This is a genomic window from Paeniglutamicibacter sp. GQ140 (genome assembly GCF_059759235.1).
In genome coordinates this window covers 1-57,671 of the sequence record NZ_JCAXDW010000013.1, presented here as the reverse complement: position 1 = coordinate 57,671, position 57,671 = coordinate 1, and the positions used below count along the sequence as shown (strand labels likewise).

At 64.2% G+C, this 57,671-nt stretch carries 43 protein-coding genes and 1 tRNA gene (1 of these 44 running past the window's edge); 34 read left to right on the top strand and 10 right to left on the bottom strand.

Features of this window, described 5'->3' with window-relative positions; all coding sequences use genetic code 11:
• Both AC6CHY_RS16365 and AC6CHY_RS16360 read right to left on the bottom strand, forming a co-directional pair.
• Positions 1–1,048 carry the 5' portion of an AMP-dependent synthetase/ligase gene (locus AC6CHY_RS16365; protein ID WP_498227408.1) on the bottom strand. It extends 830 nt beyond the left edge of the window, so the window shows 1,048 of its 1,878 coding nt (coding positions 1–1,048); it begins with the start codon at positions 1,046–1,048; the stop codon falls past the left edge of the window.
• Between the two features lie 44 nt (positions 1,049–1,092).
• On the bottom strand, positions 1,093–2,700 hold the full coding sequence (locus tag AC6CHY_RS16360; RefSeq protein WP_217388663.1) for a dolichyl-phosphate-mannose--protein mannosyltransferase: 1,608 nt from the start codon (positions 2,698–2,700) through the stop codon (positions 1,093–1,095).
• 65 nt (positions 2,701–2,765) lie between these two features.
• On the opposite strand from AC6CHY_RS16360, the gene rsmI reads away from it, so the two are divergent.
• Both rsmI and AC6CHY_RS16350 read left to right on the top strand, forming a co-directional pair.
• A complete protein-coding gene (rsmI, locus tag AC6CHY_RS16355; RefSeq protein WP_217388664.1) occupies positions 2,766–3,614 on the top strand; it encodes a 16S rRNA (cytidine(1402)-2'-O)-methyltransferase in 849 nt (282 codons plus the stop codon).
• Between the two features lie 182 nt (positions 3,615–3,796).
• On the top strand, positions 3,797–5,281 hold the full coding sequence (locus tag AC6CHY_RS16350; protein WP_217388665.1) for an NAD-dependent succinate-semialdehyde dehydrogenase: 1,485 nt from the start codon (positions 3,797–3,799) through the stop codon (positions 5,279–5,281).
• 87 nt (positions 5,282–5,368) lie between these two features.
• On the opposite strand, the gene rfbA is transcribed toward AC6CHY_RS16350, so the two are convergent.
• Positions 5,369–6,253 carry a glucose-1-phosphate thymidylyltransferase RfbA gene (gene rfbA, locus AC6CHY_RS16345; protein WP_498227407.1) on the bottom strand — a complete coding sequence of 295 codons (885 nt, stop codon included), beginning with the start codon at positions 6,251–6,253 and terminating at the stop codon, positions 5,369–5,371.
• Between the two features lie 57 nt (positions 6,254–6,310).
• Between rfbA and rfbB the strand changes: the two genes are divergently transcribed.
• Together rfbB and AC6CHY_RS16335 are read left to right on the top strand one after the other, a co-directional pair.
• Complete coding sequence (gene rfbB / locus AC6CHY_RS16340) at positions 6,311–7,351, top strand: dTDP-glucose 4,6-dehydratase (RefSeq protein ID WP_498227406.1); 1,041 nt, start codon at positions 6,311–6,313, stop codon at positions 7,349–7,351.
• The gene (locus AC6CHY_RS16335; RefSeq protein ID WP_498227405.1) at positions 7,348–8,748 is read left to right on the top strand and encodes a sugar nucleotide-binding protein; all 1,401 of its coding nucleotides are present in this window, start codon (positions 7,348–7,350) and stop codon (positions 8,746–8,748) included. Before rfbB ends, AC6CHY_RS16335 begins: the two co-directional genes overlap by 4 nt.
• Here the strand turns inward: AC6CHY_RS16335 and AC6CHY_RS16330 are convergent.
• The 3 genes from AC6CHY_RS16330 to AC6CHY_RS16320 are packed head-to-tail and all read right to left on the bottom strand — an operon-like array spanning position 8,730 to position 13,604.
• Positions 8,730–11,177 carry a transglutaminase TgpA family protein gene (locus tag AC6CHY_RS16330; protein ID WP_498227404.1) on the bottom strand — a complete coding sequence of 816 codons (2,448 nt, stop codon included), beginning with the start codon at positions 11,175–11,177 and terminating at the stop codon, positions 8,730–8,732. The two genes, AC6CHY_RS16335 and AC6CHY_RS16330, sit on opposite strands and share 19 nt — an antisense overlap.
• Positions 11,174–12,589, bottom strand: a complete 1,416-nt coding sequence (locus AC6CHY_RS16325) for a DUF58 domain-containing protein (RefSeq protein WP_217388670.1) — start codon at positions 12,587–12,589, stop codon at positions 11,174–11,176. The genes AC6CHY_RS16330 and AC6CHY_RS16325 overlap by 4 nt, the downstream gene beginning before the upstream one ends.
• Positions 12,590–12,623: 34 nt before the next feature.
• Positions 12,624–13,604: an AAA family ATPase gene (locus AC6CHY_RS16320; protein WP_217388671.1), complete on the bottom strand. Its 981-nt coding sequence runs from the start codon at positions 13,602–13,604 to the stop codon at positions 12,624–12,626.
• 182 nt (positions 13,605–13,786) lie between these two features.
• Here AC6CHY_RS16320 and AC6CHY_RS16315 point away from each other — a divergent pair, with 182 nt between their 5' ends.
• The 5 genes from AC6CHY_RS16315 to AC6CHY_RS16295 all read left to right on the top strand — a co-directional run bounded on the left by AC6CHY_RS16315 (position 13,787) and on the right by AC6CHY_RS16295 (position 20,007).
• On the top strand, positions 13,787–14,746 hold the full coding sequence (locus AC6CHY_RS16315) for a TatD family hydrolase (RefSeq protein WP_498227403.1): 960 nt from the start codon (positions 13,787–13,789) through the stop codon (positions 14,744–14,746).
• 321 nt (positions 14,747–15,067) lie between these two features.
• Entirely contained in the window at positions 15,068–16,177 is a 1,110-nt protein-coding gene (locus AC6CHY_RS16310) for a resuscitation-promoting factor (RefSeq protein WP_498227402.1), read from the top strand.
• Between the two features lie 183 nt (positions 16,178–16,360).
• A complete protein-coding gene (gene rsmA, locus AC6CHY_RS16305; protein ID WP_217388674.1) occupies positions 16,361–17,242 on the top strand; it encodes a 16S rRNA (adenine(1518)-N(6)/adenine(1519)-N(6))-dimethyltransferase RsmA in 882 nt (293 codons plus the stop codon).
• Positions 17,239–18,180: a 4-(cytidine 5'-diphospho)-2-C-methyl-D-erythritol kinase gene (locus AC6CHY_RS16300; protein WP_217388675.1), complete on the top strand. Its 942-nt coding sequence runs from the start codon at positions 17,239–17,241 to the stop codon at positions 18,178–18,180. Before rsmA ends, AC6CHY_RS16300 begins: the two co-directional genes overlap by 4 nt.
• 18 nt (positions 18,181–18,198) lie before the next feature.
• On the top strand, positions 18,199–20,007 hold the full coding sequence (locus AC6CHY_RS16295) for an ABC-F family ATP-binding cassette domain-containing protein (protein ID WP_498227401.1): 1,809 nt from the start codon (positions 18,199–18,201) through the stop codon (positions 20,005–20,007).
• Between the two features lie 118 nt (positions 20,008–20,125).
• On the opposite strand, the gene AC6CHY_RS16290 is transcribed toward AC6CHY_RS16295, so the two are convergent.
• The gene (locus tag AC6CHY_RS16290; protein WP_498227400.1) at positions 20,126–20,578 is read right to left on the bottom strand and encodes a VanZ family protein; all 453 of its coding nucleotides are present in this window, start codon (positions 20,576–20,578) and stop codon (positions 20,126–20,128) included.
• Positions 20,579–21,229: 651 nt separating this feature from the next.
• Here AC6CHY_RS16290 and AC6CHY_RS16285 point away from each other — a divergent pair.
• From AC6CHY_RS16285 to AC6CHY_RS16205, 17 genes are all read left to right on the top strand, one after another.
• Complete coding sequence (locus AC6CHY_RS16285; protein ID WP_498227399.1) at positions 21,230–23,800, top strand: helix-turn-helix transcriptional regulator; 2,571 nt, start codon at positions 21,230–21,232, stop codon at positions 23,798–23,800.
• Positions 23,797–26,484, top strand: coding sequence for a LuxR C-terminal-related transcriptional regulator (locus AC6CHY_RS16280; protein WP_498227398.1), 2,688 nt, complete (start codon positions 23,797–23,799; stop codon positions 26,482–26,484). Before AC6CHY_RS16285 ends, AC6CHY_RS16280 begins: the two co-directional genes overlap by 4 nt.
• Before the next feature lie 574 nt (positions 26,485–27,058).
• Entirely contained in the window at positions 27,059–28,636 is a 1,578-nt protein-coding gene (locus AC6CHY_RS16275; protein WP_217388680.1) for a sugar transferase, read from the top strand.
• Positions 28,636–29,730, top strand: coding sequence for a Gfo/Idh/MocA family protein (locus tag AC6CHY_RS16270; protein WP_498227397.1), 1,095 nt, complete (start codon positions 28,636–28,638; stop codon positions 29,728–29,730). The genes AC6CHY_RS16275 and AC6CHY_RS16270 overlap by 1 nt, the downstream gene beginning before the upstream one ends.
• Positions 29,727–30,746: an NAD-dependent epimerase/dehydratase family protein gene (locus AC6CHY_RS16265; RefSeq protein ID WP_498227396.1), complete on the top strand. Its 1,020-nt coding sequence runs from the start codon at positions 29,727–29,729 to the stop codon at positions 30,744–30,746. The genes AC6CHY_RS16270 and AC6CHY_RS16265 overlap by 4 nt, the downstream gene beginning before the upstream one ends.
• A 1-nt stretch (position 30,747) precedes the next feature.
• Positions 30,748–31,914, top strand: coding sequence for a DegT/DnrJ/EryC1/StrS family aminotransferase (locus AC6CHY_RS16260; protein ID WP_498227395.1), 1,167 nt, complete (start codon positions 30,748–30,750; stop codon positions 31,912–31,914).
• A gap of 6 nt (positions 31,915–31,920) precedes the next feature.
• Complete coding sequence (locus tag AC6CHY_RS16255; protein ID WP_498227394.1) at positions 31,921–32,592, top strand: PglD-related sugar-binding protein; 672 nt, start codon at positions 31,921–31,923, stop codon at positions 32,590–32,592.
• A gap of 231 nt (positions 32,593–32,823) precedes the next feature.
• Positions 32,824–33,945 carry a DegT/DnrJ/EryC1/StrS family aminotransferase gene (locus AC6CHY_RS16250; protein WP_498227393.1) on the top strand — a complete coding sequence of 374 codons (1,122 nt, stop codon included), beginning with the start codon at positions 32,824–32,826 and terminating at the stop codon, positions 33,943–33,945.
• A gap of 70 nt (positions 33,946–34,015) precedes the next feature.
• Positions 34,016–35,491 carry a lipopolysaccharide biosynthesis protein gene (locus tag AC6CHY_RS16245; RefSeq protein WP_498227392.1) on the top strand — a complete coding sequence of 492 codons (1,476 nt, stop codon included), beginning with the start codon at positions 34,016–34,018 and terminating at the stop codon, positions 35,489–35,491.
• A gap of 1 nt (position 35,492) precedes the next feature.
• Entirely contained in the window at positions 35,493–36,740 is a 1,248-nt protein-coding gene (locus tag AC6CHY_RS16240; protein ID WP_498227391.1) for a glycosyltransferase family 4 protein, read from the top strand.
• Positions 36,737–37,921, top strand: a complete 1,185-nt coding sequence (locus AC6CHY_RS16235; RefSeq protein WP_498227390.1) for a glycosyltransferase family 4 protein — start codon at positions 36,737–36,739, stop codon at positions 37,919–37,921. The genes AC6CHY_RS16240 and AC6CHY_RS16235 overlap by 4 nt, the downstream gene beginning before the upstream one ends.
• Positions 37,922–38,112: 191 nt before the next feature.
• Complete coding sequence (locus AC6CHY_RS16230) at positions 38,113–38,964, top strand: glycosyltransferase (protein WP_498227389.1); 852 nt, start codon at positions 38,113–38,115, stop codon at positions 38,962–38,964.
• A gap of 20 nt (positions 38,965–38,984) precedes the next feature.
• Positions 38,985–40,277 carry a hypothetical protein gene (locus tag AC6CHY_RS16225; protein WP_498227388.1) on the top strand — a complete coding sequence of 431 codons (1,293 nt, stop codon included), beginning with the start codon at positions 38,985–38,987 and terminating at the stop codon, positions 40,275–40,277.
• Positions 40,274–41,137: a glycosyltransferase gene (locus AC6CHY_RS16220; RefSeq protein WP_498227387.1), complete on the top strand. Its 864-nt coding sequence runs from the start codon at positions 40,274–40,276 to the stop codon at positions 41,135–41,137. Before AC6CHY_RS16225 ends, AC6CHY_RS16220 begins: the two co-directional genes overlap by 4 nt.
• A 107-nt stretch (positions 41,138–41,244) precedes the next feature.
• On the top strand, positions 41,245–42,096 hold the full coding sequence (locus AC6CHY_RS16215) for a YveK family protein (protein ID WP_498227386.1): 852 nt from the start codon (positions 41,245–41,247) through the stop codon (positions 42,094–42,096).
• Between the two features lie 68 nt (positions 42,097–42,164).
• Positions 42,165–43,442 carry an O-antigen ligase family protein gene (locus AC6CHY_RS16210; protein ID WP_498227385.1) on the top strand — a complete coding sequence of 426 codons (1,278 nt, stop codon included), beginning with the start codon at positions 42,165–42,167 and terminating at the stop codon, positions 43,440–43,442.
• Positions 43,439–44,188, top strand: a complete 750-nt coding sequence (locus tag AC6CHY_RS16205; RefSeq protein WP_498227384.1) for a hypothetical protein — start codon at positions 43,439–43,441, stop codon at positions 44,186–44,188. Before AC6CHY_RS16210 ends, AC6CHY_RS16205 begins: the two co-directional genes overlap by 4 nt.
• 331 nt (positions 44,189–44,519) lie before the next feature.
• Here AC6CHY_RS16205 and AC6CHY_RS16200 read toward each other — a convergent pair whose 3' ends face one another.
• Together AC6CHY_RS16200 and AC6CHY_RS16195 are read right to left on the bottom strand one after the other, a co-directional pair.
• Positions 44,520–46,946 (bottom strand): WecB/TagA/CpsF family glycosyltransferase, encoded by a 2,427-nt coding sequence (locus tag AC6CHY_RS16200; protein ID WP_498227383.1) that lies wholly within the window; start codon positions 46,944–46,946, stop codon positions 44,520–44,522.
• Positions 46,947–47,297: 351 nt separating this feature from the next.
• Positions 47,298–47,918, bottom strand: coding sequence for an acyltransferase (locus AC6CHY_RS16195; RefSeq protein WP_498227382.1), 621 nt, complete (start codon positions 47,916–47,918; stop codon positions 47,298–47,300).
• 383 nt (positions 47,919–48,301) lie between these two features.
• On the opposite strand from AC6CHY_RS16195, the gene AC6CHY_RS16190 reads away from it, so the two are divergent.
• Positions 48,302–50,425 (top strand): Ig-like domain-containing domain, encoded by a 2,124-nt coding sequence (locus AC6CHY_RS16190; RefSeq protein ID WP_498227381.1) that lies wholly within the window; start codon positions 48,302–48,304, stop codon positions 50,423–50,425.
• A 51-nt stretch (positions 50,426–50,476) separates the two neighbouring features.
• On the opposite strand, the gene AC6CHY_RS16185 is transcribed toward AC6CHY_RS16190, so the two are convergent.
• A complete protein-coding gene (locus tag AC6CHY_RS16185) occupies positions 50,477–51,124 on the bottom strand; it encodes a TetR/AcrR family transcriptional regulator (protein ID WP_254455978.1) in 648 nt (215 codons plus the stop codon).
• A 153-nt stretch (positions 51,125–51,277) separates the two neighbouring features.
• On the opposite strand from AC6CHY_RS16185, the gene AC6CHY_RS16180 reads away from it, so the two are divergent.
• From AC6CHY_RS16180 to sufU, 7 genes are all read left to right on the top strand, one after another.
• Positions 51,278–51,349 (top strand) — tRNA-Gln (locus AC6CHY_RS16180).
• A 97-nt stretch (positions 51,350–51,446) separates the two neighbouring features.
• Positions 51,447–52,919 carry a bifunctional UDP-N-acetylglucosamine diphosphorylase/glucosamine-1-phosphate N-acetyltransferase GlmU gene (gene glmU, locus AC6CHY_RS16175; protein WP_217388697.1) on the top strand — a complete coding sequence of 491 codons (1,473 nt, stop codon included), beginning with the start codon at positions 51,447–51,449 and terminating at the stop codon, positions 52,917–52,919.
• Between the two features lie 46 nt (positions 52,920–52,965).
• A complete protein-coding gene (locus AC6CHY_RS16170) occupies positions 52,966–53,946 on the top strand; it encodes a ribose-phosphate diphosphokinase (protein ID WP_217388698.1) in 981 nt (326 codons plus the stop codon).
• Between the two features lie 306 nt (positions 53,947–54,252).
• Positions 54,253–54,828, top strand: coding sequence for a 50S ribosomal protein L25/general stress protein Ctc (locus AC6CHY_RS16165; RefSeq protein ID WP_217388699.1), 576 nt, complete (start codon positions 54,253–54,255; stop codon positions 54,826–54,828).
• A gap of 21 nt (positions 54,829–54,849) precedes the next feature.
• Positions 54,850–55,431, top strand: a complete 582-nt coding sequence (gene pth, locus AC6CHY_RS16160) for an aminoacyl-tRNA hydrolase (RefSeq protein WP_217388700.1) — start codon at positions 54,850–54,852, stop codon at positions 55,429–55,431.
• A gap of 359 nt (positions 55,432–55,790) precedes the next feature.
• Entirely contained in the window at positions 55,791–57,134 is a 1,344-nt protein-coding gene (locus AC6CHY_RS16155) for a SufS family cysteine desulfurase (protein WP_498227380.1), read from the top strand.
• Positions 57,131–57,580, top strand: a complete 450-nt coding sequence (gene sufU / locus AC6CHY_RS16150) for a Fe-S cluster assembly sulfur transfer protein SufU (protein WP_217388702.1) — start codon at positions 57,131–57,133, stop codon at positions 57,578–57,580. The genes AC6CHY_RS16155 and sufU overlap by 4 nt, the downstream gene beginning before the upstream one ends.
• Positions 57,581–57,671: the final 91 nt, after the last annotated feature.

The following is a 57,671-nucleotide window of genomic DNA, read 5'->3' as shown; positions in this document are numbered from 1 at the left end:
GCCGGACGGGGGAGCGGCGGGAGGCGAGCCCGCGGGCGCGGGCGTCGGCGCTCCGGGAGTATTCGATGGCGGCGGACTCGGCCTGGGCGAAAAGCCGCTCCTTGCCGGCCGCCTGGGCCGTGGCCGCGGCGGTGGCGCGGATCTTTTCGAAGATCCGGGGAACGGCCAGCAGGAAGCCGGGCCGCACCGCGGCCAGGTCCTGGACCAGGGTGGAGGCCGAGGGCGTGTGGGCAATGGTCGATCCGGCGTGCACGCAGACCTGCTGGACGGCACGGGCCAGGACGTGTGCCAGCGGCAGGAACATCAGGGTCCGCTCACCGGTGCCCAGGACCGGGGCCATGTGCGGTGCCAGGTTCACGGCAATGAGGGAGAAGTTCGCGTGGGTCATCATGCAGCCCTTGGGCCGTCCGGTGGTGCCGGAGGTGTAGACCAGGGTGGCCAGATCCCGCAGGCCAGCGGCGGTCCTGGCGGTTTCCACCTGTTCGTCGCCGACCTGGCTGGCCGCGCCCGCGGCCACCAGCTCCCGCAGCCCGGCCGCCGGGATGCAGGAATCCGCGGGGGAGGCCTCCTGCTCGAAGCTCCACACAGTGACCTCCTCGCCCAGGGATCCGGCGGCCTGGCCGATGACCCGGGCACACCCCGGATCCTCGGCGAAGACATGGCGTGCCCCGGAATCCTCAAGGATCCACGCCACCTGGTGCGGGGAGCTGGTCTCGTAGATGGGCACCGACACCGCGCCGGCGAACCAGATGGCCTGCTCGGCCAGCGCCCATTCGTAGCGGGTGCGGGACATGATCCCGACGCATTGTCCAGCGCCGATCCCGGCGGCCAGCAGCATCTTGGCCAGCGAGCGGACGTCGGCCACGAAGTCGGCGGTGGACACGTCGATCCACGACCCGTCGCGCTTGACGCTGAAAAGCGGGGCGTCGTCTTCCCGCGCCAGGCGGTCGACCAGCAATTGGGTGGTGTTGAATTCCGGGGGCAGGTCATGGATCAGAGCGGTGCTGGCTTCGCGCATGGTGTGGTGGTTCCCGGTGGTGGTCGGCATGTGGTCTGGGCCATAGTCTATGTTACTTGCCGGTAATATAGGGTCTATCCCCAGCTGGGCATCCAGATGTGGCTGCGCCAGTTCCCGTAGGTGACCATGTCCCCGGTCCACACCGGCAGGAAGAATGCGGAGACGGCAACGACCAGGGCAAGGAAGATCCCCACGCCCCACAACGTCCGGCGGGCGTGCCATGGCGCCTGGCGGTCGCCAGGCAGGAACCTGCCCAGCACGTAGCACAGCGCCAGGACCATGAACGGGGCGAAGGGCAGCGTATAGAAGAAGAACATGGTGCGCTCCGGGTAGGCGAACCACGGCAGGAATCCCGCGGCCAGGGCCGAAAGGATCGCGCCTGCACGCCAGTCGCGGGCGCCGATCCAGTAGAAGAGCACCAGCAGCAGGCTCAGCGTTGCCGCCCACCACATGACGGGGTTGGGCAGGTCGGTGATCGCCTGCACGCAATGGGCCGAGGTGCACCCGTATTCGCCGTTGCTCCGCGACTCGTAGAAGAAGAGCACTGGACGCCCGGCAAAGAGCCAGCTCCAGGGCGATGATTCCCAGCCGTGCGGCGAGCCCAAGCCCTCGTGGAAGGCATAGGCGGCCCGGTGGTATTCGCCGAGCGAGCGCAGCGCCTCCGGGACCCAGCCCCAGGCTTCCGAGGGGTTCTCGGCGCCCCACCGGCGGTAGCGCCCGTCGGCCGAGAGCAGCCAGCCGGTCCAGGTCGCCAGGTACACCGCCACGGCCGTGGGAATGATGAGCAGGAACGCCGGGATCCCGTCGCGGGTCAGCCCGGCGAGGACCCAGTGGCGGATCCCGGCGCGGCGCCGGGCCGAGAGGTCCCAGAGCACCGTCATCAGCCCGAACACCGCAATGAAGGACAGCGCCGACCACTTCACCCCGGCCGCGCACCCGAGCATCACCCCGGCCACCAGCCGCCACGGCCGCCACCACAGCCACGGGCCGTAGGCCAGCAGCCGGTCCGCCGGGCGGGCACCGTCCGCGGTGGCCAGCGCCCGCGCCAGCTTCGCGCGCCCGTGGAAGCGGTCAAGGAGCAGGGCGAGGAACCCGGCCAGGATGAAGAACATCAGGAAGATGTCAAGCAGCCCGGTGCGGGACATGACCAGCTGGTGCCCGTCGATGGCGGCCAGCAGGCCCGCGACACCGCCCAGGAACACCGAGGAAAACAGCTTCTGGGCCGCCAGCGCGCACAGCAGCACCGCGAGGGTGCCAAAAAGCGCGGCGGAAAAGCGCCAGCCCAGGCCGTTGTCGCTGCCGAAGAGCCACATGCCGCCGGCGATCAGCCACTTGCCCAGCGGGGGATGGACCACAAAGGAGGCGCCGTCCCGGGGTTCCGGGTGCCCGGCAATGAACGCGGGGTTGGGGTCGTCGCCCCATTCGAGCTCGTAACCCGCCTGCATCATGGTGTAGGCGTCCTTGACGTAGTAGGTCTCGTCGAAGATCAGCAGGTGCGGGTGTCCGAGGTTGGTGAATCGCAACACCCCGGCGAGCACGGTGACAGCAAGGGGAACGATCCACCCCCAGATCCCGCTCCGGTGCAGCGGGCCCACCAGACGGTCCCGCAGGGCCTCAAACCCGAAGGCGCCGGCCGGCGGGAGGACCCAGCGCCGAAGTCTCTGCGTGGATGCGGTAGTCACCGTCAACACTCTACCGGCGCCCGCCGGCGGGATCCGGCGGCACGCGCGGGCAGTAGGCTTGGGGCGTGGAAACTCAAGAAACCCCGGGCCAGATCGTCCTCGCGGCGACCCCCATTGGCAACCTTTCCGACGCGTCCCCACGCCTGATCGAGCTCATGAAGAGCGCAGACATCGTGGCCGCGGAGGACACCCGGAGATTCCTGCACCTGGCCACCGGGCTGGGCGTCCGCGTGCCCGGGCGGCTGATCAGCTACCACGAACACAACGAAACCCACCGGCTCACCGAGCTGCTGGAACTGGTCGCCGGCGGCGCCACGATCCTGGTGGTCTCCGACGCGGGCATGCCCGCGGTCTCCGATCCCGGCTTCAAGCTGGTCGAGGCGGCCGTGGCGGCAGGCGTCACGGTCACCGCGGTTCCCGGCCCCTCCGCGGTGCTCACCGCGCTGGCCCTTTCCGGGCTGCCCACCGACAGGTTCACCTTCGAGGGCTTCCTGCCCCGCAAGGCGGGGGAACGCTCCAAGCGCCTCGAGGACCTGGCCACCGAGCAGCGCACCATGGTCTTCTTCGAGGCACCGCACCGGCTTGACGCGATGATCCGCGCGCTGCGCGACGCCTTCGGCCCCGGGCGCAGGGGTGCCATCGCCCGGGAACTGACCAAGATGTACGAGGAGGTCATCCGCGGGGACCTCGACGAGCTGCTGCTCTGGGCCGAGGGCGAGGTTCGCGGGGAGATCGCCGTGGTCATCGCCGGCGCGCCCGCCGGGGAGCCTGCCCGCGCCACCGACCACGTGGCCCAGGTGCAGCAACTGGTCTCCGAGGGCCTGCGGCTCAAGGAAGCGGTGGCGGCGGTGGCCGAGACCGAGCGCGTGTCCAAGCGCGAACTCTATGCGGCGGTGCTCGAGGCCCGCGCCTGAGACCGGGGCCCCGAAGCGGCGCCCCGAATCGGCGTCGGAGCGCCCTTGGGGTACCTGCACAAAATGGGGGCTGCGTCATAGTGCAGATAGAAATTTACAGCAACTTGCCGCGGCACTAGCGTGGAGACCAACAAGATCCTGTAATTCTCGCAACACCCCACTGTTCAAGGGAGAACGCCCCAATGACCATTACCCCCGAACGCGAAGCCGAGCTACTGGCCTCCATCCCGACCGGTTTGCTGATCAATGGCGAATGGCGCGACGCCTCCGACGGCGGAACCTTCGACGTCGTTGATCCCGCCACCGGCAAGGTGCTTGCCACCCTGGCCAGCGCAACCTCCGAGGACGCGATGGCGGCCCTCGACGCCGCGGATGCCATCCAGTCCAAGTGGGCCCTGACCGCACCGCGCGAGCGCGCCGAGATCCTGCGCCGCGCCTTCGACCTGGTCACCGCGCGCGCCGAGGACTTCGCGCTGCTGATGAGCCTGGAAATGGGCAAGCCGCTGGCCGAGGCCCGCGGCGAGGTCACCTACGGCGCCGAGTTCCTGCGCTGGTTCTCCGAGGAGACCGTGCGCGACTACGGCCGCTACCTCACCACCCCCGAGGGCAAGAACAAGATGATCGTGCAGACCAAGCCGGTCGGCCCGTGCCTGCTGATCACCCCGTGGAACTTCCCGCTGGCCATGGCCACCCGCAAGGTCGCCCCGGCCATCGCCGCCGGCTGCACCATGGTGCTCAAGCCCGCCAAGCTCACCCCGCTGACCTCCCAGCTCTTCGCCGCCACCATGATGGAAGCCGGCCTGCCGGCCGGCGTGCTGAACGTTGTCTCCTCCAAGAGCGCCTCGAAGATCTCCGGCCCGCTGATGCAGGACGACCGCCTGCGCAAGGTCTCCTTCACCGGTTCCACCGCCGTGGGCAAGATGCTCATGAAGGACGCCGCGGACAAGGTGCTGCGCACCTCCATGGAACTGGGCGGCAACGCGCCGTTCCTGGTCTTCGAGGATGCAGACCTGGACGCCGCCGTCGAGGGCGCCATGGCTGCGAAGATGCGCAACATGGGCGAGGCCTGCACCGCGGCCAACCGCTTCCTGGTCCACGAGTCCGTGGCCAAGGAATTCATCGCCAAGTTCTCCGCCGCCATGGGCGCGCTGAAGACCGGCCGCGGCACAGAGGCAGCCACCAACGTCGGACCGATCATCGACTCCGGTGCCCGCGACGACATCCACGCCCTTGTTTCCAAGGCAGTCGAGGCCGGCGCCGTTGCCGAGACCGGCGGCGCCCCGATCGATGGCCCGGGCTACTTCTACGCACCCACCGTGCTCTCCAACGTCGCCAACGACGCCGAGATCCTGCGCCAGGAAATCTTCGGACCCGTAGCCCCGGTGACCACCTTCCGCGACGAGGCGCACGCCATCGAACTGGCCAACGCCTCCGAGTACGGACTGGCCTCCTACATCTACACCCGCGACCACAACCGCCTCTTCCGCGTCGCGGAGCAGATCGAATTCGGCCTGGTCGGCTTCAACGCCGGCGTCATTTCCAACGCCGCCGCCCCGTTCGGCGGCGTGAAGCAGTCGGGCCTGGGCCGCGAGGGCGGCGCCGAGGGCCTGGCCGAATACACCACGACCCAGTACATCGGCATCGCCGACCCGTACGCGGCACGCTAGAAACACCGGCACGCACGCACGGCGCCCCCTGCTCCGCCCGTCCCCCTCGAGGTGAGGCGCGGAGCAAGGGGCGCCGTGCGTTTTTCCCTAGTGGTAGGGGTCCTCGAAATCGTGCCCCAGCAGCGCATGCAGGTAGTCGCCGTAGCCGCTCTTGCCCAGCTTCGCCGCGCACGCCTCCAGCGCCTCATCGTCGATCAATCCGCGGCGCCAGGCAACTTCCTCGGGGACCCCGATCTTCAGCCCCTGCCGCGCCTCGATGGTGCGGATGAAGTTCGAGGCGTCGTTCAGCGAGTCGAAGGTCCCGGTGTCCAGCCAGGCGGTGCCGCGGGCCAGCACGTTCACCCGCAGCGAGCCCTCCTCGAGGTATTGCCGGTTGATGTCGGTGATTTCCAGCTCCCCGCGGGCCGAGGGTGCCAGCTCCCTGGCCCGTTCGATCACGGTGTTGTCGTAGAAATAGAGCCCGGGGACCGCATAGTGGCTCCTGGGGCTCGCCGGCTTTTCCTCCAGCGAAATCGCCTTCCCCTCCTTGCTGAATTCCACCACCCCGTAGGCTCCCGGGTCCTTGACCCAGTACCCGAAGATCGAGGCCCCGCCGTCGGCATGGAAATCGCCCAGCTGCGTGCCGAAGCCGGGCCCGTAGAAGATGTTGTCGCCCAACACCAGGGCCACCGGCCCGTCGCCGATGTGCTCCGCCCCGATGAGGAAGGCCTGCGCCAGCCCGTCGGGCGACTCCTGGACGGCGTAGTCGATCCGGATCCCGAACTGCGACCCGTCGCCCAGCAGCCCGCGGAACTGGTGTGCGTCGGCAGGTGTGGTGATGACCAGGATTTCGGTGATGCCCGCGAGCATCAGCGTGCTCAGCGGGTAGTAGATCATGGGCTTGTCGTAAACAGGCACGAGCTGTTTTGAAATCCCATGTGTGATTGGATGCAGGCGCGATCCGGTTCCCCCAGCAAGTATGATCCCCTTCATGGGGCCCATAGTAGGCACATCTAGCCGTGGTTGGGGAGGGGCGCTAGCCTTGCAACCATGAAAAGAATCCTGGTAACCGGGGGTGCGGGATTCATTGGGGCCAACTTCGTGCACTACTTGATCGAGCACTCCGACGCTGGAATAACCGTCCTCGACGCCTTGACCTATGCGGGCAACCTCCAATCGCTGCACGGGCTGGACAGGTCCCGGCTGCACGTGGTGGTCGGGGACATCACCGATGCGCCACTGGTCGACGGGCTGGTGGCGGACGCGGACGCGGTGGTGCACTTTGCCGCCGAGTCGCACAACGACAACTCGCTCTTCGACCCCCGGCCGTTTTTGGACACCAATGTCGTGGGCACCTACACCTTGCTGGAGGCGGTGCGGCGGCACGAGGTGCGCTTCCACCACATTTCCACCGACGAGGTCTACGGGGACCTGGAACTCGACGACCCGGCCCGGTTCACCGAGACCACCCCCTACAACCCCTCCAGCCCGTATTCCTCCACCAAGGCGGCATCGGACATGCTGGTGCGGGCGTGGGGGCGCTCCTTCGGGGTCCGCGCCACCATCAGCAATTGCTCCAACAACTACGGCCCGTACCAGCACGTGGAGAAGTTCATCCCGCGGCAGATCACCAACATCCTGCACGGGGTGCGGCCCAAGCTCTACGGCACCGGGGCCAACGTCCGCGACTGGATCCACGTCGAGGACCACTCCTCGGCCGTGTGGGAAATCGTCAACCGCGGAACCCCGGGCAAGACCTACCTCATCGGCGCCGACGGGGAGAAGAACAACCGCGAGGTGCTCGAGCTGATCCTGGGCCTCATGGGCCAGGACGCCGCGGCCTTCGACAGCGTTGCCGACAGGCCGGGCCACGACCTGCGCTACGGGATCGACTCCACGATGCTGCGCGAGGAACTCGGCTGGAGCCCGGCACACCGGGACCTGTCCGCCGGACTGGCGCGAACCATCGATTGGTACCGGCAGAACCCCTGGTGGTGGGAGGGGGCCAAGGCCGGGACCGAGGACCGCTACGTGCAACAGGCCGCGGCCCGGGGCACCGAGGATGCCGGAACCGACGGAGGCGGGGCATGAGCGGACCCGTGGTGCAGCAGACCGGGATCCCGGGGCTGTTGCTCATCCAGCTGCCCGTCCACGAGGACGCGCGCGGCTGGTTCAAGGAGAACTGGCAGCGCGAAAAAATGGTGGCCGCAGGGCTGCCGGATTTCCGGCCCGTGCAAAACAACGTCTCCTTCAACCGCAACCCCGGCACCACCCGCGGCATCCACGCCGAGCCGTGGGACAAGTACGTGGCGGTCGTGGGCGGGGCGGTCTTCGGCGCCTGGGTCGACCTGCGCGCCGGGGAGGGCTTCGGGGCGAGCTTCAGCACCAGGCTGGGCCCGGGTCAGGCCGTCTTTGTCCCGCGCGGGGTAGGCAACGGCTTCCAGACCCTGGAACCCGACACCGGATACAGCTACCTGGTCACCGAGCACTGGAGCGCGGCCGCCGCCGCCAAGTACACTTTCCTGAACCTCGCCGACTCGCGGGCCGACATCCCCTGGCCCATCCCGCTGGAGCGGGCCACCGTGTCGGAGGCCGACAGGACGCACCCGCACCTGGAGGCGGTGGTGCCCGTGGTGCCGCCCAGGACGCTGGTGCTGGGGGCCAACGGGCAGGTGGGTCGGGCCCTGGCCGCGCTGGCGCCGCCCGGCGGCGGATTCGACTTCCGGACGCGGGCGCAGCTGGACATCGCGGATCCGGCACAGCTGGCAGCCGTGGACTTCTCCGCCTATGCAACGGTCATCAACGCCGCGGCCTACACGAAGGTGGACGAGGCACAGACGCCAGCGGGCCGCCGCGAGGCGTGGGCCACCAACGTCACCGCCCTGGCCGCCCTGGCCGCGGCGTGCACCGCACACAACCTCACCCTGGTGCACCTCTCCAGCGACTACGTCTTCGACGGCGAACGCACCGTGCACCCCGAGGACGAGACCCCCAGCCCGCTGGGGGTCTACGGGCAGACCAAGGCCGCCGGGGACGCCATCGTGGCGGGCGTGCCCAGGCACTACCTCGTGCGCACCAGCTGGGTGGTGGGGGACGGAAACAACTTCGTGGCCACCATGGCCCGACTGGCCTCCGGCGGGGTGGACCCGGTGGTCGTCGATGACCAGGTCGGGCGCCTGGGGTTCGCCACGGACCTGGCGGCCGGGATCCTGCACCTGTTGGAGACCGGGGCTCCGGCAGGAACCTACAACCTGAGCAACGCAGGTGAGCCGGCCTCCTGGGCGCGGCTGGCCGCCGAGGTCTTCACCGTGCTGGGCCAGGACCCGGGCCGGATCACCCCGACCTCCACCGCCGCCTACTACGGCTCCCGGCCCGGCATTGCCCCGCGTCCCGCGAACAGCACCCTTGACCTGGCCAAGATCAACGCCACCGGGTTCACGCCGAGGGACCAGTTCGAGGCCCTGGCCGACTACCTGGCCGAGGCGTAGCCCGCCGGTTCCAGCGGGCGCGGGGCGAAGAGCGAACGGGGCCACAGGCCGCGCCCCAGGCGCTCGCCGGCCCCCATCGAGGCGGCCAGGGCCCGCCTCGCGTCCGCCAGCGCGGCCTCCAAGGCCGCCGGGTCGGGGCCGGGCCTCGGGCGCGCGTAGCGTTGGAGCTCGTAGGCGCCGGCCAGCAAAGCCAGGGCGTCGGTGGCCGCGGGGAAGGTGCGTGCCAGGCGCCGGGCATAGTCCCCGGCCGACTCGTCAAGGCGCATGGGCCAGGAGTAGTCAATGCCCAGGGCCACGAGTTCCGCCCAGGCCGCCGCGGGCCCGGTTTCCTTCCCGCTGCGAACCTCCGCGTGCCCGTGCCGGCGCATGCGTGCCAGGCGGTTGGTGCGCTGGATCCGGCGCAGCGCCCACGGCACGGTCCCCGCCAGCAACACGACCAGCGCGATGCGCGCCACGTCCGGGGCCGGGGTCCCGGTGCCGGGTCCGCCGCCCGGTGCCGCGGCGGGTGCGTCGGAGGATGCCTCGGCGGAGGCGGTATTCGACGCGGAATTGGCCGGGTTGGTCGGGTTCGACTCCAGGGCGGAGCCGGCGCTGGGTGCGGGCAACGCCGGCGCATAGGCCGGCGGGACCCCGCGCCCGGGGGTCGGCTCGAACGCAATCCACCCGGCCCCGGGGAAGTAGAGCTCCGGCCAGGCATGGGCGTTGCGCGAGCTGACGGTGAATTCGCCCAGTTCCGTGCCGTCCTGCCCGGTGATCGACACCCCGGTGGGAGTGCCGGGGGCGTAGCCGGTGACCAGCCGGCTGGGGATGCCCAGCTCGCGGGACATCAGGGCCATGGTGGAGGCGAAGTGCACGCAGTAGCCTGCCTTTTCCTCCAGGAATGCGTCGATGACGTCCATGCCGCTGCCGTCGTAGCCGTCCTGGACCGGGGTCTGCTCCGAGTACGTGAAGGCCGCCGAACGCAGGTAGTCCTGGATGGCGACGGCCTGGTCATACGGGTCCGCCCCGGCATTTTCCGTCGCCGCCTCCGTGGCCCGCGCCAGGGACCGGGGCACGTCCCCGGGCAGCTGCAGGTATTGCGGGTCCACCTCCGCGAAGAAGCCGCGCGGGATCGAGGAGGACAGGTCCGCCAGCATCCGCGCGCTGATCTTCGGGTTCACGCTCATCACGGAGTAGTCCGCGGCCTGGGGCTCCTGGTCCTCGGCGGCCAGCAGGGTGCCGGTGTCGGGGCTCCACCCCCAGTTTCCGCCCAGGCCGTTGAGCGTGATCGCGTTCCCCGGCAGCGGCATCCAGGCGCCGCGGTACCTGTCGGTGAGAACCCGGGTGAAGACGGGTTGCGCCGACTCGAAGGCACTCGGGAAGGCGCGGGTCACCAGGTTCTCGGTGGCCGGGACCCGGTAGGCGTCCGGGTCCGGCAGCCAGCGGTCGGCCGCCAGCTGGCCGATCACCGAGGTGCGCAGGTAGGTGGGGGAATCCGAGTCGGTGAAGTAGCGCAGCACGGTGCCGGAGGAACGGCTGCGCAGGTCGTTGCCCAGCGAGACCAGGGGGTCGATGTTGGTCGCGAGCCTACCCCAGGACGGACGGGTGCCCTCGGTGAGCATGCCCTTGGAGAACCCGGGGATGGCCGCGGGCAGCACCAGCAGCGTGATCAGCGCACCGGCGACCAGGGCGCCGCCCTGCAGCAGCGCCCCGCGAGCCTGCGGCGCGGGGGAGGGCCGCACCGAGGATTCCCCTTGCGGGGCCGCAAGCTCGACGGCACGGCGCTTGCCGGTGCGGGCACCTGCCGAAAGCCACCGGGATGCGGCCAAGATCAACAGGTAGCCCACCGCGGTGACGCACACCGTGGCGATGCCGGCCCCGTGCGGCTCGAAGAGCGAGGCGATGGACAGCAACAGCGCCAGCGGGATGCCGGAAAGTGCGGCGGCGTTGATCTCGAAGGCCAGGGTGTCCACGGCCAGCGCCACCGCGGCGGCCCAGACACAGATGGAGAACACGATGACCCCGGTGGTCTGCACCGGCGGCACCTGGGAGCCCATTTCCTCGTTGGCCAGCGCCCAGACCTTCAGCAGGGCGCGGTAGGTCGATCCGGTGGGAATCACGCCCAGCCAGGCGGTGTTGGAGAAAAACAGCAAGGTCAGCGACATGACCGCCACCGCTGCCCCCGCAAGCGTAGCCAGGTAGCGGCGGGTGGTGAGGCACCGCACCAGGTTGGTGGCAAGCACGATGCACGCCACGACCACGAACACCTGGAGCATCCACCCCCAGCCGCTGATGACCCCGTGCAGTGCGGCGGTGGCCCCGAGCATCGCCACGAGCGTGGCCAGCGCCGCGAAGGCGGCCGCCGGGATCCCGGAAGCGGGTCTCCGGGGTGCCGCGGCGGGGCGCGCCGGTTCCGGGGTGCGGGTCCGGGGCAGGGTCGCTGTGCTCATGTCTGCCGCCCCAATTCGCCCCAGGCCTCGGTGAGTGTGGTTTTCGGGTTCACCGCGACGGCGGACCAGCCGGCCTGCCGGAAGCGGGAGATCACCGGGTGCAGGTGAGCCTCGCGATTCGCCACGCACAGCACCGTCACCCTGCTGCGCGCGCCGACGACCTCGAGCCAGGCGTCTGCCTGCTCCTCGGTGGGCTCGCCAAGGATCAGCACCAGCCTGTCGCCGTGCTCGCGCATGCGTTCCTTCAAGGCCGCGGCGAGCGTGGCCCTGGCCGTGTCCTGGCGGACCGCCCCGGCGTCCTCGAGGCCCAGGGCCGCAAGTGCCTGTTGCATCCGGGCAGTGGCGTGGGGCCCGGCAAAAAGCTCCCCTGCTTCCTCGGTGCCCGAGGCGGAGACGTCGTTGACCCCCTGGCCGCGGTGGTCGATCAGGTCGATGCCGAACCCCGTCTGCGCCAGGTAGGCGCCGACGCCGAGCGCCGCGTGCAGCGCCCACTCGAATCTCCGGCTGGAGTCCTTGGGGGCGGAGGTGAATTGCGGGATCGACAGGGTCGGCTCGGCGCCCACGCCCTGGGCCAGGAAGGCCGCGCGGGAGCGGTCAAGCATGATCACCGCCCGCGGGGTGGCCCGGTAGTCCTCCTGGCGCACCATCAACGAGCCGCGCCTGGCGGTGGCGGGCCAGTGGATGCGCCGCACGGTGTCCCCGGGACGGTACTCGCGGGTCATCACCTCGAAGGAATCGGGGGTCAGCCGGCGGTTGGAGGCGGCCTGCCCATGGGAGCCGTGTTCGCCGGGGATGCCGGTGGGCTCGAGCGCCTCGCACACCGGCAGGGCAATCAGGGCGCTGGGCGCATCGAGGGCGGCGGGGCGGGCGGCGAGCCCGAAGACGTCGGCCACCTGCGCCCGCACCGGTCCGACGGCATAGATGCCGCGGGTGGCGGGCCGCAACCGGTATTCGTACCAGCTGCCGGAGCCCTGCACCGCATTGCGTGAGGGATAGCTGAACCCCGGGCCCGTGCCGAAGTCCTCGGGCAGGGTGTCGGTGAGCGGAATCGAGGCGCCGGCCCGCCCGGTGTGGGTGATGTGCAGCCGCACCCGCACCGGGGAATCGGTGGTTGCCTGCGGCGGGTTGAAGGTGCGGGCCACGTTTAGCGCGGGGTTGCCGAAGCGCAGCAGGAAGGCTGCCAGCAGCGGGGTGAGCAGCAGGAACAGGGACACGGCCAGCAGCTCGCGCCGCCCCAGCATGAACGCGAGCAGCAGGGCGATGGCGCCGGAGGCGAAAAGGCCCCAGCCGCGCGCGGTGAGGAATCCGAGGTGGACCTTTTCGCGCAGCGTCGCCGGCCGTTGGGCTATGGCAAAGCGGCCGTGGGAAGGGGATTCGCGGAACTCGCCGGGTTCCGCGGAGTTGGTGCTCATGCGTGCCTCATGCGTGTCTCTGTCGCGCCCGCTGCTAGCCGCGGGCCCCGGCGCGCACCGGTATCGCGTTGAGGATGGCCACGAGGATGGATTCGGGGTTGGCGCCGGCGGCCTCGGCCCGGCGGTGCAGGATCAGGCGGTGTCCGAGCACCTTGGAGGCGATGTTGCGCACGTCCTCGGGCAGCACGTAGTCGCGGGCGTTGAGCGCCGCCTCGGCCTTGGCCGCCCGCAGCAGCTGCAGCAGGGAACGCGGGGAGGCGCCCAGCCGGATGTCCGAATGCTCCCGGGTCGCCCGGCCCAGGGCCACGACGTATTCCTTCACGGGCTCGGAGACGTAGACGGCCGCGACGGTGTTGATCAGCGTGTGCAGGGCCTCCAGGTCCAGCACCGGGCGCAGGTCATCCAGCGGCGAGGTTGACTGGTGGGTTTCGAGCATCGCCATCTCCGCGGCGGCATCCGGGTAGCCCATGGAGATCTTGGCCATGAACCTGTCGCGCTGCGCCTCGGGCAGCGGGAAGGTGCCCTCGAGCTCGATGGGGTTCTGCGTGGCGATCACCATGAAGGGGGTCTCCAGCCGGTGGGTGATCCCGTCGACGGTGACCTGTCCCTCCTCCATGCATTCGAGCAGGGCCGACTGGGTCTTGGCGTTGGCCCGGTTGATCTCGTCGCCGATGACGATGTGCGCGAAGACCGGGCCGGGCCGGAACTGGAACTCGTGGGTGTTCTGGTTGAAGATCGACACCCCCGTCACATCCGAGGGCAACAGGTCCGGGGTGAACTGGATGCGGTGCACCGTGCAGTCAACCGACTTGGCCAGGGTCTTGGCCAGCATGGTCTTGCCGACCCCCGGCACGTCCTCCAGCAACAGGTGCCCCTGGGCAAGCAGCACTGTCAGGGCGGTGCGTGCCACCTCCGCCTTGCCGTCGATCACGGTGGCAATCCCGGCCAGCACTTCTTCGCAGACCCGGCCGAATTCGTCGGCGGGAAGAACCTGGGACTCGGTGGAAAGCGACATGCAACGTCCTCCTGGAGCGCATCCGATTGGCGGGCGGTCAAAGCCCTTCATCCCCACGATACCGCCAATGCTGTGCCCTGCATCACGCAAATGCCGCCGAGTCGCCCATCCGCGTACGCTGGATGGGCGAGTGCTCATTGCCCCGGGAGGCCGGGGCACGTATTGAAGGGGACGTGGCATCCATGTCAACGGCAAACCAGCAAGTGGAAAACTCACGGACCCGGGGGGTGCCCGATGCCTACCTGCCGGCCCCGGCGGCGGGCGGATCGGGAGCGCCGGCCCGGAGCGCCCAGGACGAGCAGGGCAAGAAGCGCGACCTCTCCTACCCTCCCGCCCCGGCACCGTTGCCCTTTGGCGTGCCGGACAACCACACGCACCTGGATTTCCGTGACGGCTCGATCCATGTCACCGTCGCCGAGGCGCTGGATGCGGCAAATGCCGTGGGGGTGCCAGGGGTCATTCAGGTCGGTTGCGACGTGGAGTCCTCCGAATTTGCCGTGCGCGCCGCCGCCGGGGACCCGCGGGTGCTGGCCGCCGTGGCCATCCACCCCAACGACGCCGCACGCCTGGCCGCGACCGGGGACCTGGAGGGCGCGATAGCCCGGATCGAGGAGCTGGCCGCCCATGAGCGCGTGCGTGCCGTGGGCGAAACCGGACTTGACTATTTCCGCACCGGCGAGGCGGGCCGGCCGGCCCAGGAGCACTCCTTCCGCGAGCACATCCGCATCGCCCGCGAGCACTCCAAGGCCCTGCAAATCCACGATCGTGACGCACATCTCGATGTGGTGCGCGTCCTGGGAAGCGAGGAACTCCCCGAGCGCGTGGTCTTCCACTGTTTTTCCGGGGACGCGGAACTGGCGGAGATCTGCAACGCCAACGGCTGGTACCTCTCCTTCTCCGGCACCGTGACATTCAAGAACTCGCATGACCTGCGTGATGCATTGTCGGTGGCCAACCCCGAATTGGTGCTGGTGGAGACCGACGCCCCGTTCCTCACGCCGCACCCCTACAGGGGCCGCCCGAACGCCAGTTACCTGATCCCGCAAACGGTGCGCTTCATGGCCGAAACCATGGGCGTCGACCTGGAGGAGTACTGCCGGACCCTGGCCGCAAACACGCGGCGTGTCTACGGGGACTTCTAGCCCATTTCGTGCACAAGGCAAGCACGAAGTGCTTGCGGCCTTATTACGATTCGGTTACGGTTGGTTTTTAGTAGCCGGGATCGGGGAAGGTTCCCGGGTGCATTTGATTCTGCCTGCGGCGGGGAAACCCGCGCCGGGCGCGACATCGACAGATGACAAGAATTGGATTGTGCTCGCACCAATCAATGGGCACACGGCGGGCTGCGTCCGGGTTTTTCCGGGGGCAACCGTTCACCCGCCGTGTACGCATCGATCTGCCCCCCGTGCCCGGGTTGAACCTAAGTTTGGAATCCTGTGCAGAATGCCCTTAAGAATCGTTGGGTGAAGATCGGCGCGCAAGCAGCCGTTTTGACCGCGTTGATCCTCGGTCTTGTCATGTTCGTCGGCGGCAGCAAGACCCTTGCGGTGGCCGTCGATGGCGAAAGCCAGAGCATAACCACTCGCGCCGCCACCGTGGCCGATGTCTTGGAGGACTCATCGATCACACTCGATGAGCGCGATGTCATCACCCCGGCACTGGACGCACCGGTTGCCGACGGAGCCGTCATCGACATCAAGCGCCACAAGGAAGTCAACGTGAGCATCGATGGCGTGGACCGCGTCGTGCACACCACCGGACTGACCGTGGCGGACGTCGTGGACCAACTCAACCTTTCCGAAAAGGCGCAGATCGAGCAGGGCCGGGCACTGTCCCTCGCCGCGCTGGTCACCCCGATCGACATTTCCACTCCCAAGGACGTGTCCATCAAGGCCGATGGCAAGACCAAGAAGCTGAACACCACCGCCGAGACCGTCGGCGCCGCGCTCAAGGAAGCGAAGCTCTCCCTGGGCAAGGACGACGAGCTCAACGCGAACCAATCCGACGCGATCACCCAGGACATGGAACTGAAGATCGTCCGCGTGAAGACCAAGACCGTCACCGAGACCGAGGTCATCGACCACGGCACCGACACCGTCAAGGATTCCGACGCGCTGGTCGGCACCAAGAAGACCCTGGAAGAGGGCAAGGACGGCGAACGCACCCTCACCTACACCGTGACGCTGCGCGACGGCAAGGAATCCAAGCGCGAACTCGCCAGCAACAAGATCACCACCAAGGCCGTCGACGCCGAGATCTCCGTGGGCACCAAGCCCAAGCCCAAGCCGAAGGCGGAGCCGAAGGCCCCGGCGACCTCCGGCAGCGTCTCGAGCACCTGGGCCGCCCTGGCCAAGTGCGAGTCCGGCGGAAACTGGTCGATCAACACCGGCAACGGCTACTACGGCGGACTGCAGTTCTCCGCCAGCAGCTGGCTCGGTGCCGGCGGCGGCAAGTACGCTCCGCTGCCGCACCTGGCTTCGGCCTCCGAGCAGGTTGCCACGGCCGAGGTGCTGCGCCGCAGCGGCGGCTGGGGCCACTGGCCGGCATGCTCCAGCAAGCTGGGCCTGCGCTAGGCTCCTCCCGGGCCCACCGGCCCGACGCACCATCGCACAGGTGCACCTGATGTCACGATGAACCATGGGTTCCGCCTTCTACAGGGCGGGACCCATTGTTCATGGCGGCAATTTCCCGCCGTGGCCCCGCCGCAGACGACGCCCCGGTCGGCGGGCCGCGGGCCCCTGAACTAGGATTGAGACGTGACTTCCGTAGAATCGACCCCGCCACCACTGCTCGGCGCCACCGAGATCCGCCGCCTTGCCGGTGAACTCGACGTGCGCCCCACCAAGACCCTGGGGCAGAACTTCGTCATCGACGGAAACACCATCCGGCGCATCGTGGCCACCGCCAAGCTTGATCCGGCCGAGACCGTGCTCGAGGTCGGGCCGGGCCTCGGCTCGCTGACCCTGGGCCTGCTCGATGCCGCCGCCCGCGTGGTGGCGGTTGAAATCGACCCGAAGCTCGCCGCCCGGCTGCCGCAGACCGTCGCCGAAATGCGCCCGGAAAAGGCGCAGAACCTCACCGTCGTCCTTTCCGACGCGATGAAGGTCACCGAGCTGGAGCACCCGCCAACCGCGCTGGTGGCGAACCTGCCGTACAACGTGGCGGTGCCCGTGGTGCTGCACCTGCTCGAGCACTTCCCCTCGCTGCGCCACGGCCTGGTCATGGTCCAGGACGAGGTGGCCGACCGCATGGCCGCCGGCCCGGGCAACAAGACCTACGGGGTGCCCTCGGTCAAGGGCGCCTGGTACGGCACCATGCGCAAGGCAGGTGTCATCGGCATGAATGTCTTCTGGCCCGCGCCCAAGATCAATTCCGGGTTGGTCAGCTTCGAACGCGGCACGCCGCCGGAAACCACCGCCACCCGGCGCGAGGTCTTCGCCGTCATCGATGCGGCCTTCGCCCAGCGCCGCAAGACGCTGCGGGCCGCCCTGGCCGGCTGGGCCGGATCCCCGGCACTGGCCGAGGAGGCCCTGCTGGCAGCGGGCATCGACCCGCAGGCCCGCGGGGAAAAGCTCGGCATCGCCGAATTCGCCGCGATCGCCGAGGCAAAGGTCGCGCACGAGCCGGCAGCCCCATGACCCATGCCGTCGTTGCCCGGGCCCCGGGCAAGATCAACTGCTACTTCAGGGTCGGCCCGCCCCGCGAAGACGGCTACCACTCGGTGGCCAGCCTCTACCTGGCCGTCTCGCTCTACGAGGACGTCTCGGCCACGGCCCGGGAGGACCAGGAAATCCAGGTCTTCCTGCACCCGGATTCCACCGCTGTCTCGGACCCCGAGTCCTTCCCGCTGGGCCCGGAAAACCTGGTGGTCCAGGCGGCAACCCTGCTGCGCGAACACACCGGCCACTACGCCGGGGTCGATTTGTGCATCACCAAGCGCGTGCCGATCGCCGGGGGAATGGGCGGGGGATCGGCGGACGCCGCTGCCGCGCTCGTGGCCTGCAACGCCCTGTGGGGCACCGGGCTGAACCGCGAGGAACTGGCCCGCCTGGGTGCCCGGCTGGGCGCCGACGTGCCCTTCGCCCTGCAGGGCGGCGCCGCCGTCGGCCTGGGCGTGGGCGACGAGCTGGCGCCGCTGCTGCTGCGCACCCGCACCGACTGGGTGCTGGTCCCCGCCTCCTACGGCCTGTCCACCCCGCGGGTCTACGGCATGCTCGACCGGCTCCGGGCCAACGAACACGTCGAAACCCCCACCGAGGTCGACCCGCGCATGGTCGGGGCGCTGCTGGACGGCGACCTTGACGCGCTGGCCCCCCTGCTGGTCAACGACATGACCCGTGCCGCCCTGGCGCTGGCCCCCGAACTGGGCGTGGTGCGCGACGTGGGCGAGGCGGCCGGTGCGCTGCACGCGCTGGTCTCCGGCTCCGGCCCCACCCTGGCACTGCTCGCCCGCGACCAGGCGCACGGCGCGGAAATCATCACCCAGCTCTCCGACGAAGCGGGCGTTGCAACCCTGCAGGTCCACGGCCCGGTCCCCGGCGCCGGCATCCTGCCCACCGTCATTCACACCCCTTAACCAAAGGAGCACCACACCGTGGCCCACCTGCTCGGCGCCGAGAACGTTTCCATGTCCTTCGGCACCCGTACCGTCCTTGACTCGTTGTCCCTGGGGCTCGAGGACGGGGACCGCATCGGCATGGTCGGGCGCAACGGCGACGGCAAGTCCACGCTGATGCGGCTGCTGGCCGGACGCATGAGCCCGGACGAGGGCCGGGTGACCAAGCGCGGGGACGTCCGGGTGGCCTACCTGGACCAGTCCGACGTGCTTGACGGGGACCTCTCCGTGGGCGCGGCCATCGTCGGGGAGGCCGCCGACCACGAATGGGCCTCCAACCCGCTGGTGCGCGAGGTCATGGGCGGGCTCGTCGGCGAGGTCGACTGGCACGCCGAGGTCAACTCGCTCTCCGGCGGGCAGAAGCGCCGCGTCGCCCTGGCCAAGCTGTTGATCGGCGAGCACGAGGTCATCATGCTCGACGAGCCCACCAACCACCTCGACGTCGAGGGGGTCGCCTGGCTGGCGGCGCACCTGAAGAACCGCTGGCGCGCGAACGCCAACGGCCTGCTCGTGGTCACCCACGACCGCTGGTTCCTCGACGAAATCTGCACGCGCACCTGGGAAGTGCACGACGGCACCGTGGACCCGTTCGACGGCGGCTACGCCGCCTACGTGCTGGCCCGGGCCGAGCGCGACCGCACCGCCTCCGTGGTGGAGAACAAGCGCCAGCAACTGGTCAAGAAGGAACTGGCCTGGCTGCGCCGCGGAGCCCCGGCCCGCACCGCCAAGCCCAAGTTCCGCATCGAGGCCGCCAACACCCTCATCGCCGACGTGCCGGCGGCCCGCGACACCGTGGAACTGAACAAGATGGCCACCGCCCGCCTGGGCAAGGACGTGCTCGACCTCGAACACGTGACCCTGGACTTCGGCACGCCCAAGCCCTTGTTCAACAACATCACCTTCCGCCTGGCCCCCGGCGAACGCGTGGGCATCGTGGGCGTCAACGGCGCGGGCAAGTCCACGCTGCTGCGCCTGCTCAACGGCCAGATCGAGCCCACGTCCGGGGTGATCAAGCGCGGCAAGACCGTGAAGACCGCGATCCTCACCCAGGAGGTCAAGGAGCTCGACGAGGTCGCCAACATGCGCCTGATCGAGGTCATCAAGGCCGAACGGATGTCCTTCGAGGTCGGCGGCAAGGAGGTCTCGGCCGGGCAGCTCGCCGAGCAGCTGGGCTTCGGCACCGACAAGCAGTGGACCACGGTGAAGGAGCTCTCCGGCGGTGAGCGCCGCCGCCTGCAGCTGCTCCGCCTGCTCATCGGCGAGCCGAACGTGCTCATGCTCGACGAACCCACCAACGACCTGGACACCGACACCCTGGCCGCCATCGAGGACATGCTCGACGGCTGGCCCGGAACCCTCGTGGTGGTCTCCCACGACCGCTACCTGCTCGAACGCGTCACCGACCACCAGGTCGCACTGCTGGGCGACGGCAAGCTGCGCGGTCTGCCCGGCGGCGTCGACCAATACCTGGAGCTGCGTGCCGGTGCCCAGGGCGGCGGCAACACCGGTGCGCCCACCGACAAATCCGGCCCCGCCGCGGCACCCGAGTCCACGGGCCCCAGCGAGGCGGAGAAGCGCGAGGCCCGCAAGGAACTGAACCGCATCGAGCGCCAGATGGGCAAGCTTGAAACGCTGGTCGCCAAGCTCCACGCCCAGATGGCAGTGGCTTCCGAGGCCATGAAGTTCGACGAGGTCTCCACGCTCAATGCCACCCTGCGCGGCGTCGAGCTGGAAAAGGAAGACCTGGAAATGGCCTGGCTTGAGGCCGCGGAAACCGTAAGCGAATAGCCTCGGATTAGCCCCGCCACCGCCCGCGGCCGGCCGCGAACCTGCAATAAATGCCGCGGACGCGGGCGTACCGCGCCGGCGGGGCCAGGCACAAACCGGGCGAACCGTCCACTGGGTGCTATATCGACTGGATGGTTCCCCGGGTGCGCCGCGCCCTGGCCAGCAGGGCGGCCTGCGTCAGCAGCACACCGGATGCCGCACCCAGGGCGTTGCAGATAACGTCGCGTACGGAACCCACTCGGCCATCGAGCAGGAAATACTGAACCAACTCGATGCCGATTGAAAGCGCCACGGCGCAAAGCCACCCGGCAATAGGGCTCCGAGGGGCAAAGGCCAGCGGCAGCAGCAGGCCCAGGGGAACGAAGAACAGGACATTGGCGGCGGCCTCGACATGGCCGAAACGCACGCCTTGCAACATGCCACGGCCCTGGAATGCCCCAAGGATGCCGCCCACGGTTTCCGGCAGGCGCATGTCCCCGAGGCGGAGCATGAACGCCACCATGAAGACGATCGCCAGGTAGGCGGCAACCGCCGTGGCGGCTCGGCGCCGGACATTCGATCGCGATGTCATCGTTCGCTCCGGGGGATGCCCGGCGGGATACGGCGGCCCGCTGCCGGTGATTCCCTGCGGGTCGAGCGCGTGAAGCAATCTTCACCGGTCACGGTCCGGGTGCACCCGGAACATGACGATCCTGTCTGCGTCCATGGCATTGCCCCACACATCCCTCTGCCGCGCCGGTCGAATGGCCCGTTTGGTCAACTGTGCACGAGCCCGCCGGGCGTTGGCAAGCATCCGCGCCAGCCAATCGAGGCGCGCAGCCGTCGGGTCGACAAGGCATCCGGAACAACCCGGAGCCGGCGCTGACAGTACTCTTCGGCCGCTACCCCTTGTGCAACGCGAAACCGCGCGGGAGACTTTGAACTGAAGGAAACGGACGGTGAAGCAGCGGCTACCTCGGATCGAGCCGGATTCGGTGGGCATCGGTGGTTGCCGCCCTGGGGGATGGGAGCACCAAGGAACACTTCATGCGTAGTGCTCTTGCCGGCTGGGGGGTCGGTAAGGCCAACAACTAGTGATTTCTCGACGCTTGCCGTCTAAGATGGCCATCAACGCCGATGCATCTGGGCGTACTTGGGGAAAGAACCGATTTTGGGGACGGTTTTGACGATGCAGTATTCGCTATTTTTAACTAAAAATCGCTTTCGAAATCCAACTGGGCTCTTGGGGGAGACCAGCATTTCGTTGGCGCCGGCCGACCCGGCCGAATTGATCCACGCGATTCTCACAGACCCCGAGGGCGGTGGGGCCGTGTTGATCGGGCCCGCGGGCAACGGGCGCCAGGATGCCTTCGAGGCAGGGTTCTCCCGCCTCGAGGTCAAACCGGAACTCATCAGGCTCAACGGCACCAGTTTTGCAGCGGGCGTGCCCAGGGGTGCCCTCGCCTTCCTGCTGTCGCGCCTGGACGTCGGCATCGAAGCCACTCGGCACGAAGTCATCCACGGTATTGCTGGAATTCTCTGCCCCTTGGGGCATCCGGCGGTGGTGCTTCTCGGGCGGCCCGAGCTCGTCGACGAGCAGTCGGCATCGATTCTGGCGCAACTGGCCGCCATGCGGAAGATCGTCCTGGTGGTGATGTGCGAACGTCTTCAGGACCTTCCCCAGGACGTCCTGTCGCTGTACCGCTCCGGTCGGCTGGCCAGGATTAGCTTGCGCAGCATGGACATGGGCGAGACGCGCACTTTCCTGGAGCATGAACTTGGCGGGTCCATGTCCATGCTGGCCGCCGCCACGCTGCGTTATCTGACCGACAACAGCCGCGACCTGATGTTAAAGCTGTGCCGCATCTGGGTCACCGACGGGCAACTGCAGCAGCATCGGGGCGTATGGGTCCTGAGGCTGGGAGGGCTCGGTACCGGGCCGGCATTGAACACCCTGATGAACTCGATGCTCTCCGGTCTCAAGCAACCCGAGCGCCAGTTGCTGCAGGTCCTGGCCATCGGCGGTCCGATAGCACTCGACGTGGTGCACCGAAACGGGTCGGCGCAGGAACTGGACGCGTTGTGCAGAGGCGGACATGTCCGCATAGTCCAGGGACCCATCGACCAGGTGCAAATCGGTGTTCCGTTGCTGTCGATCCTGTTGCGCGAAAGCCTCGACGAGGATCTGCGACTGAACGTTGAAGACCGCCTGAGCACCTTGCACACCGATCCGGCCGCCGCGCTGGCGCGTACTTCGATGCGCGCATTGCTGGACACCGGAGCCGTCCAAGAGATGGTCGCCGTGGCCCAGGACTTCGGCGTGGACGGTTTTGCCGCCGAGGCCTGGCCGCGCGACCCGGAGCACCGGATCGCCATCCTGAACCTGCACGTGAAGGCGCTGCTGAGGCTCCGTCGAACCGACGAGGCCGCAACCGTGTTGGCACGCGCCCAGGCAGGATTCAAGGAAGCACCTCACGGGAACGGCCTGGGCGACCGAATGGCTTCGGCCGGACAGGAACTGGAGCTTCTCAGAAATCGAATTCTCATGGGCGTGAATGGCGGGCGCCCGGACAGCGACAGGCAAACGGACAGAATCCTGGACGAATGCAACGAGTGGCACACCGAATCGTTGCACTTCCGGGCATTGACGGTGCAATCTCTCGAATGGGCATCCCGCACACGGCAAGGCGACGCCCTTAACGCAGTCGAACAGATCAGCGACGACCTGGCCGGGCTAAGGATCAATGGTCAATTTGACGAGATCTTCCCCGCAGACGAAGCTGCCGAGCTCGAAGCCATGCTGCTGCAGACCCAGTTGATGGCGGGGGATTGGAGGGGTGCCGCACACCGGGCAGGGGTGTTGGCCAGCGGCCAATACAGCAACCCGAGGGTCACCGCCTACGCCGATGCGGTCCAGGGCATCCTGTTCGGTCTTTTTGACGAGGCCGAACTCGCCCTGAAGGCACTTAATCCCGCCATGCAACAGTTCGTGTTCACTCCGGACGTGGCCGAACGTGCAGCTGTGGAAGCTGTCGCGACTTTTTCGCTGGTGTCCATCGGGCAGAGTGCCGAGGCCACCGAACTCCTGCTCCAGGAGCAGGAACCCGCACCGTCCGCAATGCCGCTGAACTTCTTTTCCTGGGTGGCTGAGGTCTTTGCGTCCCTTTCGGTGGCCCGCATCAATGACCCGGGCTCGGGGCAGTCCCGGATCGCGGCCTTTGCCGACAAGGTCCATGACGCCGGATACGCGGGATTGGAGATGCACACGCTGGCGTTGGCACTCAGGTTGGGGCATTTTGGGGTTGCAGATCGTCTCCACCGAGTCGCCGGGGACTGCCAGGGTTCGGTTGCGCTGAACTATGCGCGATTGGCGGCGGCAGTTTGCAACGAGGAACGCAGCGGAATCCCCAACGTCCTGGAAGAGCTGGGACGATCCGGCCAGGTGCTGTTGTCGGTCCCTACCACCAATGCGTTGGTCGAATTCATGGACCCCAAGGAACAACGCAGATTGGCGACCTACTTGTCCCGTCTGAGGCGCCAATATGCAGGCAACCAAAGCGAGGACCTAGCCGCGGAAAAGGCACCGGGGGAGAAACTGCCCAGCTGGATGAAGGAACTGACCAAACGAGAGTCACAGGTGGCGCTTCTGGCCATAGACGGCCGTGGAAACTCCGAGATTGCCCGCAGCAGCGGAGTTTCGATCCGTACCGTGGAAGGCCACTTGTACCAGGTGTATTCCAAGCTGCAGGTACGAAATCGACAGGAGCTCACCGCCCTTGACAGAGCCACCAGGCGTGCATCGGGTAAGAGATGAGCAAGCCGAGCCACAGGGGCAGGGAAAGCTCGGTCGAATACCGGGAACTGCTCAACATTGTCACTAGTCCGGAGCCCAGTGGCGCCATCGTCCTTGGCAGCATAGGCATGGGCAAGACAAGCCTGGTCGAGGCGGTGCTGGCACACCCCGATGCGCCCGCGCCGGTGATGAGGCTTTATTGCAGCCCCACCCTCTCAGAGGTGCCTTATGGCGTCCTGTCACCATATTTGGGTTCCCTGCAACGCATCGAGGGTCCTGTTGAGGTTCTCCGCGAAATCAACACGGCACTCGAGGCCGCCGCCACGGGGGACGTGAAACCCGTCGTTGTGGTGGAGGACGCACACCACCTTGACACCGAATCCGCATTCGTATTGTCGCTCCTGATGGAAAACGCTGCCCTGAAATTGGTCGCCATCGGCGCCGGCGTCATTGACAGCGGTTCCGCGCTGGCGGCGCTTTCCGATTCCGACGCACTATCCACCATCGTTGTGCAGCCGCTTGGCCTCGAGGGCGTCCGGGCACTCGTTGAGGAGCAGCTTGGCGGCAAGATCAGCGAGGGAACAGCAAGGATCATCCTGGCCACGAGCGGAGGGAATCCGAGTTTCGTCCGGGCCAACGTGGAATCCTGTCGTGAGCAGGGAATCCTGTTCAACGACCGGGCGTTTGCCCACGACAGCGGAGATGCGCCATCCATCTGGATCCTTGCGCGCCCATTGCCGGCGGTGGACGACCGGTTGACGGACATGGTGACGGAAATTCACGGACTTACCCCTCATGCAGAACAGGGCACGCTCGAAATGCTGGCCCTCGCAGGTCCCTTGCCGAGCAAGCTCTTGTCGATTTGCGATATGCCCTACCGACACCTGCTCGACTCCGGGGAACTGCGGCAGACCACGAATTCCACGATGCGCATCAACTCCGCGCTGCATGAAACCATGTTGCGCCAGCTCGTCCCGGCGCAGCGGAAGGCCGAGCTGTTCGCCGTGTGGGACAGGGCGCGCGCAGACCTAGGCCTACAACCCACACCCACGCAGGTGCTGTGGGGAATCGAAATCGGCGTCGAAGCCGAAACCGACGTGGTGCTCCGTGCCGTGCAACAGGCAGCGGACGCCTTGGACTTCGAGCTGGCGTGGAAGTTGTGCGTCGCCTCGGACATCGCGGCGCGAAATGAGCGGGGAACGCTACTGGAAGCCGCCGTGCTACTGGGAATGGGTCGATATTACTCGTCTCGGTCGCTGCTGGTCCGGCTCCTGGACCAGGCCAGGGATGCCTCCATGCTGACCTCGGCATATATGCAATTGCTTATTGTTCTGAGCAACCTCGATGTCGAGGCCCATGACAGGCAAGCCATCGAGCGACTGTGGGAAGCCCGTGCCAGTGAATTCGATGACAACTCCGGCCGTGGCGAAATCCTAAGAGGACATCGAACCGCGGAGCTGCTCCTGGAGCGCTGGAGCTCCTTGAACACCCCCGACGCGGAACGCCCGTCAACGGCCGAGCTGGAAAACCTTCTTGAGGATCCCGACATGACCCCCGAGGGGTGCCTCGTCGTGCTGTCCCTGCTCAGTGACCTCAACAGCATCGAGGGACGCAACGAGACTGCGCTGGATCTTGCACGTCAAGTGCTCAAGGGTCTGGGACAGAATCCTCGGCTGGAGGGAACCTACCAGTCAAAGACAGTCTTTCGGGTGGGCTGGAACCTGATCATATGCGGTCGGTACGTCGAGGCCAATGAGTTCATCGATTCGTACCAAGGCCAATCCATTCATTTGATCGTCCATCGCCAGGGCATGCTCGCCCTGCTTCATGGGCTGGGTGACCTGTTGCAAGGCCGGAAAGCAGCAGCCACTGAGGAACTTGCCGAAGCCGTCATGGAACTCCGCCTTAGGGACCCCGCCCAGTTGTTGGCGCTGGCATTGCGCCTGTATCAATGGACCTCGGGACAAACCGGTGTTGCCGTGTCCGACCGAGGTGCACGGCAACGTCGAGATCCCGCATCGAATGACCGGCAACGAGCAGAAGCCCTGGCCGAGACCCCTTCCAGCCGTCGCCTCTTTGCCAGGGCAGTCGCCGCGGGCATGGGACATCCCCTGGGGCACGAAAAGGTTTCCGACTTTCCGCTCGTCGAACGCGAATTGCTGCTATGGAAAACAGCGCAATTGGACCACGAGGAGCTGCAAAGCGATCCCGCCCAAGAGCGGCTGGCGTACCTGGTCCGAGGCCACGAGGGACCCCGGGCGACGCTGGCAGCACGCCTGGTCTCTTCACGGGGAATGAACGACGCCGAGGCCCTGGAGAGCCTGGGGCGAGATGCCCTGCATCAGGGCGATTTCCGCATCGCGACCGAGGCGTTGACCAGAGCAGCACTTAGATACCTGGCCGAAGGGGAACCGCGCGTCTGCGGTGCAATCCTGCGCCAGGTGGGGCGCATCATCGATGAGCAGGGCCTGGTGGCCGAAAACCACATTGCCCGGGCCTTGGCCTTCACGGAACTGACGGCACGGGAAAAGGAAATCGTGGATCTGGCACGTTCGGGGATGAATAATGCGCAGATTGCCCGGGCGTTGACCGTTTCCCAACGGACAGTGGAAGGACATCTCTACCGGGTGTTCTCCAAGTTGGGTATTTCCGAGCGCTCGGAACTGAACGACATGGACCGCGAGTCGGGTAATGGCGGCAGCTGAGTAGACGCAATCCACGCAATGTTGAAGTAGTGACCACGCGTGTCAAGGAATGTCGGGGCTACGTAAGCTCTTTTACAGGGAGAAACGCAGGAAAAATGCGATTAAGTCCTGTCCGAACGAGTTACCTCTAATTCCCGTCGCTTGCGACGGGTTTGGACTCATCCCTAGGGCGGGACCGGCGGCCAGCGGACCCTAAAAAGTCCACCCCCCAGCGACCGTCGGTCCCCTATCCGATCCGGCCCCATGCCGAGCGCACCACGCGCCAGGCATGGGGCCTGATTGTTTCTTCGGCCCCGCAATCCGAATTAGGTGTGGCGCTGGTATTGACCGAGTAGCGACCGAGTGTCCTTTTCGTCCGGTACGTGGATAAACGAGTGTCGGGTCACTCGTGCCTGACTTTGGCTCGCAACTTACGATCGGTGTTGACCGGGGCGCATGACCACTCGCGTGGGAACTTGGGGGCCCCGGAATTGTCACAGCATCATTGGGGAGATTGCACAAATGTGTAAAGAACGGGCTGAACACTTTGCCCTTTTCCACGGTGCCGATCCAGGTCGCACCGTGGGGGCAAGTCATGACGCAAATTAGTGGAAAACTGGATGGGCGCAAGCTTGGCATCATTCGGGCCTGGACGTCTTCGACCCTGACGACCACCTCTTCGGTTGCCGGCGCCAACACCGGAGTCGGCGGTCGAAGCTATCGCCGCCGCTTGCTTCTGACCGACGTCTTGATCATCTGTCTGGCTTGCGTCCTGCCGGCCGCGGTGGCGATGGGTGCGGTCCCGGATGCCGGGGGAGGCGGCCGTGTACTGGCCCAGAACCTCGGATTGACGAACCTTGCCGCCACCCCGCCGCATAGTCTGGCCCTGGCCGGTATCATCATCGGCGGATGCTGGATCCTGAGCCTGAGGTTCTTTAGGACCCGTGCCATTGGCCGAATCGCCGTGGGGATGCAGGAATACAAGTTCCTCGCCTATGCAACCGTCGCGCTGGCCGGGGCCATAGGGAGCCTGGCACTTGTCACCGACAGCACCGACCTGCGAATTTTCGTCGTCCTCAGCCTGCCTGTGGGTCTCGGCGCACTCCTGATCGGGAGGTGGGGATGGCGCCAGTGGCTGGCAGTCCAACGGGCGCGGGGCTTCGCATTGAGCAACGTCCTGATTTACGGCCAAGCCAAGGACGCCCCCTACGTGGTGCGCCAGATATCCCGAAAGTCGGGCCCCGCCTACCGCGTGGTCGGGGTTCTCCTTGATGGCGAACCCGACATCGACGCGGAGAACAAGATCCGCGCGGCGGACCCGACCTTGCCGCTGATCTACGACTCGGGCCGAATCGAGGAAGAGGTGCGGCGCCTGGGCGCCGACGCGTTGGTGGTGGCCGGCCCCCTGACCGGGGGAAACCGCGCCATCCAGGAGTTGGGCTGGCGGCTGGAAACTTGTGCCACCCAGCTGATCCTCGTGTCCTCGCTGACCAACGTCTCCGGCCGCCGAGTGCGCATGAGCCCGGTGGACGGCATGCCGCTGCTGCACGTTGACCTGCCCGCGTTTACGGGCTGGCGCTACGGACTCAAGCGCGGCATGGACGTCGCGTTCTCGGCCGCCGTGCTGTTGATGCTCTCTCCGATCCTTTTGGTCATTGCCTTGGTCATCCGCCTGGACAGCCCAGGGAAGGTCTTTTTCAAGCAAGAGCGCGCCGGCCGCGACGGCACTCCGTTCAAGATGTACAAGTTCCGCACCATGGTGGAGGACGCCGAGGCACAACTGGCCATCCTGCAGCTGCACAATGAGGGAGCGGGCCCGCTGTTCAAGCTCAAGGACGACCCCCGAGTCACCCGCGTGGGGAGCTGGCTGCGCCGGCACTCCCTGGACGAACTGCCGCAGTTCCTCAATGTCCTCAAGGGCGACATGTCGGTGGTGGGTCCGCGCCCGCCGCTGCGAAGGGAAGTCGCCGAATACGAGGGGCACACTTACCGCAGGCTCTACATCAAGCCCGGGGTCACAGGACTGTGGCAGGTCAGCGGACGCTCGAACCTGGACTGGGAGGAAAGCGTTCGGCTGGACCTGTACTACGTGGAGAACTGGACGGTCCTCAGCGACCTGCGCATCGTGTGGCGCACTTTCAAAGTCATGATTCAACCGGAAGGGGCCTACTGATGAGCATCGCACCCGAAACGAGCGTCTACCCCGCACTGCGCGTTGCCGTGATCGGCGCCGGCTATTGGGGACCCAACCTCGCCCGCAACTTTGCAATGAGTTCCGACTGGGAATTGGTGGCCATCTGCGACATGGACTTGGAACGTGCCGCCGCACTGGCACGCAAAACGGGAGAGCCAGCCGTTGTCTCCTCCGTCGAGGAGCTGCTGCGGGACCACGCGATCGATGCGGTTGCCATTGCCACGCCGGCGCGGACCCATCACGGCATCGCCATGGCGGCCCTCGCCGCGGGCAAGCACGTCGTGGTGGAGAAGCCGCTGGCCGACAACAGCGTGCGCGGTACCGAGATGGTGGAAGCTGCACGTGCCGCCGGGCTCATCCTGATGGCCGACCACACCTACTGCTACACCCCGGCGGTGCTCAAGATCCGCGAGCTCCTGGAAGCCGGCGAACTCGGCGAGATCCTCTACATCGACTCGGTGCGCATCAACCTGGGCCTCGTGCAGCCGGACGTGGATGTCTTCTGGGACCTGGCCCCGCACGACCTGTCCATCCTGGACTTCGTGCTTCCCGGCGGCCTCAACCCGCTGTCGGTCACCGCCCAGGGCGCCGACCCGCTGAACGCCGGCAAGGCCTGCGTGGGCTACATGAACATGCCGCTGGACAACGGGGCCCTGGCCCACATCAACGTCAACTGGCTCTCCCCGACCAAGATCCGCCAAATGGTGATCGGCGGCAGCCGCAAGACCCTGGTCTGGGACGACCTGAACCCGCAACAGCGCCTGAGCATCTTCGACCGCGGGGTCAACCTTGACCGCCAGGCGATGATCCGGGCCGATGCCGAGGACCGCAAAGGCGCCACCATCTCATACCGGCTGGGCGACACCTGGTCGCCCGCACTATCGGAATTCGAGCCCCTGGGCTTGATGGTGGCCGAGCTGGCCGCAAGCATTCGGTCCGGCAACGCAGCGCCGACCGACGGGCTCTCGGCGCTGCGCGTGTTGAAGGTCCTTGAAGAGGCAAGCGCAAGCCTGGCAACCGGTTCGTTGCCGCAAACCCACAATCCTGATTCCAGTTTGGAGACTGCATCATGAACGAGAACCTGAAGTCATTGGCGGGGGGTCGCTATCTGGTGACGGGCGGGGCCGGAACCATCGGCTCGGAGATCGTCGACCAACTGCTGGCGGCCGGTGCGGCGCGCGTCGACATCCTGGACAACCTGGTGCGCGGGCGCCGGAGCAACATCGCCGAGGCGCTGGCCACCGGAAAGGTCAACCTCATCGAGGGGGACATCGCCGACAGGGCATTGGTCAGGGAGCTCGTGCAGGGGCGGGACGCGGTGTTCCACCAGGCCGCGATCCGCATCACCCAATGCGCCGAGGACCCACGACTGGCGGTGGACGTGATGGTCAACGGAACGTTCAACGTCCTGGAAGCTGTCGTCGAGGCCAGGGTGCCCAAGATCGTTGCGGCCTCCAGTGCCTCGGTGTACGGCATGGCGGAGGAATTTCCCACGACCGAGCGCCACCATCCGTACAACAACGACACCCTCTACGGCGCGGCCAAGACGTTCAACGAGGGAATGTTCAAGAGCTTTCGTGCCATGTACGGCCTGAACTACGTGATGCTGCGCTACTTCAACGTGTACGGGCCCCGCATGGATGTCCACGGCGCCTACACCGAGGTGCTGGTGCGGTGGATGGAACGCATCGCCGACGGGCTGCCGCCGCTGATTTTCGGTGACGGAAGCCAGACCATGGACTTCGTCTTCTCGAAGGACATCGCACGTGCCAACCTGCTCGCGGCGGCCGGCGGCATCAACGAGGGCGTGTACAACGTCGCCAGCGGGACCGAAACCAGCCTGCGGCAACTGGCGGAAACGCTATTGGTGGCCATGGACTCGGACCTGGGCATCGACTTCGGCCCCGAGCGGGCGGTGAACTCGGTGGTACGCAGGCTGGCCGACACCTCCGCGGCCCGACGCGATCTGGGATTTGAGGCAACCACCGGGCTGGAGGAGGGGCTGGAGAAGCTGGTCGAATGGTGGGCCCCGCTTCGCGAGGAAGTTGCGACGGGACGACTGCTCATTGGCAAGGGCAGGGGGAACTGACATGGGCACCACCACGGCTTCAACCCCTCAACAAATCCTTGAACGCATCAATGTGATGAAGCCATGGCTGGGCGCCGAGGAGGCACAGGCGATTTCCGAGGTGATTGCCTCCGGATGGGTGGCCCAGGGGCCCCGGACCATCGCTTTTGAAAAGGCGTTTGCCGCCCACCAAAAAGTTGATTTCGCGGTTGCCACGTCGAATTGCACCACTGCGCTGCACCTGGCTCTTCTCGTCGCGGGAGTCAGGCCGGGCGACGACGTCCTGGTTCCCTCATTTTCGTTCATTGCCACGGCCAATGCTCCCACCTATGTGGGGGCACATCCCGTCTTTGTTGATGTTGAGAGGTCCACCGGAAACGTTACGGTCGAAACCCTGAAAAGAGGACTAACGGTTGCAACCAGCGCAGTCATTGTCGTGGACCAAGGAGGGATTCCGGTGGATCTATCTCCCATTCGACAATGGTGCGACACGATGGGGCTCAAGCTCGTGGAGGACGCGGCCTGCGGTGCCGGATCAACGTATCAAGGCGAACCGGTGGGATGGGGAGCCGATGTCAGCGCCTGGTCGTTCCATCCCCGCAAATTGCTGACTACCGGGGAGGGCGGGATGCTCACAACCAACAACGAGCAATGGGCCGAGCGAGCACGCGCCCTGCGAGAACACGCCATGGGAATCTCTGCGGCGGAACGGCACTCGGCCGTTGTCGCACCGCAGGAAAGTTACTCCGAGATTGGATACAACTTCCGCATGACAGACATGCAGGCAGCCATGGGTTTGGTGCAGCTGGGCAAACTCGACCAAATGGTCGCCCGGCGCCGAGAACTCGCAGAAAGATACAGGACAGCGCTCGACGAGATCGCCGGACTCAGGCTGGTGCGTGACCCCGGGTATGGCACCTCCAACTTCCAATCGTGCTGGGTCGAGGTGCTTTCCGAATACCCGCTCGATCGCGAGGGCCTTCTGGAACATTTGGGCAAACGGGGGATATCTGCACGCCGGGGGATCATGGCCAGTCACCTTCAACCCGCCTACGCAGGCTCAGCTGCGGCGGAACTGCCGGTGACCGAACGTCTGACCCGGAACACGTTGATCCTGCCCCTCTACCACCAGCTCAGCGACGATGACCAAAAGCGGGTCATCGATGCGCTGGCGGATCCACGGGGGTAGGCTGCCGTGGCACAGGTATTGCTCATTGCCGCCGGGGGATTGGCCCGCGAAACGGCATCCTCCATCATGTCCACCGGCGACCACCAGGTGGTGGGAATGCTCGATGATTCAGAGACATTGTGGGGCAGCAGACTTGCGGGCATGGAAGTCCGGGGCAGCATCGACAGCGCGGCCGAAGGCAGCGAATTGCTACTGGTCTGCGCGGGGGCGGGCACAACGCGGAGAGCAATAGTCAAGCGCCTGCTCACCCTCGGGGTGGGACCCGAGCGTTACGCCACCCATGTAGGGCGCGGCGCGAGCATCGGCAGCGGAACAACGGTGGGACGGGGCAGCATCATCCTGCCGGGTTGCGTGCTTACCTGTGATGTCGAGGTCGGGGAGCACGTGGTGCTGATGCCCAGGGTGGTCCTGACGCATGACGACTGGCTGTCGGACTATGCGACGCTGGCGGCGGGAGTTGTGCTGGGAGGCGGCAGCCGGATAGGTTCCGCTGCCTACCTGGGAATGAATGCAAGCGTCAGGCAGGGACTAGCCGTAGGCGAGGGGGCAACCCTTGGCATGGGCGCGGTGTTGTTGGAGGACCAACCAGCGCACAGTATCTGGGCCGGGAACCCCGCCCGCAGCCTGGAACGGGAAGCACGGAAACCAACCGACAACGATGCGCTACGCGTGTCCTGAGGCTCTTGGGGGAGCGATAGTAATGATGGAAACTTCAAGCCCACGTCACGCGGGTACGGGTGCATTCCAGCCCGACGTGGTTCAACCGCCGCTTCACCATGGGAACGCATCAGGGGGCCGAGGCGCCTGTCCATCGCTGCGTGCGTCATTCAATGCCCCGCAATCGTGCAAGGCCATGAAATCGGGGGCGCTCGCAGACCACCGGAGTTTGTGCCGCGGTCCGGTGAAGCCATGACCATGAAAGCCACGACGCTCGGCGTTCCCCTCGTGGATCTGCGGGCGCAACAAACCGAAATCCAGGACGAAGTCGCTGTGGGTCTGGCCGAGGTCTTTGGCAACACCTCGTTCATTGGCGGACACCAGATAGCCGAGTTTGAACGCGCCTACGCTGAATTCCTCGGAGCAAGGCATTGCATTGCCGCCAGCAACGGGACCGATGCCCTGGAACTGGCACTTCGCGCCGCGGGAATCACCGCAGGCGACGAAGTCATCCTGCCCGCCAACACCTTCATAGCCACCGCGGAAGCGGTCTGCCGGGCCGGGGCGGTCCCCGTGCTGGTCGACGTGGACCCCACCTACCTGCTTATCGACGCTGAAGCGGTCGCCGGGGCCATCACGGGGCGTACCCGTGCGATTATGCCGGTTCACCTCTACGGGCAGAGCGCCTTCGTGGAACAACTTGAACCGTTGGCCGCCGTCCACGGCCTGGCAATCATTGAGGACGCCGCGCAGTCCCAAGGGGCAACGCGAAGAGGCAGGGCCGCCGGCACCATCGGCATGGCTGCTGGAACCAGCTTCTACCCCGGGAAAAACCTCGGAGCTGCAGGTGATGCCGGGGCGGTCATCACGAATGACGCGGCGCTTGCCGAACGGGCCAGGACACTGGGTGCCCACGGAAGCGCCAGCAAGTACGAACATGATGTCCTCGGAATCAATGCCCGGATGGATACGGTTCAGGCGGTCGTTCTCAATGCCAAGCTCAAGCGCCTGGCCGCCTGGAACGAACAGCGCCGGCAGGCCGCGGCCAGGTATGCGGAGATGCTGATGGACCTTCAGGATGTCGTTGCCCCGCGCAGCGCACCGGGTAACGAGGACGTCTGGCATCTGTACGTCGTCCGGGTCCCCGAGCGTGACCGCGTGCTCAAATCACTCAACGAGGCAGGTATTGGAGCCGCGGTCCACTACCCGCATCCCCTGCACCTAACCAGAGCGTTGGAGTCCCTGGGATACCCCGAGGGAAGGTTCGCGGTGGCAGAGCTGGCGGCAACACGTATCCTTTCACTGCCGCTATACCCCCATATCACTGCCGAACAGCAGGGCCGCGTGGTTGAAGCACTGCGTCGGTCGCTATAGGGGGGGTGCATATTCGATGGGCAAGGACACGGCGGGACTGCCTTCCCTCTCCTCACACGATGCTCATCCCATGGCGGCCGAGGTCCCCGGGGGGCTCGCGAGGAACGTCCGCTCGGGTGCGTTGTGGACCGGGGCCAGCACCCTGCTATTGAGGGTCAGCAATATCGTGCTGATGGCCTTCGTCGCCCGGATAGTATCCCCGGAAGAATTTGGCGTTTTTGCCCTGGCCGTAACGGTCCAGGCAGTCCTGGTAAGCGTCGCGGAACTCGGAGTGGCGTCGGCAATCGCCAGGGCAGACATCGACGTAGAAAAGATTGCGCCAACTGTCGTGACGATCTCGGTGGCCACCAGCTTGGTTCTCGGTGCCGTGATGGCGACAGTGGCGGGGCCCCTGGCCAGGTTCCTGGGTTCGCCCGCTGCCGAGGATCCACTGCGCATCTTGGCCATCAGTGTCGCCCTCATCGGCCCGTTTGCCGTTCCCGGGGCACTCTTGCAAAGGAATTTCAGGCAGGATCTGCTTTTCCGGGCCAGTGTTGTGTCCTTCGTGCCGGCCGGCGCAGTATTGGTCCTCATTGCGCTGTCCGGTGACGGTGCGGCAGCCTTCTCGTGGTCTCGAGTCGTCGGTCAGCTGGTAGCCGGGGTCATCATGATGGCGTGCGTGGGCAAGAACTACCTGCCTGGGTTCAACAAGGTATACATGCGCCCTCTGCTGCAATTCGGCATTCCGCTGGCGATGGCAAATATCCTCAGCCAACTTCTGTTGAACTTGGACTACATTTTTGTCGGCAGAATGATGACGCCGGCCGATGTGGGCGTTTACATGATGGCATTCAACATTTGCATGTGGTCCACCGCTGTCATAGGGGCCATGCTGAATGGAATAGTGCTGCCGGCATTTTCGTCGGTCCGACGTGACCACGGATCGATTAACGCCGCGCTGGTAGAGGCTGTTCGTACCGTGGCCCTCGTTTCAATGCCGATTGCGGTTTTCTCGGGAGTGTTTGCCACGCCAATCGTGACGACAATCTATGGCGGGCAGTGGTCTGCGGCCGGCCCCGTGCTTGCCGTGCTTTCGCTCTACGGCGTGGTGTCCGTGATGGGGTTGCTCTTTGCCAACATCATTATTTCCACCGGCAGAACCCGCGTGTTGTTCACCGTACAAGTGGTGGCCTTGGTGGCGCTGATTCCGGCCCTTTACGCCGGCATACACTTTGGCGGTCTGGTGGGGATTGGAATCGCCCACATCAGCGTGGTCAGTGCTGTTACGCTGCCCGCCTACCTTCGTGCCGTGCGCAAGTCCACGAATGCAAAATTATCCCTGGTGCTTGGAGCTGTTCGTCGACCTGCCCTGGCAGCATTGCTTGCCGGCGCTTGCGCATGGTTGACGACCTCCACGATGGACAGCGACGGCTGGAAATTGGCAATAGGCGGATGTCTCGGTGCAGCGGTCTATTTCGCGGTAACCGTTCGGCTGTGGTCGAGCGCCTTCCGCCTTGGGTCCAGGCGGAAAGCAGCGTCCGGCATCGACGACGAGGGAGCAAGCTGACATGGTGAAGGTTCTTGTCCAGATCAATAGCCTGGCGTTGGGGGGAACACAGATCAACGCCGTGGATCTAGCAGCCGAGCTCAAGAAGTTCGGCTTTGAATCGGTACTGGTGGGGCCACGGGATACGATCCCCGACGGCCCGTCGCTGTTCGAAATTGCCCACGAACGGGGCGTCGAGGTGGAAGTCTTTGACCGTCCGAGCACTACATTGCGAGGTGCGGTGACGATGTCGAGGCTGGCACGCCGGCATGGTGCAGCAATGGTCCATGTATACGGGTCATGGACCGCACGGCCAGCGTGGTGGGGCCCGTGTTTTGGTGGACGCCGCCCGCTTGCGCTGACCATCTACGAAATGGCTGTCGATCCGCAAACCCCCAAGAGCCCGGCCTTGATTGTCGGGACCCGATATCTTCTGGAAGAACTGGCCGATCGCCGGTCGGGGGTGAAGCTCATCAGTCCACCCGTAGACACAGATCGTGATGATGGAACCACGGTGGATCCACGGGATTTCCTGGACGGGCACGGGATTGCGCCAGATCGATTGCGGATCGTGATGGTAAGCCGACTTGATGAAGACATGAAGGCTCGCGGCGTTGAACAAGCGATTGCTGCAGCGGACCGGATTGCGGACTCTGGGATCGTGCTGGTGATCGTGGGGGCAGGTGACGCATTTGCTCGACTCGAAAGACAAGCCGTTGCGGTCAACCAACGCCATAGACGCCAGGTTGTTGTCATGGCAGGGCCCCTGGCAGACCCTCGCCCGGCATACTCAGCGGCGGACGTGGTCATCGGTATGGGTGGTTCCGCGGCGCGTGCGCTGTCTTTTGGCAAGCCGCTGATCGTCGCAGGAGAGTTCGGCTGGTATACGACCTTTACCGAGCAAAACGCCGATGAATTGTTTAGAAATAGTTTCTGGAGTGATTCCATCATGGACGCCCCGGTGGATCGGCTCGTTTCCTCCTTGGAAGACTTGCTGTCCGACCCCGAGAAGCGCGACGCACTTGGAACCTACGGACGTGATTTTGCCGTCGGGCGATTCGGATTGCGTGCCATGGCCGCCGAGCTTGCCGACGTCTATGTGCTATCGCTGAAGCAGTTTGGGTTTCTTGTTTGGTCGAGGGATCTTTCTACCGAAATGTCTAGCTTTTTGCATCGGATAGGGGCGACGATGGAAGCAGTCCTGCGCGGCGGAAAGAGACTTGGGGTGTCTACCCACGTAGCGACTATGAATACTGGGGGAAAAAAATGAGAATCGGATTGCTGTATCCGGCACGTGATCCATTGGATCCAGGAAACTGGTCCGGGACACCTGCCGGTTTGGCGAAGGGACTTTTAGACAACGGGGTTGATGTAGTTCCCGTCGGAGCCAAGATTCCACATGGCATCCACGAAGCGGTGGCACTACTTTCTCGCATGACCGGAAGACGTGGCGCGGTTGCGGATCGGATGCAAGTCCGACAATGGGCCCGCACCCGGGCACTGTCAAGGAGCCTGGACCTGGCCGGTGACCTCGACGCCGTCCTGGCCATGGGAACAGAAATGTACGATTTGTCCGCTGTGCTCCGTGGAAGATCTCTTTGCCTCACCTACGATGACGGCACTTTCAAACAAATGATTGACCACCCGGAATCGGATATCAGCCAAGCGGGTTTTCCCCGGTCCCATGTGGACCGGTGGATTCGTCGGCAAGCGGCCTCCTGCAGTGTCGCGAGCCTGTGCTGCACCAGTACAAAGTGGGCGGCTGCGTCAGTCGAATCTGACTATGCGGTTTCACGGGACCAAATTGCGGTGGTAGGCATGGGTCATCGACCACGTACCGCCAGTAGTGAAAAGCGGGATTGGTCCAAACCTCGGTTTCTGTTTGTGGGAATTGACTGGCAACGAAAGAACGGCGCTGCTGTCTTGGCGGCATTCGAAAGGGTGCACCGCATATTCCCCGATTCCACCCTAAATTTGGTGGGGGAGCATCCCCGGATTGATGCCTCGGGTGTGGTTGGACATGGACTGATCCCACGGGGCGATTCACAGGGGCAGAGGCATCTTGACGGACTTTATGCCACGGCTACAGCTTTCGTGCTCCCTAGCAGGTTTGACCCGTCGCCCATCTCGTATCTCGAAGCAGCATCGGCTGGGCTGCCTGTCATTGCCACGGCCGTTGGCGGCGCGGGTGAACTTCTGGGGCAAGGCGCGATCACGGTGGATCCAACAAACCCAGCCGAAATCGAAACCGCCATGCTTCGGCTCTGCCAGCCGGAAGTGGCCAGGCGTCTCGGCGCGGAAGCGGCTCAGGCCGCGGCATCGTCGAGATGGGCTGACGTGGCTAGCAGGATAATTGCCGAGGTGGAAAGGTTGGGCGCCAGACCCGTGGGGACGGGATTCAACCGATCGTCACCTGGTTACAGCCCAGGGAGAGCGGGGCAGCAGACATGAGGCTTTTTCAATCGCTCAACCGGGCGATCCTTGGCTATCAAAATGCAGCCGACAGGCGTTGGCGCATCCCGCCTCGAATCACTGTTCTCCCGGCAGCAGTAGCACCCACTGTCTATTATCTTTCGCCCGCCGAACGCTCTCCGAGTGGGGGGGTCAAGGTGATTTACCGTCACGTAGAAATGCTTAACCACATGGGCATCGACGCCGCGGTATTACACCCGGAACATGGATTCACTTGTGACTGGTTTGAACATAATGCACCGGTGATTTCAGCCAAGGACATCAAATTTCATGCGAACGACATTCTGGTGATTCCCGAGTGCTACGGTGTAGGGCTTCACACGCTTCCGGCAAATATGCGAAAAGTTGTCTTCAACCAGGGGCCGCACCATACATTCGACCAGATCGATTTCGATGCAACAGAATCCGGGGCGCCATACCGGGGCGTCCCTCACTTGGAAGGCATCCTCACGGTATCCCAGGATGGTGCGGATCTGCTCAAATACGCATTTCCTTGGATGGATGTTTCCGTGGCCCGAAACGTCATCGATCCAATCACCTTCAGGCTGCGCGAGGAGTCGGCCCCCCGTCGGATCAGTTACGTGCCGTCGAGACGAGAAGCCGAACTGGACCAAGTTCTTCACGTTCTGCGTGCCAATGGGGCAATGACGGCGGGCGGTTGGCAGGTCGAACGGATTCAGGGTCGTTCCGAGACGGAGATGGGGAATATTCTGCGGCGCAGTTCCATCTTCATGAGCCTGAGTGACCGTGACGGCTTCGGGCTTCCGCCGGCCGAGGCAATGGCGACCGGTTGCTATGTCGTTGGTTATGCCGGTGGAGGGGGCAACGAGTTCTTTGACCCGGCCTACTCCCGACAGGTCATTGATTCCACGGGACTGGTCAAGGAAATGCTGGCCGCAATGAACCTGAATGATCAAGAACGGGAAGAATACGGTATCAAGGCGGCGTCCCGGATCCGCAACCATTACACCCAGGACGGGTTGCGAGACGACCTGGGGCGATTCTACGGGCGACTGTTATGAAACGCCGCCAAAAAGGGGTCATGATCTTCTGCGCCGTTGTTGCCGTGCTTTTCGCCGTTTCTTGCACGGCAGAGAAAACGGTGCCTACCCCGCCGAGGGAATCAGATGGACCGGCGCAGCAGCTCGAGTTCGGCAGCCTGTTGGACCTTCCGTTATTGCCTTGGGAAGGGGGCGCCGAGTACTGGGCTCAATTCCCAAAAACCAAAAAGGCGGAATGGGACAATCCGGGATTCTTTCCGATAGTGCTCTGGTACAACGGCCTAAGCACGAATGAAGAGGCAATCTATGACAAATCCTTGGGTTTCAATTCCTATATAGGCATGTCGGATTCGACACCCTATCGGCTATTCGAGGACAACGACGTTTATTGGATTGGTCCACCGCTCAATGCATCCTTCACCGAGGAAAGCAAAAATTGGGTCGGGAATTTCCTTGGCGATGAAGTGGACGGCAGATTCTCACCAGAAGAAGGCCACGCCGAACTCGAGAGCGCCAAGATGGGTCTGGAGGGGAGTGGCCGGTTCGACTATGCCAACTTCACACAAATTGTAATGGGCAAGGATATGAAGGCCGAGGACTCGGAAAGGTACGTCAACGAATACAGCGACGTCGCGTCGATAGATATGTATTGGTACACCGTTCCATTCTGTGACTGGGAACCATCTCCCGTTGAGTACCTGACACCGGTGGATTCCACGAACTGCCGGAGCGCGTCGAGCTACGGCAAGACCATGGATTCGCTGCGGGCGCGTGACCTCACTGACGGCGCCTTGCAACGCATGTGGCAGTTTGTGGAGATTCTTAATGGCGGCCCAGGCGAAGACCAGGCATTTGTAGCCAACATCAAGCCGGGAGAATTGCAGGGCGCAGTGATGAACTCGATAATTCACGAGGCCCGCGGGTTGGTGTACTTTAACCAGAGCCTGAACGGAGATTGCACCGGAGGGTCCCTGGTGCGCCAAACCATGGTGGACCCCGAATTTTGTGCAAAGGACCAAGTCGCAGCAGCAGGCGAAATCAACAACAAGATCCACGAGCTGGCACCGGTACTCAATACGCAGACACATGTGCACGATTTTGGCGAAGGGCTGGACACCATGCTAAAGGCCAAGGATGGGTTTGCATACATATTCGCAATGCTTGACGACAATCCTGACCCGGGAATCCGAACGTTTGAGATGCCCTCTCAGTTGCGCGGGAAACCTATTGAAGTCTTGTTCGAGAACCGATTGCTTTCACAAGATTCCGCTGGAAAATTCAGCGACACATTCGAAGAAGAATATACCTACCACATCTACAAGGTGAAGTTATGAATTCAAATGTCGATCACGTCCTTTTGACGAGATTCAATTTGCCTTCCAAAGGACCTGAGAGTTTTATTCGTGCCCGTGACGGTTGGTTGTCCAACCGCGTTTCACTGTTCGAGCGGTATTGCCTCCCCTCGGTAAAGTCCCAGACGAGCAGTAATTTTCATTGGATTGTCTACTTTGACCCGGAGTCGCCTGCTTGGCTCCACGAAAAGATCCGTAACTGGTCTTCGGACGGACTGATCACCGCGATCTTCCGGGAAGTCGTGGAGAATGACGAGCTCATCAGCGATATTCGGGCAGTAACCGGCGCCCGTCATGAGCAACTGCTCAGCACCAATCTCGACAACGATGACGGCCTGGCCGTTGACTTCGTGGAACGCTTGCAACGTGCGCGTCCTGCGTATCCCCGCTCTGCAATTTACTTGGCCCGAGGCCTCATAAAGAGCGGAGACCGCCTTTACAGTCGCACGGACCACAATAATGCGTTCTGTTCCGTCCGCGAGGATTGGGATTCCGCAGTGACTTGCTGGGCAGACTGGCACAACCTGTTGGGTAGGCAAATGCCCGCCGTTGAAATCAGGGGCGAGGCCGCCTGGCTGCAGGTGATTCACGATCTGAACGTCAGCAACCGTGTCCGTGGGCGAAGAATCGCGGCGGGACCGTACGTCCACTTGTTTGAAAGAATGCTCGATGACGTGGCTGATCCAAGGAACGCGGAGATCGTTGTTGACAATCTATGGCACTTGCCGAAGCGGCAGCTTAGGGATGCCGCACGATCCACAATCAAGAACATGACTCTGCAAGTAGTAGGGAAGGAGGGCCTGGACGATCTGAAGAATCGTCTGCAAAGAGTTCAAAAATGATTTCTATTCAATGACTTGACTGGGGAGTCCGAAAATGATTCATGATGCGAAAGAAATGGGAACGGGCAGCATGTGCCTTGCGTTGACATCGAGAACAGGGCGGCGAAATGTTTTTGCATGATTTGGCATTTGGCCTTCTTCGCCGCTGGTACCTGGTGCTCTTTGGATTGCTCGTAACAGGCGTCGGTAGTTATTACCTGTTCCAAGTTGTTCCCGTCACGTATGAAGCAACTTCAAGTGTCGTCCTGGTTCCACCCGCGACCGCTGTCATTGAAGGGGAAAACCCCTACCTCTATATGGGTGGACTCGACCAGGCGCTGAGCGTCCTAACTGTGCGGATGAGTTCACCAACGGTTGCTGATCCGATCTTGCATAAACGCTCGGACCTCAATTACACCATCGGGCAGGATCAGAACACGGCCGGACCGATCATGCTCGTAGGCGCCGAAGCAGGTACGGAGGAAGAAACGCTAAAGGTTCTGGGGCAGGTGGTCAAGGTGATCCCCGAGAACCTGAAGTTGTTGCAGGATCAACTTAAGATTCCGAAAAATGCTCGCATCACGGCAATGACGATTGTTATGGACACCACCGCCGAGGAAGTCAACAAGAAGCAGATGAGGGCTGTCTTGGCAGGCGGGGCTGCCGGAATGGCGATCACGGTATTGGGGACCGGGTTGATTGACCGAATGATCACCCGACGAAGGGCCCGAAGGGCCCACGGTGCCGGCGGTCGGGTAAGAAAAACAAAACTAGTTGCCACGAATGAAACGCCGGAAACGGTGGACGGTGCCAATCGGGAGTCGAACCCCGGCGAAGTGCCGGGTGAGTTGCTCAGGCTGAGGCCCGGAAACCGGACGGAATCCCCAAGAGCCGCGTTGGATCGTCCGGAGCCAAGCGCCGACGGCAGCAATGTTGCGTCGGGAAAAGATGATTTGATCTCTTCTTCGATCGAGCCGTAAGGCGTGAAAACCCAGTGGAAAAGACTCGCCCAGCTGCCGGGCTCTCACTGCGCCGCATAGTTCCGCCAATGGATGCGGTCACCGTGCTGACGCTATTTTTCGTGGTTCTTTTTTTCATACCTTCCGACAGGCGGATCGGGGCGCTGGGCGGTGCCGGTTCGCTCGCCACCCTCTTCGGTTTGGGTGGATTGCTGTGGTGGTGTTGGCACCAACTTCGCCACGGCGACGAGATGTCGGCCCGGGGCATTCAATGGGTGCGCATTGCGGCATTCTGCTTCACTGGCGCGGTGCTGGCCAGCTACGCAAAATCGGCGTTAACCTCGCTGCCCCAAACGGAGGCGAGCGTTGCCGACATGGGGATTCTTAGGGTCGCGGCATTGCTTGGGATCATGTTGGTGGCCAACGACGGCGTTCCCAATCCTGACCGCTTCATGACCTTGATGCGTCGGTTGTGTTTGGTTGCAGGTCTCTACGCGACGCTGGGACTGATTCAGTTCTTTAGTGGACTGAGCATTGTGGACTCGATCCAGATTCCGGGGCTGTCGTCAACCGGCGTGGCAGGGATCGACGATCGTGCCGGGTTCGCACGGTCCGAGGCAACTGCGATGCATCCTCTGGAATACGCCACCGTCCTTGCAATGACACTTCCTTTCTGCCTCACCTTTGCAATATACGACAGGCGACGGTCCGTGCTGATCCGGTGGTATCCGGTGGCGGCTATTACCTTTTCATCGGTACTTTCGGTCACCAGATCGGCGCTGATTGGCGTTGCTGCGGTATTTGTGGTCCTTTTCCCCACCTGGCCCACTGCGTTCCGGAAGGGGATAGCAATCATGTTGGGGCTTGCATTGGTGGTGGTTTACTTTGCGGTACCCGGCATGGCGGGGACCATCGTGGGGATGTTCGTCGGCGACGACACCAGCGTCAGCTCGCGAACAGGCAGCTACGACGCTGTCTTGGAGTTCGTCTCGGTCAGCCCGTTCTTCGGCAGGGGATTTGGCACTTTCTTGCCGTCGTATCGAATCCTGGACAACCAGTATCTAGTGACGTTGATTGAGATAGGAGTAGTGGGGCTGCTGGCGTTTTTGGCATTGCTGGGGATGAGTCTGGCCGTGGCGATGAGTGCGCGGAGACATTACCGGGAGCCGGTCATACGCGGGATGGGGATGGCGCTGGTGGCGTCGATGGTTGCCGGCGGACTACTTTCGGCATTTTACGACAGTTTCGCTTTCCCGCAGGCATGCAACATGATTTTCCTTATATCAGGAATGAGTGGAGCATATATGAATATCCGCCATGTTCCCGATAGTGCTGGTTCGCCGGACAAGTCGATGGCTGCATCGTGAATACTTTTCAGAGAATCGGCATCCGCATAAGAGATAAGGGAAGTGTACTCTTAAGGCGGTGGTATTTGGTTCTGATCACAATACTTTGTATGTTGCCACTCTTCTCCGCCGCACATGCTTCCTCGGGTGTCTTTTACGCCAGCGCGGACATCTTGTTCTTGCCGCCGCCGGCGGCGGTCGGCGGAAATACCTTGCGAGCCGATCCCGGACGAACCGTGTACTACGCTGCGCTGGTTGAACGCCAGTTCAATGGGGAAGACCCCGTCAAGGTGCCACGCGGAACGTCTGCGCCACTTTACGCTTCGGGCATTCGCGAAGGCCATGCGGTCTACCTTCCGAACGCCGGTGGACAGTGGCAGACAAATTTCAACAAACCAGCAATAACCATCGAAGTTGTTGGGGAAAACAGCGCGGATGTTCAGCACGAACTCGACAGGATTGTCCTCAGGCTCCAGGATCTGGCCGTTACCCCTCAAAAGAGTCTTGGCGTCAAACCTGAAGCGTTCATATCGACTGAGCTGTCTCCGGAGACGCCTAGCATCGCCCACGTCGGCGTCCGCAGCAGCAGAGCGGAAGTCGCCCTGCTATTGCTGACACTTGGGTTGAGCGTTGCTGCGGCACACGTCGGAGACCGCCTGATCAATCATGTGAAACGGCGGAGAAAGGGACGCCTTTTGTCAGCCCCGAGATATGTTCCCCCTGGAATTGGCCAGGGCTCGTTGAATGGCATGACGGAAGCCCAGTAGACGTCCTCCGGGAGACTGTCGGGCGTACGATACGGGAATTTTCCTGGCATGGGGACGAGGCTGGACCAGTGGAAATCGACGCGGATCTGGAATTTCGGAACCACCGGTCGACTGTTGGTGATGGTAGTTGTGGCTCTGCCGCCGCGGGTCCACTGGGGGGCCCGGAGCGGGCAGCGGAGACTCGGACCGAGCATTGAAGGGTTCCCGTGGAATGGGACAGCGCCGCCATGGTTCTACCTCTGACGGCAAGATCCGCAGTGTCATTAGGCCGCCGTTCACAAGACCTGTTCTGCATTGTCACAGTACAAGTAAATGCGAGCTGAGCTATCCGTTAGCGGCTTGAATCGTCCCTTTCCCAAGGTCGAACAGAACGTTTTCCCGTCTTCACTGCACGAATGCGGCCGGCAAAGACAAGCGAGGCGTAGACCCCTGCGTCGACTGCCGAGAATGGTCCGGAAACCGAAGCCATCAACTGGGTAAGGGATCGAAGCGTCCCCCGCGATCTATCCTCCGACCCGGTGCGCACTGTTGCCACCAGCTCGTTCTGTCCGCGGTAATTTCGACCCAGAACGTGCAGCAGCGACGTGGCGGTGCGAGGAGTGAAGACCCGGACCGGCGGTGACAGGAGAATCCGCTTTTCCTCGGCCGAAAACTGGAGGTCCACATAAAGGTCATCCGCGGTGAGCTCCGGGAATTTATCGAACTTCTTGCGTCCGGCTTCGCTCATGCCATAGGCGCCGGCTCCCCACAGGGCCTCGTTGGTTGCCGGCATCCGGCGGCGGGCTCGGTAGAACGCGCGGACCAGCCACGATGCACCGACGGTGTCGTATTCGAATGCCGGCCGTGCAGAAAGCGCTTCGGGCCGCGACAAGTAGTCGAAGGTCATGCGCAGGGCAGATGGCGTGATGCCGATGTCTGCGTCCAGGTACAGGCGGGGGAATACCGTGGTTTCACTGTCTGCCAAGTTCAAGGCAGCAACCTTTGAAGGTATTTGTGATTCCAGGACCTTGACACCTGCAAAGCCCCGGGCGATCTCCGCGGTGTCATCGGTGCAGCCGTTGCAGGCGACAATCACCTCGATGGCGCCACTGGCGGCCAACCCGGCCAGAGGCGCCAAGGTCCGCGCGATGACCGAAGACTCGTTGTGTGCAGGAATGATGACAGCTCCCGGCGGAAAGCCAAATGTGCAGCCGGGTTCCTGCGTTGCGCGGGGTAGTTCGCTCCAGCGTTGTTCGTTGGAGACAAGGCTGAAGATCCCGCGGTGGCCTGGCCTGGCGGAACGCAGCGCCTCGTGTAGGACCACCACGGACTTGAACGCGGAGGCGTACCGGGCAGACCGGTGCTTGCGGACGTATCGGACGCGGTTGGCCGCCATGAGCGCATTGAGGGCGACCGAGGCACCGGAGCCTCCCATGTGGTGCGTCATGACGGCTTCGGGTTCATACCAAATGGTTGCACCGGACTCCCTGGCACGCCGGAAGTAGTCTGTCTCCTCGGAGTATAAGAAGAACTGTTCGTCCCAGACGCCTAGACGCCTGTCCAGCCCGGCATCGATCAACAGTGCCGCGCCAGTGGCCCAGTCGACCTGGTGCGGGTGGGCGTAGCACTCCGGATTGAATTCCATCTCCGACGTCCAGACTGGGCGCTGCGGAAGCCGCTCGCCCAGGAGCGCATCGCCCAGGGCGCGGCCAAGGGAAGGCTCCCGGCGAAGGGAAGGATAGGTCTTGCCGTCGCCCTGCAGGAGGCGTGGAACCACGATGCCGGCACCCGAGATGACGAGCCGCTCCAGCATTGCGGCGATGGCTCCGGTGCCCACTGTCAGATCGGGATTCAGGACCAGCACGGCCGAGCAATCCCCGGCAAGGAACCGAACCGCATTGATCCCCCCGGCGTAGCCCAGGTTCGATTCCGTGGACACCGCAATGACATCCGGATGGGCTTGGAGACGTTCCAGCGTTCCGTCCACGGAACCGTTGTCGGCCACGACAACGCGCAGGGCCAATGTGAGCGCCTCCCGGCGAAGACTGAGCATCAGGTCATCAATCGTGTCCTCGTTGTTGTAGGTAACCACCAGGACGGTCACATCGGCGCTGTCGTGACGACCGACGAAACTGGCCAGCGGAGCGTGGGACCGTATGGTTTCCACCTGCGGCTGGACACTGTCGATGACTGGCTCATCGTCTGCAAGAACGCTGCTGTCACGACGGATCTTTAGCAGGCCGGGCGGGTCGTCGACCAGATAGCGGCGGGCCATCCGCCGGGGTTCCGCGGCTAGCCTCCAAGCCCACTCCAGCCCCCTGTCGCTAACCCAGGTTGGTGCACGCCTTACCGCCCCGGCCAGGAAATCCACCACGGCACCGAAAGCGAGGAGGGTCTGTGCTCCGGTCAGCGTCCCGTAGGCGGCCATCCATAATTCCTGGCGCGGCTTTCCCAACCCCACGACCAGGATGTCGGTGTCGGTTCGGTGGATCGCATTGGCCAGCGCCACGGAGGCATCGTGGTCCTCCAACTCGGTGCGTGCCGGCGCCCAGAAGCCGCTGACCTGAAGCCGCGGTCGGTGCTCCGCCAGGGTGCGCGAGAGTTCGTCGTGGATTTCGGCCGATCCTCCCAAGAAGCCTACGGACAGTCCGGTCCGCTCCGCCTCGTTCAATATCGGCCCGATCAGGTCGCTGCCGGCCAGACGCGGCCAGCTGCCGCCGGTGAGACGGTTGGACTGGGCAACCAGCGGCGCACCGTCCAACAAGGTCAGCCACTCCATATCGGGCGTCCTGTCTCCGGAAGGGGCATTGGCCTGCAGGAGGCGCAGTGGTTGCGTGGGCCTGAGGGAATCGCCTAGCACCCCATGCCAACGGCCGCCGGCACCGAACTGGACGACGTGGTCGAGATTGGCCGATACAACTGACAAGGGCCTCGTGCGGTCCTGTCCGGCCGAGCGGCCGGAAGTTGAATGGTCGATGATCCGGGCCACCGCGTCTTGCCGCTGAAGCAGGTCGACGACTATGCCTGCCAGATCTACGCGTCTGTATTCAGATGACATGGTCCTGCCCTTCCAAGTCCGGGGTGCGGCGTTCGGTTCCATGGCCATGCGGAAGCCGCGCCCTCGAATGGCCTAGTGCGCGAAGCCGGCGTCCGGGACGTCCGCCTGAGAGATTCGTTCCAAACCGTGCGCGGCCACGCGATAGCGACTTCCGCTGATTGGACATACCCAATGGTCGCCATCCGGATGCAAGGGATGCCCCGCCTCTCCGACCCAGCCGACTTGGCGTGCCGGGACCCCCACGACGATGGCGTGGGCCGGCACATTGCGGTTCACCACGGCACCCGCGGCGACCATAGCCCAGGGCCCGACGGTCACCGGAGCGATGCACACCGCCTGGGCACCGATCGAAGCCCCCTTGCCAACGGTCACGCCGACGGATTCCCAGTCGTTGGGGCTCTTGAGCGAGCCGTCCGGATTGATTGCCCGTGGAAACAGGTCGTTGGTCAATACCGCCGCCGGACCGATGAAGACGCCATCGGCCAAGCGGGCGGGTTCGTAGACCAGCGCGTAGTTTTGTACCTTGCAGTTGTTCCCCAGCCTGACCTCGGGCCCAATATACGCCCCGCGCCCGATGCTGCACCCCTTGCCCAGGACTGCGCCTTCGCGCACTTGAGCCAGATGCCAGATCTTCGTGTCAGCGCCGATTACCGCTTCCGGCGATACATCGGCGCTGTTTTCAATGCGAGTCATTTATTTTTCCCCCAATGCATGGGCCCGAGATCAGGCTCACGAAGTATCCCCCCAAAAGCTATGTGACACTTCTAGTAGTGACGTTAGGGGCGGTTAGGGGTGCTTTCAATATCGGTTGCCCAAAGTGAGTGCTAATTGGGTGGCCCCGGACTCGTGAACGCGTAATTTACGAGTGTCGTGGCGGTTGCCACTGGTCGAAGGCGGACTTTGCCGCCCGTTGACCCGCAACGGCAGCCTCGGGGCAGGCCTTGTCTGAAAGGTTGAATAACCCGCGGGCGGCGGATAGTCTCTATCTCACTCGGGCCATGGGGGACCGGGGCTTGCCGTGAATTTGGGGAAATTACGTCATGGGGTTCTTACGTCGCAGCGCTAAACGAAAAATCATGGCAATAGTCGCGTTCCTGGGTTTGGCGGTGCTGACCGGCGGTTCTCTGGTCTATGCACAGGCAACACGCGGAGCGGAAATCGTTTCACATTTCCCCCGAGATGGCGCGGAATCCGTTTCGCATGCAGCCGCGGTGGTCGCATGGCTGGATAGGCCGATAGCCAGCGAGCCCGGCGGGCTGGACCTGATGTTATACGACCAGCGGGGAATGTCGGTTGAGGGCGATCTCGAATTGGGCGGTGACCGCAAATCCATCATTTTTGAACCGTCGAGGGCCTTGGAGCCAGGTAAATATGTGGCTTCGGTACGGGACAAGGAAACCACCAACGAGTCAACGGATCTGACTACATGGTCCTTTTTCGTGCCCGACAAGACCCCGATTTCCGAGGGCCCCGGCGGCTCGATCCTGCTGATCCTCGATGAAGATCATGAATTCTCCGCGAACCTTTCCGAGATCCTCCGCTCCGAGGGGCTGAACACCTTTGAAACCATTTCAATTGACGACGTGTCGCCAGCGATCCTCAAATCCCACGAACTGGCAATTCTGGGTGCCGGGACAGTGGCAGCGGAAAAGGAGGACATGATCGCCCACTGGGTCGAAAATGAACACGGAAATCTCGTTGCCATGAGCCCGACGGGGAGGATTGCCGATCTTGCTGGCGTGACGCACCTGGGTCCGGGCCCGCGCGATGGATATGTTCAGGTGGACACGGCGCAAGCACCAGGCTTGGGCATTGTCGCCGAACCCATTCAATTCCACGGAGACTCGGTGATCCTTGGGCTGGAGCAAGGTACCCGCGCCATCGCCTGGCTCAGGGAAACGGAAAACGATCCGGGTGGACCGCCCGCCATAACCCTGAAATCGGGAAACGACGACCGCGGCTCCGTTGCCGCGTATTCCTTCAACCTTGCCAAATCCACGGCGCTCACGAGGCAGGGAAACCCTGACTGGGTGGGGCAAGAACGCGACGGCATTGCGCCCATCAGGTCCAACGACTTGTTTTTTGGTTCCAAGGGCAAGGACTACCTGGACCTGTCGAAGGCGCACATCCCCCAAGCCGACGAGCAAATGCGGCTATTCTCCAATTTGATCGGCTACATGAACCAAGACAACGGGCCGATGCCCAAGTTCTGGTACTTCCCGAAATTCGCCAAAGCCGTCCTGGTCATGGCATCGGACGACCACGGAACGCCCAACGGGACAGCGAAGACTTTCGAGCGGCTGAACGAGCTCAGCCCCGAGGGCTGCTCCGTTGAGCATTGGGAGTGCTTTCGGGCGACCTCGTGGTTGTATTCAAACTCCGGCCTCGGTTCGGAGGCTGCCAAGACCTACACCGACCGGGGATTCGACATCGGCGCCCACGTCACCACGGGCTGCACGGACTGGAACGCTCGGTCACTGATGCTGGCCTTCTCGCAATCCCTGGGTGAGTTCCGAACAAGATATCCGGAACTTCCGCCACAAACGGGAAACAGGATGCATTGCATCGCGTGGAGCGACTGGTCTTCGCAGGCAACCGCCGAGCGCAGCTGGGGTATGCGCATGGACATGAACTACTACTACTGGCCCGGCGACTGGGTCCGGGGGCGAGCCGGCTTCATGACCGGGTCCGGGATCCCCATGCGCTTCAGCGACCCCGAGGGGCGGCTAATAAATGTCTACCAACAGGAAACTCACCTGGTCGATGAGGTCTTTGCATCGAATCCACGGGCGGTGGAGCGGCTCCTGGCTCGGGCAACGGGGCCCGAAGGGTTCTACGGGGCGTTCGGGACCCACTACGACTTCAGCAACGAATTCGATGTCGAGCTGATGGACATAGCGATCCGCAACTCCGTTCCGATGGTTTCGGCCAAGCAACTTTTGGAATGGGCGGATGCCCGCAACGCATCGAGTTTCGCCAGCATGCACTGGAACGGCGGCAAGCTTTCGTTTGAACTCGACGTTGACCCCGGGACCCACGGAATGCTCAAGACCATGATTCCGACCGGTTCCGTCGACGGCTCGCTGACCGGGATCCGGTCCCGGGGAGAGGACATCGACTTCATGGTCGAAACGGTCAAGGGCGTCGAATACGCAGTCTTCGATGCGGCCAGTGGGTCCTTCGAGGCGACCTACAAATAGCCGCGGCGCACCGGGAACACTTGGAAAACCGTCATGCGACGGACGGGCCCGCTACTCGGACGGCGCGTCGGCCTGTCCCTCGCGGAGACCCGGTTCCTTGCGCAGGCCGGTCAGGCCATACCAGGCCAGGTTCACCACATGGGCGGCAACCGTTCGCTTGTCGGGGTGCCGGGCATCCAGCCACCACTGGGCGGTCATGGCGACCATGCCCACGAGCATCTGTGCGTATATCGATCCGTCCTCGGAGCTGAACCCTCGGCGGGAAAACTCGTCGGCCAGGATGTGCTCGACCTGCTCCGTCACCTTGGTCAACAGCGTGGAGTACGTGCCTTCGGGCTGGGACGGCGGGGCATCGCGCACCAGGATGCGGAAGCCCTCGGTGCTGTCCTCTATATAGGTCAGCATCGCAAGCGCGGCCTTCTCCAACAACACCCGTGAAGAGTCGTCACCGGAAAGCGACTCCGTGATGCGGCCCAGCAGTTCCCGGTATTCGTTGGTGACCACTTCCATGTAAAGCGCTTCCTTGGAACCAAAGTGCTCATAGACAATGGGCTTGGACACACCGGCCGCGCGGGCGATTTCCTCGATCGTGGTTCCGTCAACGCCCCGCAAGGAGAACAGCTGGCGGGAGATATCGATCAGCTGGAGTCGTCGTTGTACTCCGGTCATTCGCGTGCGCGGGCGTGCGGTGGGGCTCATAGGCATCATGGTAAGCACAGGAGCGGCATAAACCATGCCAAGTCACCGTGGTGTGAACGGAGGATTAACGCGCCGCCGTCCCTGAAGTCGCATCGATGCCTCCAGTCGTGGCAGAATAGTTCACTGTGCCGGTGAGGCAAGCTCAGCGCACATTCCGCCCTGGTGTAATGGCAGCACCCCAGCCTTTGGAGCTGTGGAGTATAGGTTCGAATCCTATGGGCGGAACGCACCACTCATTGAAAATCCCGGTGTTCTCCCGGGATAGAATGATGAGGCCTGGCCCGGCCGGTCCGGCTAGCCAAAGTACAGGGGAGTACCAATCTTGAGCGTTCACGCCAACGCACCAGCCGCTGTCATCGTTCTCGCCGCAGGCGCGGGAACCCGAATGAAATCGGCAAAACCCAAGATCCTGCATGAAATTGGCGGCCGTTCCATGGTGGGGCACGCCCTTGCCGCAGCGGAGGGCCTCGAACCCGAAACGCTCGTGGCCGTGGTCCGCTTTGAACGCGAACGCGTTGTCGAGCACCTCCTGCAGGTCAAGCCGAACGTCGTCATCGCCGACCAGGATGAAATTCCCGGCACCGGACGAGCCGTGCAATTGGGTCTCGAGAAGCTGGACCCGGCCCTTGAAGGCACCATCGTTGTCACCTACGGCGATGTTCCGCTGCTGACCACTGAACTGCTCTCCGAATTGGTTGCAACCCACGACGCCGAAGGCAACGCCGTCACGGTGCTCACCGCACTGTTGGATGACGCCACCGGATACGGTCGCATCCTGCGCGCCGAGGACGGCACCGTCACCGGCATTCGCGAGCACAAGGATGCCAGCGACGAAGAGCGCGCCATCCGCGAAGTGAATTCCGGCATCTACGCCTTTGACGCGGAGGTCCTGCGCTCGGCACTGGCCGAGGTCACCACCGACAACGCGCAGGGTGAAATGTACCTGACCGATGTGCTGGGCATTGCCCGGTCCACGGGGGGCCGCGTGGCGGCCGTCGTCACCGAGGACGCCTGGCAGGTCGAAGGTGCCAACGACCGCGTCCAGCTGGCCGCGCTTGGCAAGGAAATGAACCGCCGCATCCTGGAAAAGTGGATGCGCGCCGGGGTCAGCATCATCGACCCGGACAGCACCTGGATCGATGTCGAGGTCGCCCTGTCCACCGATGTCACCATCAAGCCGGGCACACAGCTGCATGGGACCACCGCCATCGGCACCGATGCCGTCGTCGGCCCGGACACCACGCTGACCAACACCCAGGTCGGACGCGGCGCCAAGATCGTCCGCTCGGATGTCACCGACTCGGTCATTGCCGACGGCTCGTCGGTCGGCCCCTTCGCCTACCTGCGCCCCAAGACCAACCTTGGCCCGGACGCCAAGATCGGCGCCTTCTACGAAACCAAGAACATCGTCGTGGGCCGCGGCTCCAAGCTCTCGCACCTGGGCTACGCCGGGGATGCCGAAATCGGCGAATACACCAACATCGGCTGTGGCAACATCACCGCCAACTACGATGGCGTGAACAAGCACCGCACCGTCATCGGCTCGCACGTACGCACCGCCTCCAACACCGTGTTCGTCGCCCCCGTGAGCATCGGGGACGGCGCATACACGGGAGCGGGAGCCATCGTGCGCAAAAACGTTCCGGCGGGGGCCCTTGCGCTTTCCGTGGCTCCGCAACGCAACACCGAGGGCTGGACGATTTCCAAGCGTCCCGGTTCCCCGGCCGCGGAGGCCGCATTCAGGTCCGCACTGGATTCAGGCGCAACCGCCGAATCCGCGGACCAGGTCAAGTAACCCTCCACATCATTTCCGATCCCCGTCCGAGCGAGAAAGCGATCCCATGAGCGAACTGAGCCATAACGTAGATAAGAAGCTGGTGCTGGCTTCCGGGCGTGCCCACCCCGAGCTTGCCGAAGAGGTGGCAGCGGCCCTCGGGACCGAGTTGCTTCCGATGAGTGCCTACGACTTCGCCAACGGCGAGATCTACGTCCGCTCCGGCGAATCGGTGCGAGGCAAGGATGTCTTTGTCATCCAGGCCCACCCGGCGCCGCTGAACAACTGGCTCATGGAACAGCTGATCATGGTTGACTCCATGAAGCGCGCCTCGGCCCGTCGCGTCACCGTCGTGGCCCCGTTCTACCCCTACGCCCGACAGGACAAGAAGGGCCGCGGGCGCGAGCCGATCTCCGCCCGGCTGGTTGCCGACATGTTCAAGGTGGCAGGCGCCGACCGCATCATGAGCGTTGACCTGCACACCGCGCAGATCCAGGGCTTCTTCGACGGCCCGGTCGACCACCTCTTCGCCATCCCGCTGCTGGCCGACTACATCCGCAAGGTCGTCGGGGACGACCCGGTCACCGTGGTTTCCCCCGATACCGGCCGCGTCCGCGTTGCCGAGCAGTGGGCCGAGCGCCTCGGCGGCGCGCCGCTGGCCTTCGTGCACAAGTCCCGCGACCTGACCGTCCCGAACCAGGCGGTTTCCAAGACCGTCGTCGGCCAGGTCGAGGGTCGCACCTGCGTGTTGATCGATGACATGATCGACACCGGCGGAACCATCGCCGGAGCCGTGAAGGTGCTGAAGGACGCCGGCGCCAAGGACGTCATCATTGCCGCCACGCACGCCGTGTTCTCCGACCCGGCCGCGCAGCGCCTTGCCGAATCGGGAGCCCGCGAGGTCGTGGTGACCAACACGCTGCCGATCCCGGAGTCCAAGCGCTTCGACTGCCTGACCGTACTGTCGATCGCACCCTTGCTGGCCCGTGCCATCAAGGAAGTCTTCGAAGACGGCTCGGTCACCAGCCTCTTTGACGGAGACGCCTAGGAGCCCGTCCCACGGGACCTTGGCTTGATGCCGGGCGCCGCTGCTGCTCCCCTGACGGGAGCCGCGGCGGCGCCCGCTTCCATGGGGGCCGAAACGGTGGAACGCCGACGATTTCCGTCGGGCACCCGGGCCCTGCTAAAATATTGACTTGTGCCCAGGCGAGGGAACCCCATGAAAATGGGGGTCCGTTATCGACGAGGCTAGAAACGCACTACGCGTCCTTCTCCTTAGAGGGAATCGGATGATGTTGCTTCTAGGCCCGAGCGGGGCAGGAACCAATTAATCATCTTCCACAAGGAGAACACCATGAGCAACATCATCACGCTTGACGGCGAACTGCGTACCGACTTCGGCAAGGGCGCCGCACGCCAGGCCCGCCGCGCCGGCAAGATCCCTGCAGTGATCTACGGCCACGGCACCGACCCGGTCCGCGTCCTCCTGCCGGCCGCCGCCACCACCCTTGCAGTCCGCGGCTCCAACGCCCTGCTGAACATCTCGGTTGACGGCGAAGACACCATCACCCTGGTGAAGGACATCCAGCGCCACGCACTGCGCCAGACCGTTGACCACCTTGACCTCCTGATCGTCAAGAAGGGCGAAAAGGTCATCGTTGAGGTTTCCGTCCAGGTCCAGGGCGAACTCACCGCCGGCTCCACCCTTTCCCTGGACCACGCGGTCATCGCCGTCGAGGCCGAGGCAGTTGCCCTTCCGGAGCACGTTGTTGCCAACGTCTCGGGCCTGGCCGCAGGTACCCAGATCCTGGCCTCGGACCTGGTTCTCCCGGAGGGCACCGCCCTTGCCATCGACGGCAGCGTCGTCGTTGCAACGATCGATGCCGCTGTTTCGGAGACCGAAGAGGAATCGGCAGCTTCCGCCGAGTAATTTCTTGAATTTGGTTGTCGCATGACTAGCGAAACCTGGCTCGTAGCCGGGCTCGGAAACCCCGGGCCCGGCTACGCGCATAACAGGCACAATGTTGGCCAGATGGTCGTCGACGAGCTTGCCTCCCGCATCGGGGGAAAGTTCAAGACCCACGGCTCCCGGGCGCAGATCCTCGAGGGACGCATGGGTATCGGGGGACCCAGACTCGTTCTGGCGAAGCCGATGACCTACATGAATCTTTCGGGCGGCCCCGTCGCCAATCTGGCAAAGTTCTTCGGTATCGATCCCGCACACGTCATTGCCGTGCACGACGAGATCGACATTCCCTTTGACACCGTCAAGGTCAAGCTCGGCGGCGGCGAAGGCGGCCATAACGGGCTGCGCGACATCTCCAAGGCCCTGGGCACCAAGGACTACCTGCGCGTGCGCGTGGGCGTGGGAAGGCCTCCCGGCCGCATGGAAACAGCGGATTACGTGCTGAAGGACTTCTCCAAGGACGAAAAGAAATCCCTTCCGTTCCTGACCGATGCGGCGGCTGACGCCGTGGAGGAATTGATGAACCACGGGCTGGAAATCGCGCAACGCAAGTTCAATCTCTCCTAGCGGGCTCAGGGCTTCACGCCGCGGGCTGCTGGCGCCGATGAAGTTCGTTGGCGCTTGGTTGCGCACGCCATGTGTAATTTGTTCAACAATCAAGCGCCTCATACAGTGATCAAGTGCCAGTTGGCCCCAAGACCAGGGGCCGGTAGCGGGCGGCCTCCGAGACTGGGCCACCCCCATCCCGCTATCGGCCCCTTTTTTGTGCCATTTCCCTGTCGAATTCGAATTGGTAAGGGTCGACTTATGTGCCGCGGCGGCCCGAACGTGGGAGAATTAGCGAAGCAAATGATGCCGTAATCACGAATCGCACCATGGAATATGCCGCAGGTTGCGCGGCGGAGAACCAATGCGGCGTGGTCGGCATGAAACGAACTTCGGAGGTTCCCAACGTGTCCAGTGCATTGCCCACGACGCAAGATACCCTTCCCAAGCGCCTGGATGACGTCGAGGTCGCGCGGTTGCGGGCAGACTTCCCCATTCTGGGTCGCAATGTCAACGGTGTCCCGTTGACGTATTTGGATTCCGGGGCCACCTCGCAAAAGCCCAGCTGCGTGTACGAGGCCGAGCAGCACTTCTACGAGAACTTCAATTCGGCGGTCCACCGCGGTGCCCACTCCCTGGCCGTAGAGGCCACCGACATCTTCGAGCAGGCCCGCACCGACGTCGCCGGGTTCATTGGCGCCAAGGACAACGAGGTCGTCTGGACCTCAAACGCCACCGAGGCGCTGAACCTCATCACGTACTCCTTCGGCAATGCCAGCGCCGGCCTTGGGGGAGAGGTAGCACGACGCTTCGCGCTCGGCGCGGGGGACGAAATCGTCGTCACCGAGCTTGAGCACCATGCCAATTTGATCCCATGGCAGGAACTGGCGCTGCGCACCGGCGCGACCCTCAAGTACATTCCCGTCGACGAATCAGGCGCCCTGCGCATGGATCTTGCCGACTCGATCATCACCGCGGCCACCAAGGTCGTGGCCTTCACCCACGTCTCCAACGTGCTGGGCACGGTAACCGATGTGTCGGCGCTGGTGGCCCTGGCCCGCAACGTCGGGGCGCTGACGGTCCTTGACGGCTGCCAGTCGGTTCCACACCTTCCCGTCGACGTCAAGGCGCTCGACGTCGACTTCATGGCGTTCTCCGGGCACAAGATGCTTGGCCCCACGGGGATCGGCGGACTGTACGGCCGCGCCGCGCTGCTCGACGCCATGCCGCCTTTCCTCACGGGAGGCTCCATGATCACCTCGGTGACCATGGAGAAGGCCGAGTACCTGCCTGCCCCGATGCGCTTCGAGGCCGGCACCCAGCGGATCTCGCAGGCCCACGCCCTGGCCACCGCCGTTTCCTACCTGCGCGAAGTGGGCATGGACCGCATCGCGGCCTGGGAAGAGCACCTGGGGGATCGGATGCTCACCGGCCTGGCCGCGATGCCCGGAGTCCGTGTTCTGGGCCCGGACCGGGGTGTCGCGCGCATCGGCACCGCACCGTTCGTGGTCGAAGGCGTGCACCCGCACGACGTGGGACAGTTCCTGGATTCGCGCGGCATTGCGGTGCGCGTGGGCCACCACTGCGCCCAGCCGCTGCACCGGGCATTGGGCGTTGTCTCCAGCACCCGGGCAAGCAGCTACCTATACAACACCACCAGCGACGTCGACACCCTGCTCAATGCGGTGTCGGATGTGCGCGGATACTTTGGAGTCGGCAAGTGAACGATCTGGACCAGCTGTACCAACAAATCATTCTGGACCATGCCAAGGCCAGGCACGGCGCCGGGCTGCTCGAGGCGCCGGACGGCGTGGCTCACGGCGAATCGATGCAGCACAACCCCGTGTGCGGGGACCACATCCAGCTGCGCGTCCAGGTCGAAGGCAGCGTCGTGAAGAACGTTTCCTGGGAAGGCGACGGCTGCTCGATCTCCATGGCCTCCGCGTCGGTCCTCAGTGAACTGGCCACCGGTATCGAACGCGAGGAGTTCATGGCCATCCTCGACGAATTCCGCGAACTGATGCGCTCGCGCGGCGCCCGGGCCGGGGACGAGGAAATCCTGGGCGACGGAGCGGCCTTTGCCGGGGTGTCCAAGTTCCCCGCGCGCGTCAAGTGCGCGATGCTCTCCTGGGTGGCCGCCGAGGCCGCCCTGCTGGCCGCCAACGAATAGCGGAACGCACCCATAAACAACAGAGCCGGATTGGCTTGCCCGGGATTTCCCGGCCAAGCCAATCCGGCTCTTCTGGTGTGCGGCGTCCCCG

Bases quoted from the DNA above. Each gene is read 5' to 3' on its own strand.
- AC6CHY_RS16170 (WP_217388698.1), top strand. From the start codon at position 52,966: ATGAGCGAACTGAGCCATAACGTAGATAAGAAGCTGGTGCTGGCTTCC.
- AC6CHY_RS16215 (WP_498227386.1), top strand. From the start codon at position 41,245: ATGTTTTTGCATGATTTGGCATTTGGCCTTCTTCGCCGCTGGTACCTG.
- AC6CHY_RS16325 (WP_217388670.1), bottom strand. From the start codon at position 12,589: ATGAGCACCAACTCCGCGGAACCCGGCGAGTTCCGCGAATCCCCTTCC.
- AC6CHY_RS16165 (WP_217388699.1), top strand. From the start codon at position 54,253: ATGAGCAACATCATCACGCTTGACGGCGAACTGCGTACCGACTTCGGC.
- AC6CHY_RS16195 (WP_498227382.1), bottom strand. From the start codon at position 47,918: ATGACTCGCATTGAAAACAGCGCCGATGTATCGCCGGAAGCGGTAATC.
- pth (WP_217388700.1), top strand. From the start codon at position 54,850: ATGACTAGCGAAACCTGGCTCGTAGCCGGGCTCGGAAACCCCGGGCCC.
- AC6CHY_RS16315 (WP_498227403.1), top strand. From the start codon at position 13,787: ATGTCAACGGCAAACCAGCAAGTGGAAAACTCACGGACCCGGGGGGTG.
- AC6CHY_RS16230 (WP_498227389.1), top strand. From the start codon at position 38,113: ATGGGCATCGACGCCGCGGTATTACACCCGGAACATGGATTCACTTGT.
- AC6CHY_RS16265 (WP_498227396.1), top strand. From the start codon at position 29,727: ATGAACGAGAACCTGAAGTCATTGGCGGGGGGTCGCTATCTGGTGACG.
- AC6CHY_RS16190 (WP_498227381.1), top strand. From the start codon at position 48,302: ATGGCAATAGTCGCGTTCCTGGGTTTGGCGGTGCTGACCGGCGGTTCT.
- AC6CHY_RS16260 (WP_498227395.1), top strand. From the start codon at position 30,748: ATGGGCACCACCACGGCTTCAACCCCTCAACAAATCCTTGAACGCATC.
- AC6CHY_RS16200 (WP_498227383.1), bottom strand. From the start codon at position 46,946: ATGGAGTGGCTGACCTTGTTGGACGGTGCGCCGCTGGTTGCCCAGTCC.
- AC6CHY_RS16335 (WP_498227405.1), top strand. From the start codon at position 7,348: ATGAGCGGACCCGTGGTGCAGCAGACCGGGATCCCGGGGCTGTTGCTC.
- AC6CHY_RS16330 (WP_498227404.1), bottom strand. From the start codon at position 11,177: ATGAGCACAGCGACCCTGCCCCGGACCCGCACCCCGGAACCGGCGCGC.
- AC6CHY_RS16250 (WP_498227393.1), top strand. From the start codon at position 32,824: ATGACCATGAAAGCCACGACGCTCGGCGTTCCCCTCGTGGATCTGCGG.
- AC6CHY_RS16350 (WP_217388665.1), top strand. From the start codon at position 3,797: ATGACCATTACCCCCGAACGCGAAGCCGAGCTACTGGCCTCCATCCCG.
- AC6CHY_RS16245 (WP_498227392.1), top strand. From the start codon at position 34,016: ATGGCGGCCGAGGTCCCCGGGGGGCTCGCGAGGAACGTCCGCTCGGGT.
- AC6CHY_RS16155 (WP_498227380.1), top strand. From the start codon at position 55,791: ATGAAACGAACTTCGGAGGTTCCCAACGTGTCCAGTGCATTGCCCACG.
- AC6CHY_RS16220 (WP_498227387.1), top strand. From the start codon at position 40,274: ATGAATTCAAATGTCGATCACGTCCTTTTGACGAGATTCAATTTGCCT.
- AC6CHY_RS16290 (WP_498227400.1), bottom strand. From the start codon at position 20,578: ATGACATCGCGATCGAATGTCCGGCGCCGAGCCGCCACGGCGGTTGCC.
- AC6CHY_RS16280 (WP_498227398.1), top strand. From the start codon at position 23,797: ATGAGCAAGCCGAGCCACAGGGGCAGGGAAAGCTCGGTCGAATACCGG.
- AC6CHY_RS16225 (WP_498227388.1), top strand. From the start codon at position 38,985: ATGATCTTCTGCGCCGTTGTTGCCGTGCTTTTCGCCGTTTCTTGCACG.
- AC6CHY_RS16185 (WP_254455978.1), bottom strand. From the start codon at position 51,124: ATGAGCCCCACCGCACGCCCGCGCACGCGAATGACCGGAGTACAACGA.
- AC6CHY_RS16240 (WP_498227391.1), top strand. From the start codon at position 35,493: ATGGTGAAGGTTCTTGTCCAGATCAATAGCCTGGCGTTGGGGGGAACA.
- rfbB (WP_498227406.1), top strand. From the start codon at position 6,311: ATGAAAAGAATCCTGGTAACCGGGGGTGCGGGATTCATTGGGGCCAAC.
- AC6CHY_RS16275 (WP_217388680.1), top strand. From the start codon at position 27,059: ATGACGCAAATTAGTGGAAAACTGGATGGGCGCAAGCTTGGCATCATT.
- AC6CHY_RS16300 (WP_217388675.1), top strand. From the start codon at position 17,239: ATGACCCATGCCGTCGTTGCCCGGGCCCCGGGCAAGATCAACTGCTAC.
- AC6CHY_RS16320 (WP_217388671.1), bottom strand. From the start codon at position 13,604: ATGTCGCTTTCCACCGAGTCCCAGGTTCTTCCCGCCGACGAATTCGGC.
- AC6CHY_RS16210 (WP_498227385.1), top strand. From the start codon at position 42,165: ATGGATGCGGTCACCGTGCTGACGCTATTTTTCGTGGTTCTTTTTTTC.
- AC6CHY_RS16235 (WP_498227390.1), top strand. From the start codon at position 36,737: ATGAGAATCGGATTGCTGTATCCGGCACGTGATCCATTGGATCCAGGA.
- rfbA (WP_498227407.1), bottom strand. From the start codon at position 6,253: ATGAAGGGGATCATACTTGCTGGGGGAACCGGATCGCGCCTGCATCCA.
- AC6CHY_RS16270 (WP_498227397.1), top strand. From the start codon at position 28,636: ATGAGCATCGCACCCGAAACGAGCGTCTACCCCGCACTGCGCGTTGCC.